We start from the raw sequence: 47,762 nt of genomic DNA, 5'->3' as shown, positions 1-47,762 counted from the left end.
AACGTGAGGGCCGCACCCTCACCCCACTGCTGACCCGGCTCAACACCGTCCGGCGGGAGAACCCGGCCCTCCAGCAGCTGCGCGACCTGCATTTCCACCACGCCGACCAGGAAGCGGTGATCGCCTACTCGAAGCGGAAGGGTTCGAACACGGTTCTGGTGGTCGCCAACCTCGACCCCCACCACACCCAGGAGGCCACGGTCTCGTTGGACATGCCGCAACTCGGCCTGGACTGGCACGAGTCGGTGCCGGTGCGCGACGAGCTCACCGGCGAGACCTACCACTGGGGCAGGGCCAACTATGTGCGCCTCGAACCGGGCCGCAGGCCCGCGCACGTCTTCTCGGTCCTGCGACCGTCCACCCCGGAGATCGGAGGGTCACCCACAACATGATCGTCAACGAACCCGTTCCGGACACCTTCGAGGACACTCCTGCCAGGGACCGTGACCCGGAGTGGTTCAAGCGCGCCGTCTTCTACGAGGTGCTCGTCCGCTCGTTCCAGGACAGCAACGGCGACGGCGTCGGCGACCTCAAGGGCCTGACCGCGAAGCTCGACTACCTCCAGTGGCTCGGCGTCGACTGTCTGTGGCTGCCGCCGTTCTTCAAGTCCCCGCTGCGCGACGGCGGCTACGACGTCTCCGACTACACGGCGGTGCTGCCGGAGTTCGGCGACCTGGCCGACTTCGTGGAGTTCGTCGACGCCGCCCACCAGCGCGGCATGCGCGTCATCATCGACTTCGTCATGAACCACACCAGCGACCAGCACCCGTGGTTCCAGGAGTCGCGCAAGGACCCCGACGGGCCCTACGGCGACTACTACGTGTGGGCCGACGACGACAAGCAGTTCCCGGAAGCCCGGATCATCTTCGTCGACACCGAGGCCTCCAACTGGACCTTCGACCCGGTCCGCAAGCAGTACTACTGGCACCGGTTCTTCTCCCACCAGCCGGACCTCAACTACGAGAACCCGGCCGTGCAGGAGGAGATGATCTCCGCCCTGAAGTTCTGGCTGGACCTGGGCATCGACGGGTTCCGGCTGGACGCGGTGCCCTACCTGTACCAGCAGGAGGGCACGAACTGCGAGAACCTGCCGGAGACGCACGACTTCCTGAAGCGGGTACGCAAGGAGATCGACGCGCAGTACCCCGACACGGTGCTGCTGGCGGAGGCCAACCAGTGGCCCGAGGACGTCGTCGACTACTTCGGCGACTACCCGAGCGGCGGCGACGAGTGCCACATGGCCTTCCACTTCCCGGTCATGCCGCGCATCTTCATGGCCGTACGCCGCGAATCCCGCTACCCGGTCTCCGAGATCCTGGCCAAGACCCCGGCCATCCCGTCGAACTGCCAGTGGGGCATCTTCCTGCGCAACCACGACGAGCTCACGCTCGAGATGGTCACCGACGAAGAGCGCGACTACATGTGGGCCGAGTACGCCAAGGACCCCCGCATGCGAGCCAACATCGGCATCCGCCGCCGGCTCGCTCCCCTGCTGGACAACGACCGCAACCAGATCGAGCTGTTCACGGCCCTGCTGCTCGCCCTGCCGGGCTCGCCGATCCTGTACTACGGCGACGAGATCGGCATGGGCGACAACATCTGGCTGGGCGACCGGGACGCGGTCCGCACGCCGATGCAGTGGACGCCCGACCGCAACGCGGGGTTCTCCTCGTGCGATCCGGGGCGGCTGTTCCTGCCCACGATCATGGACCCGGTCTACGGCTACCAGGTCACGAGTGTCGAGGCGTCCATGGCCTCGCCCTCGTCGCTGCTGCACTGGACCCGCCGCATGATCGAGATCCGCAAGCAGAACCCGGCCTTCGGGCTCGGCTCGTACACCGAGCTGCCGTCGACGAACCCGGCGGTGCTGGCGTTCCTGCGGGAGTACGAGGACGACCTGGTGCTGTGCGTGAACAACTTCTCCCGATTCGCACAGCCCACGGAGCTGGACCTGAGCGCCTTCGAGGGGCGGCACCCGGTGGAGCTGTTCGGCGGGGTCCGCTTCCCCGCCATCGGCGAGCTGCCGTACCTGCTGACCCTCGGGGGCCACGGGTTCTACTGGTTCAGGCTCCGCAGGGAGAGCATGTGAGGCCTGATAAGACCTGTTGAGGCCTGACCCGCGGGGCGGGCCGTAAACCCCGCGGCGGGGCGTTTCCTCCGCCCCGCCCGGGGCACGCATCAGTAACACCCGCCCACCCGCGTGAGCCGGAGGGGCGCCGCCCGGGCCGGCCACAGGCGCCGGAGGCGCACCAAGAATGGGTGAAAGGACGCGACGCCATGTCGGAAGCCGTCACACGCACCGTCACCACCCCGCCCGGCCTTCTTGCCTCCCTGGATCCGCTGTTGCGGGAATGGCTGCCGCGGCAGCGCTGGTTCGCGGGCAAGGGGCGGCCGGTCACCGGCTTCACGCTGGTCGAGGCCACCGAGCTGCTCCCGGCCACGTCCAAGCTGGGCCTGTACCACCTGCTCGTCCGCGCCCATCAGCCCGTCGTGCCGTCCCACGGGGCGCCCGGCCACCCCGGTGACTGCTACCAGCTGCTGATAGGCGTGCGCGAGGCGCTGCCGCCTCGGCTGGCGCCCGCGCTGATCGGACACGTGCCGACGGGGCCCCTGGCCGGTCGGACGGTCTACGACGCCCTGCACGACACCAGGCCCGCCGAGCTGCTCCTGGAGGCGCTGCGCACCCGCGCCCGTGTCGGACGGCTCCGCTTCGACCGGGACCCCGGCCAGGACATCCGCTCCGGGCTGGTGCCGCGCGTGGTGACCGCCGAGCAGTCCAACTCGTCGGTCGTCTACGGAGATACGTTCATCCTGAAGCTGCTGCGCCGGATCGTGCCCGGGGTCAACCCCGATCTGGAGCTGCCGCTCGCGCTGGCCCGCGAGGGCTGTCCCCGGGTGCCCGCGCCGACGGCCTGGATGGTCGCGGACATCCCCCCCACGGCGGATCCGGTCGTCTCGGCGGGCTCGGCGGACCTGGCAGGCCAGCCGTACGTCCTGGGGGTGCTGCAGCCGTTCCTGCAGGGCGCATCCGACGGCTGGGAGCTGGCGCTGCGCGAGCTGGCCAAGGGCGAGGACTTCGGCGCCGCGGCGCGGGCACTGGGGCGGGCCACCGCCGAGGTGCACACCGCGCTGGCCCGGGCGTTGCCGACCGTCACGCTCGGTCACATGCAGCTCCAGCTCATGGTCGACGGCATGATCGAGCGGCTGGACGCGGCCGTCCAGGCGGTGCCCGCGCTGCGGCCGTACGCCGGCGGGCTGCGGTCGGCGTTCACGGCGCTGAGCGATCTGGCCGCCGAGGGCCGCACCTGGACCGCTCAGCGGGTGCACGGCGATCTGCACCTGGGGCAGTGCCTGCGCTCGCCGTCCGGCGAGTGGTGGCTGATCGACTTCGAGGGCGAGCCGGCCCGGCCGCTGGCCGAGCGGCGCATGCCGCAGCCGACCGTGCGGGACGTCGCCGGCATGCTGCGGTCCTTCGACTACGCGGCACGCTCGGTCGACCCGCCCCAGCCGGACTGGGCCGAGACCTGCCGCTCCGCGTACTGCTCCGGCTACGCGGAGGCCTCCGGCCTCGATCCGCGCACCGACCCGGTGCTGCTGCGCGCCTACGAGACGGACAAGGCGATCTACGAGGTGGTGTACGAGGCCCGGCACCGCCCCGACTGGCTGCCGGTGCCCCTGGCCGCCATAGACCGGCTCGCCTCGACCGGCCACCTGACCTGACCGACCACCCCTCGCCCTGGAGGCTCCGCCCGTGACCCCCCGCCCTGAGTCCAGCGGTTCGCGTCCCAAGGGGACCGCCGGGGAGAAGATCCCCGAGCAGCCCACGGCCGCCCAGCAGAAGAGCGCCGCGAAGAAGACGGCGGTGCCCAAACAGGCAGCGGCGAAGAAGGCGGCCCCCGCGAAGGCGACCGCCAAGAAGGCCGCCGCCGGCAGGACCACGGTCGGTAAGACCGTGGCCAAGAAGACGGCGACGAAGGCTGCCGCCCAGCAGACGGCGGTCGGGCGGCCCGCGGCCGAGAAGGCGGCCGCGAAGAAGACGGCCGTGAAGAAGACGGCCGTGAAGAAGACGGCCGCCAGGAAGGCCACGACGGTCAAGGCGACGGCGGCCAAGTCCGCTGCCGCGAAGGGCGCGGCGGCCAAGACCGGTGCCACGAAGGCCGCGCCCGCGAAGAGCACCGCCGCCGAGGCCACCGCGAAGAAGAGCACGGCGAAGAAGACCGCGACCACCAAGAGCCCCGCCGAGAAGGCCACGGCAGCGAAGACCCCCGCTGCCAAGACCCCCGCCAAGAAGACCGCCGCCAAGAAGACCGCGGTCAAGACCCCTGCCGCGAAGGCCACGGCAGCGAAGACCCCCGCTGCCAAGACCCCCGCCAAGAAGACCGCGGTCAAGAAGACCGCGGTCAAGAAGGCCCCAGCACGCGAGGCCCCTGCCGGGAAGGCCGCCGCCGCCCAGGTCGTGCCGCCGGAGATGGAGGTCGCCGTCTCGCCCGCCGTCGGCGCGGTGGACCGGGAGCGGCTGCTCGGCGGCACGCACCACGCCCCGCACTCCGTACTCGGCGCGCACCCCGTGCCCGGCGGCGTCGCCTTCCGGGCGTTCCGGCCGTACGCCCGGTCGCTGACCGTCGTCGCCGGGGAGCTGCGAGCCGAACTGCACGACGACGGGGAGGGCTTCTTCTCCGGCCTGCTGCCGCTGCGGGACGTCCCGGAGTACCGGCTGATCGTGGAATACGAGGGGACGGTCCTGGAGACCGAGGACGCGTACCGCTTCCTGCCCACGCTGGGCGACCTCGACCTGCATCTGATCGGCGAGGGCCGGCACGAGGAGCTGTGGACGGCGCTGGGGGCCCACCCGATGACCCACGAGGGCGTGACCGGCACCCGGTTCGCGGTGTGGGCGCCGAACGCGCGTGGTGTGCGCGTGGCCGGCACCTTCAACTTCTGGGACGGCACCGGGCACGTCATGCGGTCGCTGGGCTCGTCCGGGGTGTGGGAGCTGTTCCTGCCCGGCATCGGCGAGGGCGAGCTGTACAAGTTCGAGATCACGCGGCCCGACGGTTCCAGGACGATGCGCGCCGATCCCCTGGCCCGCCGCACGGAGGTGCCGCCCGCGACGTCGTCGGTCATCACGTCCTCGCAGTACGAGTGGGGCGACGCCGAATGGCTGGCCCGGCGTGCCGAGGCCCCGGCACACGAGACGCCGTTCTCGGTGTACGAGATCCATCTGCCGTCCTGGCGCCCGGGGCTGACGTACCGTCAACTCGCCGAGCAGCTGCCCGGGTACGTGAAGAATTTGGGCTTCACGCACGTCGAGCTGATGCCGGTCGCGGAGCATCCGTTCGGCGGCTCCTGGGGCTACCAGGTCACCGGCTTCTACGCGCCCACGGCCCGGCTGGGCACACCGGACGACTTCCGGTTCCTGGTCGACAAGCTGCACCAGGCCGGTATCGGCGTCCTCATGGACTGGGTCCCGGCGCACTTCCCGCGCGACGACTGGGCGCTGGCCGAGTTCGACGGCAGGCCCCTGTACGAGCACGGGGATCCGCTGCGGGCCGCGCACCCCGACTGGGGCACGCTGGAGTTCGACTTCGGCCGCAACGAGGTGCGCAACTTCCTCGTCGCGAACGCCCTGTACTGGTGCGAGGAGTTCCACATCGACGGGCTGCGCGTGGACGCCGTCGCCTCCATGCTCTACCTCGACTACTCGCGCGAGCCGGGCCAGTGGACGCCCAACGAGCACGGCGGCCGGGAGAACCTGGACGCGGTGGCGTTCCTGCAGGAGATGAACGCGACGGTCTACCGCAGGGTGCCCGGCGTGGTGACGATCGCCGAGGAGTCCACCGCCTGGGACGGTGTCACCCGCGCCACCCACCACGAGGGCCCGAGCGGCTTCGGCGGGCTCGGTTTCGGGCTGAAGTGGAACATGGGCTGGATGCACGACACGTTGCAGTACATGAGCCACGAGCCGGTGCACCGCAAGTACCACCACCACGAGATGACGTTCTCGATGGTGTACGCCTACAGCGAGAACTACGTCCTGCCGATCTCCCACGACGAGGTCGTGCACGGCAAGGGCTCCCTGGTGTCGAAGATGCCGGGCGACTGGTGGCAGCAGCGCGCCGGGATCCGGTCCTACCTCGGCTTCATGTGGGCCCACCCGGGCAAGCAACTGCTTTTCATGGGACAGGAGTTCGCGCAGGGCGCCGAGTGGTCCGAGACCCACGGCCCCGACTGGTGGCTGCTGGACCCGGGCTACGGGGCGGAGCCCGACCACCGGGGCGTGCGCGACCTGGTCCGTGACCTGAACACCGTCTACCGCGCCACGCCTTCGCTGTGGCGTCTCGACACGGACCCGGCCGGTTTCGAGTGGATCGTCGGGGACGCCGCCGACGACAACGTCCTCGCGTTCCTGCGGCTGGACCGGGAGGGCGTCCCGGTGCTGGCGGTGTCCAACTTCGCACCGGTCACCCGCCAGGACTACCGCCTGGGTGTCCCCGAGGACGTCCCCGCCTGGCACGAGGCCGTCAACACCGACGCGGCCCGCTACGGCGGCAGCGACGTCACCAACCCCGACCCGGTCAAACCCGAACCCCAGCCCTGGCACGGCCGCCCGGCCAGCATCCGCCTGACCCTGCCGCCCCTGGCCACGGTGTGGCTGCGGCCGGCGTAGCGGGCCTGGGCCTGCTGTGACACGGCTGTGACCGGAGGAGTGGCCTCCGCCACAGCCCGTCCGGTCCGGGCCTGGTGGGGTGGCCGCATGGATGCCACCCCGCTCACCTCGCAGGTCCTGCCGTGCTGATGGGCTTCGGTGTCTCCGCGGCCTGTGCCGTCGGCGCGCTCGTCGCCGGGGCGGGTGCCGTCGCGATGGCGCTTCCCGGACGGCCCGAGCCGTGGCCGGCGCATCTGATGCGCCGTGCGGCGGCGACGGCCGCGTGGGCGGCCGCGGCCGTGTACTCCCTGGGGTTCTCCGCCGTGCTGATGTCGGAGCAGGCCTTCGGTGACGGCGCGAACTCGGTCCCGGCCCCGGCCTGTCGCGACGGCTTCGACCCGGCCACGATCGAGGGACTCAGCCACCACCGGTCCTCGTACCTGCCGCTGCGCTTCGACTGCGTCCGCGACGACGGTTCCGTCTACTCCAGCGATTCCGGCTACGGGTGGATGAACGGGGCGAGCGCCTCCCTCGCCCTGTCCGCCGCCCTGCTCGCCATCGGCGCGGGCTACGCGACCGAGCTGCGCGCCCGGAAGGCGGCCGTGACGTCATGACGCTGCTGCCCGTCTTCGCCGGGCTGGTGGTCGGCTGGGTCTCGCTGTGCGGGCTGCTGGCGCATCCGCTGCTGCCGCCGTGGGTCAAGACCTCGGTCTTCTGGGCGGCGCCGCTCACCGCGGCCACCTGGGTCTTCATCATGGCGGCGGACGACGCCGGCCTGTTCCCGGAGACCGCCCCCTGCCCCAGCGAGCCGTACCAGGAGGGCGTCACCGGGAGGGGACAGGTGTCGGGAGTGTCCACCCCGTTTCCCCCGCGGGCCTACTGCGAGTGGGAGGACGGCACCGTCTACGCGCTCACGCCCGGGGCCGAGTTCCTGTTCTGGGTCTTCTTCGCCATGACGGTCGTACCGCTCGCCACCGGACTGTGGCACGCCCTGCGGGATCCGGAGTCGCTCCTGCGGTAGGCGGCCCCGCGCCCGGGCGGGTGCGGGGCCGCTCCGCTACCCGAAGGCCTCCGCCAGGGCCTTCGGCAGCTCCCCGGTGTGCAGCACGCCGAGGCGCTGGGTGGCCCGGGTCAGGGCCACGTACAGGTCGCTGGTGCCGTACCGGCCGGGCTCGGCCACGAGGACGGAGTCGAACTCCAGGCCCTTGGCCTGGCGCGGGTCGAGCAGGACGACCGTCTGCGTGAGGTCGGGTTCGGCGCCCGCCGTGACGCCGTCCAGCCGGGCCGCGATGGAGCGGTGGAGGTCGCGCGGCGCGATCACCGCGAGCCTGCCTTCGGCCGGGGTGAGCTCCCCGACCGCCTTGGCGACGGCGCCGGGCAGGTCGTCGGTGGCGCGTGCCCAGGGCCGTACGCCCGTGGAGCGGACCGAGCTGGGCGGCTCGAACTCCGGGTGCTCGGCGCGGACCACGGCCGCCGCGACGTCCATGATCTCGGCCGGGGTGCGGTAGTTGACGCCCAGCCGGGTGTGCTCCCAGCGGTCCTCGACGTACGGGGAGAGGATGCCGGACCAGGAACCGACCCCGGCCGCCTCCGCGGTCTGCGCCGGGTCGCCGACCAGGGTCATCGACCGGGTCGGGCTGCGCCGCATCAGCAGCCGCCACGCCATCGGCGACAGCTCCTGCGCCTCGTCGACGATGATGTGGCCGAACGCCCAGGTGCGGTCGGCCGCCGCCCGCTCGGCGGCACTGCGGTGGTCGTCCTCCTCGTGCCGCTCGGCGAACCGCTCGGCGTCGATGATGTCGTGCGCGGACAGCACCTCGGAGCTCTCCGGGTCGTCCTCCTCCTTGTCCTCGAACTCGTAGGTCCGGGACGCGTACGACACGTCCAGCACGCCCTGCGCGTAGGCGATCTGCCGCTCCCGCTCGCGCTCGGCGCGCTCGCGGGCGAGCCGGTCGTCGTCGCCGAGGAGTTCGGCGGCCTCGTCGAGCAGCGGCACGTCCGCGACCGTCCAGCGCCGGGTCACCGGGCGGCGTACGGCGTCGGCGTCCTCGGCGGGCAGGAACTCCTCCGGCGCGGCGAGGAAGTCGGCCACGAGCCGCTGCGGGGTCAGCAGCGGCCACAACTGGTCGATGGCGGACCAGACTTCGGGGTTCTCGGCGAGGTCGTCGCGGATCTGGGTGACGTCACTGGGGTCGAGCAGGCTGGACCCGTCGAAGGGGTCAGTGCCGATCCGCTCGGCGTACAGGTCGGTGAGGGCGTTGAGGATGTGCCCCTCGAAGTGCTCGCGGGCCGTATTGTGCGGCAGTTTCGCGGCGCGGGTGCGTTCGCGGGCGACGTTGACCAGGCCGTCGTCGAGCATGAGGACCTCGCGGTCGTGCTCGATGGCGATCACCGGGTCGGGCAGCGCCTGCCGGCCGCGGACGGCCTCGGCGAGGGCGTCGGCCATGTCCGCGCGGCCCTTCACGGCGGCGGCCTCGGGCGTGTCGGTCGCGGTCGCCTTCACCCCGGGGAACAGCTCGCCGACGGTCGCGAGGAGCACACCGGTCTCGCCGAGGGAGGGCAGCACCTCTCCGATGTAGCCGAGGAACGCCGGGTTGGGCCCGACGATCAGCACGGCCCGCTTGGCGAGCAGCTCCCGGTGCTCGTAGAGCAGATAGGCGGCGCGGTGCAGGGCGACGGCCGTCTTGCCGGTGCCCGGGCCGCCCTCCACCACCATGACGCCGCGGTGCGGGGCGCGGATGATGCGGTCCTGGTCGGCCTGGATGGTCTGCACGATGTCGCCCATGCGGCCGGTGCGCGCGGAGTTGAGCGCGGCGAGCAGCACGGCGTCGCCCGTCGGGTCCTCGTGGCCGGTGCGGGTCTGGTCGCCGAGGTCGAGGATCTCGTCGTGCAGGTGGGTGACCCGGCGGCCGTCGGTGGCGATGTGCCGACGGCGCCTGAGGCCCATCGGGGTGTGGCCGGTGGCCAGGTAGAAGGGGCGGGCGACGTCGGCGCGCCAGTCGATCAGGACGGGGGTGCGCTCGGCGTCGTCGGTGCGCAGGCCGATGCGGCCGATGTGGTGGGTGACGCCCGAGGTGAGGTCGATCCGGCCGAAGCACAGGGAACCGTCCACCGCGTTCAGCGCGGCGAGCAGCCCGGAGCGCTCGGCCACGAGGATGTCCCGCTCGACTCTGGCCTGCATGGGGGTGTTGCCCTGCGCGAGCGCGTCCGTGACGGAGGTCTCGGCGTCGCCGCGCAGGGCGTCCACGCGCGCGTACAACCCGTCGATGAATTCCTGTTCCTGTCGCAATTCATCGTCCGGAAATTCGGTGTTTGACAATTCCGCTCCCGCCCGGATATACTGTGCTCACTGAACTTCACTGTGACTTCAATCGACTTGAAGTCACGAACAAACAAATATACGCAAGGAAATCCCCCGGGCGCAATTGCCCGGGGGATTTCCTGGTGTCGGGGGCAGTGTCACAGCACGTCGGCGAGCTCCTCCAGCAGCCGCCGCTTGGCCCGCGCGCCGACCATCGCCTTCACGGGCTCACCGCCGCGGAACACCATGAACGTCGGCATGGAGAGCACCTTGTAGGCGTTGGTCGTCTCCGGGTTGGAGTCGACGTCCAGCTGCACGACCTTCAGCCGGCCTCCCTCCTCGGAGGCGAGGGCTTTGAGCACCGGGCCCATCTGCCGGCACGGCGGGCACCAGTCGGCGGTGAACTCCACCAGCACCGGCAGCTCCGCGCCGATCACCTCCGCCTCGAAGTCCGCGTCCGTCACATCGGCCACACCGGTCACCATGGGTCCCCTCCCAGCTCGCATACGGGCTCCGGACCGCCCGGAGCCTCCGCCTCGGCGGCCAGCTCGGCGCGCGCCAGCTGCCGCGCGACCGTCTCCCGCACGGTGCTCAGCTGGCCGATGAGCGCGTCGAGTTCGTCCAGCTTCCGCCGGTAGACCGCGAGCGACGCCGGGCAGGAGTCGCCCTCGGGGTGCCCGGCTCGCAGACACTCCACGAACGGCCGCGTCTCCTCCAGGTCGAACCCGAAGTCCTGCAGCGTCCTGATCTGCCGCAGCAGCCGCAGATCGCTCTCGTCGTAGGTCCGGTATCCGTTCCCGGCACGCCGCGCGGGCAGCAGTCCCCGCGACTCGTAGTACCGCAGCGTCCGCGTCGTGGTCCCGGCCCGTGCGGCCAGCTCGCCGATTCGCATGCCGTCGAACGTAATCCTTGACCCCGGCGTCAAGGCAACAGCGGTTTCCGCTCCACCGGCGAGGTCAGCACGATCGAGGTCGTGGTGCGGCCCAGCGCGGAGACGTTCTCCAGGACCTCCTCCAGGTGGACGGTGTCCCGGACGGCGACCTTGAGGATCCAGCAGTCCTCCCCGACCACGTGGTGCACCTCGGTGATCTCGGGCCGCCCGATCAGCTCCAGGGTCCTCGGGTGCTTGAGGGTGTAGCCGCCGTGCGGGTCGACCCGGATGAACGCCTGGATGCCGTAGCCGAGCCGGGCCGGCACCACATGGGCGCCGTAGCCACTGATCACGCCCGCCGCCTCCAGCCGCCGCACCCGCTCGGTGACGGCCGCGGGGCTGAGCCGGACCCGGCGGCCCAGCTCGCTGAGCTTGATCCGGCCGTCGGTCTGGAGCAGTTCGAGGATCTGCCGGTCCAGCACGTCGAAGGCCACCGATGTTTCGTCGGCAGCGGTGCGCGGATGCCGTGGTTCTTTCGGCGCTGCGGCCTGAACTCCCATGGTTCCCCCTTCAGGACGTGGATGTACGCCGGGAGAATTATGGCCATGGAAAAGGCCCTGAACGTACTGGTCATCGGCGGTAGCCGTTACGTCGGAAAGCGTCTCATCGCACGGCTGCTCGCAGGAGGGCACCGCGTCACCGTGCTGAACCGGGGGTCCGCCCCGCCGCCCGCGGGTGTGGAGCACCTGCGCGCCGACCGGGACGACGAACGGTCGCTGACCGGCGCGCTCGGCTCACGCGTCTTCGACGTCGTCGTCGACCAGGTCTGCTACACCCCGCGCCAGGCCGCGGTCGCCCGCCGCGTCTTCGCCGGACGCACCCGGCGCTATGTGATGACCTCGACGGTCGAGGTGTACGAGTACGAGGACTCCCCCAGTCTCGTACGGGAGGAGGCCGTGGACCCGTCCACCGTCGCCGTCGGCCTCGGTCAGCCCTGGGACGACCCCGCGTTCCTGGAGGCCCATTACGGGGAGGGCAAGCGGCAGGCCGAGGCGGTCCTCGCGGCCGGCGGCGCGGCGTTCACGTACACAGCGGTGCGGGTGGCCCATGTGCTGGGCGGGGACGACGACTTCACGGGCAGACTGGCCCACTACGCCGGGCGGATGCGCACCGGCGAGCCGATCGCCGTACCGGTGGTGAACCGGCCGGCCACCTATGTGCACGTCGAGGAGATCGCCCGCTTCCTGGCCTGGGCGGCGGGTGAGGACTTCACCGGTCCGGTGAACGCCGCCTCCCACGGGACGCTGACCACCGAGGAGCTGTGCGAGGCCGTGGCGGTGCACGTCCCGGGCGGGCGGGCGGTGTTCCGGCCGGTGGAGGTCGGCGAGGTGTCGCCGTTCTCCTTCCGCCGCGCCTACGGCATGGACAACGCCCGGGCCGCCCGGCTCGGCTTCACCTTCACCGACGCCCGGCAGTGGCTGCCGCGGGCCGTCGCCGAGACACTCAGGAAGGTCGGCTGACATGCGCCACAGGACACTTGGCGGGCTGCGGGTGAGCGCGGTCGGGCTCGGTGCGATGCCGCTGTCCATCGAGGGCCGGCCGGACGAGGAGCGCGCCCTGGCCACCGTGCACGCCGCGCTCGACGCGGGCGTGACCCTGCTGGACACGGCCGACTCGTACCATCTGCCGGGCGCGGAGCCCGGCCACAACGAGCGTCTGGTGGCCCGCGCGCTGGCCGCCTACGGCGGTGACACCTCCGGCGTCCTGGTGGCGACGAAGGGCGGCCGCGGCCGCCCGCCCGGCGGCGACTGGACGGTGAACGGCTCCCTGCGCCACCTCAAGGCCGCCGCCGAGGCGTCGCGCAAGCGGCTGGGAGTGGCGGCGATCGGCCTCTACCAGCTGCACAAGCCCGACCCCGCGGTGCCCTTCGAGGAGTCGGTGGGCGCGCTGCGCGAGCTGCTCGACGCGGGCACGATCCGGCTGGCCGGCCTGTCCAACGTGGACGCGGACCAGATCCGCCGGGCGCGCGAGGTCCTGGGCGACCGGCTGGTGTCGGTGCAGAACCGGTACTCCCCCGCCGTGCGGGACAGCGAGCCGGAGCTGCGGCTGTGCGCGGAACTGGGCCTGGCGTTCCTGCCGTGGAGCCCGCTGGGCGGGCTGGCCCGCAGCTCCCTGGACGGGCCGTCGCGCACGGAGGGGAAGCAGCGCTTCGCCGCTTTCCACACGGTGGCGGCTGAGCACGGTGTAAGTCCCCAGCAGGTCGGCCTGGCCTGGCTGCTGGCCCGGTCCCCGGCGGTCCTCCCGATTCCGGGGGCGAGCCGGCCGCAGACGATCAGGGACTCGGCGGCAGCGGCGGACCTGCTGCTCACCGCGGAGGAAACGGCCCGGCTGGACGAGGCGGCCGGGCCGGACCGCGCTTGAGAGGCGAAGGTGGCGCCTGCCGCCCTCCGGCGATGGCGCCACTCTCGCGACAGGTCCCGGAGGTGTCCCCACGGTCCCGCGAGGCCCGGCACGCACGACGGACGAGGCGACTGTGCGGACACCCCCTAGCGGGCCCCGGCGGACTCCAGTTCCTTGCTCTCCTCGGCGGGCTCGTCCACCGTCTTCGGCCTGCCGGGCAGCAGCAGCGCCACCACCACCGTGCCGGCGCCCAGGATCACGGCGCCGATCAGGCTGGTGTGCGCGACCGCGTCGGAGAACGAGGACCCGACCGCGTCGGCCATCTGCCGGGCACCGCCGCCGAGTTGTTCGGCCTGCGCCCGAAGCCGCCCCGCCTGCTGGGGGTCGCTGGTGTGCGCGGCCTGCTCGGCGAGCCGGCGGGCCTGCTCTCCGATGCCCTGGGCGACGGCGTACCCGGCACCGACGGAGTCCTGAGCCGTGGACAGGGAGTCTGCGGGGAGTTTGCTGCCGGCCGTCGCGTCCGAGAGGTGACCGGAGTACGACGTCGCCAGCAGCGAGCCCAGGACGGCGATGCCCAGCGAGCCGCCGAGCTCCAGCGATGTGTCGTTCACCGCGCCGCCGACGCCCAGCTTCGACTCCGGGAACGCCCCCATGATCGCGTCCGTGCAGGGCGAGAGCGCGAGCCCGATCGAGAGGCCGAGGACGACCAGGGGCGCGACGAAGTCGCCGTACGCCGAACCGGAGTCGACCCGGGTGAGCAGCGCCAGGGCCGCTGTGCCGCCGACCATGCCGGCCGTGACGGTCCACTTCATGCCGACCCGGGGCGTGAGGAATCCGGTGAGGGCCGCCCCCGCGAACACGGCGCCGGCCAGCGGCAGCATGCGCAGCCCGGTGTCCAGGGCGTCGTAGCCGAGGACGAACTGGAGGTGCTGCGTCAGGTAGTAGAAGGCGCCGAAGACCGCCAGGAAGAACAGGGCGACGGCGAGGTTGGAGCCGGCGAAGCCGCGGTTGGTGAAGCGGCGGACGTCGAGCAGCGGGCGCGGGTGGCGCAGCTCCCACAGGACGAAGGCGACGAGCCCGGCTCCGGCGGCGACCGCCGCCGTGACGGCCTTGACGCCCCAGCCGAAGTGCGGCCCCTCGATGATCATGTAGATCAGTGCGGCGATCCACACCACCGACAGCAGTCCGCCGCCGTAGTCGATGCGCCCGCGGTCCGCGGCCCTGGACGGCGGCACGAGGACGAGGGCGCCGACGAGGGCGAGGACCGCGACGGGGACGTTGATGAGGAACGTCGACGACCATCCGTGGTCCGCCAGCAGCACCCCTGCGACCAGCGGTCCGGCCGCGATGGCGAGCCCGGCCGTGGCGGTCCACAGGGTGATGGCCTTGGCGCGTTCGGCGCGCGGGAAGGTCGCGGCGAGCAGGGACAGCGTGGCGGGCATGATCATCGCGGCACCGGCGCCCATCACGGCCCGTGCGGCGATGACCGTCGTGGGGCTGCCGGCGAGGTAACCGAAGACGGAGCCGCCCGCGAACACGACCAGCCCGAGGACGAGGGCGCCCCGACGGCTGTACTTGTCGCCTATGGCGCCGAGCAGCAGCATCAGCGCGGCGTAGGGGACGGTGTAGCCGTCGATCACCCACTGCAGGTCGGCGCTGCTCAGGCCGAGGTCCTCGGTCATGTCGGGCGCGGCGACGGTGAGGGCGGTGTTGGCCATCACGATGATCAGCAGGCTGAGGCAGAGCACGAGGAGTGCCCACCAGCGGCGTGCGTAGGGGCGGTCCGTCCTCTCGGCCGGTTCGGTCACGACGAGTCGCATGGCGGGGGGTGCCTTCCTCGCTGATTTGCACATGGGTGTGCATTTACACAACGCTGTGCAATCTACGCTGTTGCACAGCGCTGTGCAACTCAAAGGAGAAGGGGCACAATGACGTCCATGACCACGGGTACCAGCCGCGCCGACGCCAACCGCCGCCGCATCCTCGACGTCGCCCTCGCCGAGCTGCTGCGTGACCCCGACGCGTCGATGGACCAGATCGCACGGGCCGCGGGCGTCGTACGGCGGACGGTGTACGGGCATTTCCCGAGCCGCGAGGCGCTGATCAGCACCCTCGTCGACGAGGCGGTGGAGGCCCTGTCGAGCGCGCACGCGGCGGGCCGTGCGGGCGTGCGGGACCCGGCGGAGGCTGTGGCGCGCTCGGTGCTGGCGGTGTGGGAACTCGCCGACCGCTACCGGCTGCTGATCGCGCTCGCCCAGCGCACGGTCACCATGCAGGGCATCAGGGAGCGGCTCACCCCCGTCCGGGAGGCCGCCACCGGGGTGCTCCGGCACGGCCTCGACCAGGGCGTCTTCAGCTCACCGCTGCCCGCACCGGCCCTGGCGTACGTGCAGGAGCAGATGCTGGTCGCCCTGATGGAGGCGGTGAACGACGGGCTCGTGGCAGCACAGGAGGCGGGCCGCTGCGCCGCGGTCACCATCCTGACCGCGGCGGGCGTGCCCGCCTCCGATGCCACCGAGCTGGTGGCGAAGCTGAACGATTGATCTTCTCTGCGTGGGGACCGGGCGGCTGAGCGACGGGGGGACACCCAGCCGCCCGGAGTCTCACGGGGGGCGGCGCGGCCGTCAGGCCTTCGCCAGCTCCTTCTCGCCGCCCTGCTCGGGCACCTCGACGTGGTCCTCGGCAGGGCCGTCGTGGCCGTCGTCGAGCAGCGTCTTCTCGTCGAAGGGCAGCCGGCCGGCGAGGACCTCGTTCACCCGCTCCTTGTCGATCTCCTTCGTCCAGGTGCCGATCAGCACGGTGGCCACGGCGTTGCCGGCGAAGTTCGTCAGGGCGCGGGCCTCGCTCATGAAGCGGTCGATGCCGACGATCAGGCCGATGCCGTCCACCATGGCCGGCTTGTGGGACTGCAGACCACCGGCCAGGGTCGCGAGGCCGGCACCGGTGACACCCGCGGCGCCCTTGGAGGCGACCAGCAGGAAGAGCAGCAGCGGGATCTGCTCGCCGATGGACATCGGGGTGCCCAGGGCGTCGGCGATGAACAGCGAGGCCATGGTCATGTAGATCATGGTGCCGTCGAGGTTGAAGGAGTAGCCGGTCGGGACGGTGATGCCGACCACCGGCTTGCTGACGCCCAGGTGCTCCATCTTCGCGATGAGCCGCGGCAGCGCGGACTCGGAGGAGGAGGTGGAGAGGATCAGCAGGAACTCACGGCCGAGGTACTTGAACAGCGCGAGGATGTTCAGGCCGGAGATGACGCGCAGCAGGGTGCCGAGCACGATGAAGATGAAGAGGACACAGGTCGCGTAGAAGCCGAGCATCAGCACGGCGAGGCTCTTGAGCGCGTCCACGCCGGCGGAGCCGGTGACGGCGGCGATGGCGCCGAAGGCACCGATCGGGGCGGCCCACATCACCATCGCGAGGATGCGGAAGACGAGCCGCTGGATGTGCTCGATACCGCGCAGGATCGGCTGGCCGGCCGAGCCCATGCCCTGCAGCGCGAAGCCGGCGAGCAGGGCGATCAGCAGGGTCTGCAGGACCGACTCGTTGGTGAAGGCCGAGACGATCGTGGTCGGGATGATGCCGAGCAGGAACTCCGTGGTGTCCTTGGCCTCGGCGTCGACCTGTGCGTGACCCGCGTCCTTGACCGCGTCGGTGACCGCGAGGCCGGTGCCCGGCTCCAGGATGTTGCCGACGACCAGGCCGATGCCCAGCGCCACCACCGACATCACCATGAAGTAGCCCAGGGCGATACCGCCGACGGCGCCGACCTTGGCGGCCTTCCGCACGGAGCCGATGCCCAGCACGATCGTGCAGAAGATGATCGGCGAGATCATCATCTTGATCAGGCTCACGAAGCCGCTTCCGATCGGCTTCAGACCGACCGCGAAGTCGGGTGCGGCCAGTCCCACCGCGATACCGGCGGCGACCGCGATGATCACCGCGATGTAGAGATAGTGCGTGCGGTCCCGCTTCGGTTTGCGTGCGGCAGGTGCCGTATCGGCTGCGCTGGTCACGGTGGCCCTCCTTGACGACGTCGTCGGCATCACCGGCGTGCGGCTCACGTCCGGGGGAAGGGAGCGGGGGGCTCCCGGAGATGCGTTATGGGGAATGCCGTGACTATGTCCTGCTCTGTGAGCGCGGTCACCCTTCCGTTCATTTAGTTCACAATCAGCCACGAGGCAGACTGACGACATGCGCTTCACCGTCCCCGGTCCCCGCAGTCTGGCGGGCCAGCTCTTCGCCATGCAGGCCGTTCTGATCGCGGTCGTCGTGGCCGGATACGCGCTGTTCACCTATGTCAGCGACCGCAGCCAGGCCGAGGAGGCCGCGGCGCGCCAGGCCAGGGCGGTGGCCCGGTCCGTCGCGGACTCCCCGTCCGTGCTGGCGGCGACCCGCACCGCCGACCCGTCGGCCGAGCTCCAGCCGTACGCGCTGAAGGTGATGCGGGACACCGAGGTCGACTTCATCACGATCATGGATCCGCGGGGCATCCGCTGGACGCACCCCGACCCGAAGCAGATCGGACAGACCTTCCGGGGCCACACCGCGAAGGCCCTGGAGGGCGAGACCTTCACCGAGACCTACACCGGCACGCTCGGCCCGTCGCGCCGCGCGGTCACCCCGATCCAGGACGGCCGGAAGGTGGTCGGCCTGGTCAGCGCGGGCATCCGGGTCGAGCAGATCACCCAGCGGGTGCAGGGCCAGCTGACGGCCCTGCTCGGCGTCGCGGCCGGCGCGCTGGTGCTGGGCGCGGTCGGCACGTACGTCATCAACGCCCGGCTGCGCCGCCACACCCACGGCATGAACGCGACCGAGCTCAGCCGGATGCACGACTACCATCAGGCCGCCCTGCACGCGGTGCGCGAAGGGCTGCTGATGCTGGACGGGCAGTACCGTGTGGCGCTGATCAACGACGGAGGCCGGGAGTTGCTCGGCGTGGCCGGGGACGTGGTGGGCAGGTCGGTGGCGGAGCTGGGGCTGCCGGCCCCGCTGACGGGTGCCCTGCTGGCGTCGGAGCCGCGGGTGGACGAAGTGCATCTGTCGGAGTCCCGGGTCCTGGTGATCAACACCTCGCCGGTGTCGGGCGGAGAGCGGCGCGGTACCGTCGCCACTCTGCGCGATGTCACCGAACTCCAGTCCCTGATGGGCGAGTTGGACTCCGAACGGGGCTTCACTCAGGCGCTGCGCTCCCAGGCACACGAGGCGGCGAACCGGCTGCACACGGTCGTCTCGCTGATCGAGCTGGGCCGGGCGGAGGAAGCGGTGGAGTTCGCGACGGCCGAGCTGGAGCTGGCTCAGGCCCTGACCGACCAGGTCGTGGCGGCGGTGAGCGAGCCCGTGCTGGCGGCACTGCTGCTGGGCAAGACGGCCCAGGCGAACGAGCGGGGCGTGGAGCTGATGGTGTCGGAGGACAGCAGCCTGGACGACGGCCTGCTGCCCGACACCCTGCCGGCGCGGGACCTGGTGACCATCCTCGGCAACCTGATCGACAACGCCGTGGACGCGGCACAGGGCAGCGTACGGGCCGGGGTGACGGTGGAGGCGTACACCCGGAACTGCGGCGACGCCCCGGAGCTGGTGCTGCGGGTCTCGGACACGGGCCCGGGCGTGGACCCCGAGCACGCCGAAGCGGTCTTCCAGCGCGGCTTCTCGACGAAGCCTGCGGGCCCGGGCGGCCGGGGCCTCGGGCTGGCGCTCGTACGGCAGGCGGCCCAGCGGCACGAGGGCTCCCTGACCATGGCGGAGGCCGACGGGGGCGGGGCGGAGTTCGAGGTACGGCTGCCGCTGCGGCAGCCGGAGACGGCGGCCGGGGGCGTACCCTCCGGGGCCCCGGCGGCCAGAGGCGCTGGAGGCGACGCATGACGAGCAGCGAGAAGGCCATCCGCGTCCTGGTCGTGGAGGACGACCCGGTCGCCGCCGACGCGCACGTCCTGTACGTCGGCCGGGTACCGGGGTTCGTGGCCGTGGGCAAGGCCCACTCGGGCGCGGAGGCCCGACGGGCCCTGGACCGCACCCCGGTCGACCTCCTCCTGCTCGACCTGCACCTGCCGGACGGGCACGGCCTGCAGCTGGCCCGCTCCCTGCGGACGGCCGGTCACCACGCGGACGTGATAGCGGTGACCTCGGCCCGCGACCTGGCCGTCGTTCGCGAGGGCGTCTCGCTCGGGGTCGTGCAGTACGTCCTGAAGCCGTTCACCTTCGCGACCCTGCGCGACCGTCTCGTGCGCTACGCCGAGTTCCACGCGGCGGTCGGCGAGGCGAGCGGCCAGGACGAGGTGGACCGGGCGCTCGCGGCCCTGCGCGCACCGGGCCCGGCCGCACTGCCCAAGGGCCTGAGCGCGCCGACGCTGGAGCGGGTGACGGTGGCCCTGCGCGACAGCGCGGAGGGCCTGACGGCCGCGGGAGTCGCGGAGAGCGTGGGCATCTCCCGCATCACGGCCCGCCGTTACCTGGAGCATCTGGTCGACGCGGGCCGCGCGGCGCGCCGCCCGCAGTACGGCACGGTGGGGCGACCGGAGTTGCAGTACCGCTGGGTCACGGGCCAGTGACGGCCCATCAGCCGCCGGTCGGGCCACCGCACACGCACCGACCCGAACCGACCACTCGACTCCTCACCGCCTGAGCTTGTCGACCGCACTGCGGATGACCATGGCGCCGCCGGGCGGTCCGTCACGGTCCTGGTCCGGCGGGCCGGGCCGCGGGCGGCAGCGCCGACCGGCCGCGCACCTGCCTCAGCCGGCCGCCCCGTCCGGCAGGACCCCCGCCCGGAACGGCTCGACCCCTCCAGCCGCCGCACCCGCGTCGGCTCGATCAGCAGCATCACCCGGCGCTCGCCCGGCAGCAGCCACGGGTACCGGTCCTCGCCGAGGTACTTCCGCGCCAGCCGGTCCATCGCCCGCTCCGCGTCCTCCCCCTCGACGAACCGCACGACCTTCCCGCGGATCTCGGCGCGGTCGTACGGGTTCGCGGGGTCGTGGTGCGACAGCGAAACGTACGGATTGCGCCGCAGATTCCCCTCCTTCACCCGCCCCACCGAGGTGTTGACCATGACGTACTCCCCTTCGATGTCCGCCCACATGGGCGACACCTGAGGTGCCCCGTCCGCCCCCACCGTCGCGAGATGCCAGAAGTCGGGCGCGAGAAGTCGCTCGCGAATATGCCCGTTGAGCTTGCCGTTCACGTGAGCCACTACCTCTCCGGGTCCGCGATCACCGGAGCCGGCGCCATCCTCGCCCCGCCCGCGCCCCAGACGACTGACGATCTTCAGCCCCGGTCGAACCCGCCGGTAGCCGTAGCTTCCTACAATCCGTGATCCTGGCCGAACAGACCGTAGTCAACCCATCGCGGCCGCCCTAGCTTGAGGGCCGTGCGCCGACCTTCAGCCCGACCGAGCCATCCCCCTCCCTCTCCCCCCGCGCAGCCCGCCCCCACGGCTCCGCCCTTCAACGCCCCCGCCGCCCGCCGGCTGCGCGCGGCCCTCGGCATGGCACCCGAGCACGTCGCCCACGGCATGCGCGTCTCGTACGGGCATCCCGACATCACGCCGGGCCACGTGATGGCGTGGGAGCGCGGGGCCGCCGCCCCGACCCATTCCGAACTCACCGCGCTCGCGGGCGTGCTGTGGTGCTCGCCCGCCGAACTCATCGGCAGACCGCGCACCCTGCGCGAACACCGCATCGCCCGTTGCCTCGCCCCGGAGGACGTGGCCCGGGCCGTAGGGCACGACGTGCACGCGTACCTGCGCATGGAGGAGACCGGCACCTGGCGCGGCACGGACCGCCAGTCCGCCGCCCTGGCCGACCTGCTCGGGCTCGGCCTGCCCGACGTCGTCACCGTCACCGGGCGCAACGCCAAGCTCGGCGACCTGCTGCGCAGCGCCGCCACCACCCGCTGGCAGGCCTACGTCCGCCCGGTGGCCAGACTCGTACCCCTGGACCGGCGGTTCCTGGAGAACGCCCTGCGGGGCCTGCACGAGGACTACCAGGGGCACATGGCCGCCACCCTGAGCTGGGGCGGCGGCAGCGGTGACGCGGGCGGCGCCGGCCAGGACTTCCTCGACCGGATCGTGGAGCACTTCTGGACGAAGCTCCAGGGCGGCACCGGCCCGGGGGCCGGATAGCAGACCGGCCCCCGAACTGCTAGAAGACCGACTCGGCCTCGTCCATCCGGTCCTTCGGCACCGTCTTCAGCTCGGTCACGGCCTCCGCGAGCGGGACCATCACGATGTCGGTCCCGCGCAGGGCGGTCATCCTGCCGAACAACCCCTGGTGCGCCGCCTCCACCGCGTGCCAGCCGAACCGCGTGGCGAGCACCCGGTCATAGGCGGTCGGTGAGCCGCCGCGCTGGACGTGGCCGAGGATGACCGGCTTGGCCTCCTTGCCGAGGCGCCGCTCCAACTCGTGGGCGAGGGCGGTGCCGATGCCCTGGAAGCGCTCGTGGCCGAACTTGTCTATGGCGCCCTTGCCGTAGTCCATGGAGCCGTCGGCGGGGTGGGCGCCCTCGGCGACGCAGACCACCGCGAACTTCTTGCCGCGGTCGAACCGCTCCTCGACCATCTTCGCGAGGTCGGCCGGGTCGAACGGCCGCTCCGGCAGGCAGATGCCGTGCGCACCGGCCGCCATGCCGGACTCCAGTGCGATCCAGCCGGCGTGCCGGCCCATGACCTCCACGACCATCACCCGCTGGTGGGACTCGGCGGTGGTCTTCAGCCGGTCCATCGCCTCGGTGGCGACACCCACGGCGGTGTCGAAGCCGAAGGTGCGGTCCGTGGAGGAGATGTCGTTGTCGATCGTCTTCGGGACGCCCACGACGGGCAGGCCCGCGTCGCTCAGCATGCGCGCGGCCGTCAGCGTGCCCTCGCCGCCGATCGGGATCAGCGCGTCGATACCGAACTCGTGGATCATGTCGGAGGCGTTCTCGCAGGCCTCGCGCAGCCGGTCGCGCTCCAGCCGGGACGACCCGAGGATGGTGCCGCCGCGGGCGAGGATGCCGCTGACCGCGTTCAGGTCGAGGGCGCGGTAGCGGCCGTCGAGCAGGCCCGCGTAACCGTCCTCGAAGCCGATGACCTCGTCGCCGTAGTTGTCGACCGCCCGGTGCACGACCGACCGGATCACGGCGTTCAGGCCGGGGCAGTCGCCGCCTGCGGTGAGAACTCCGATACGCATCGTGCTGTGTCTCCTGCTCGCTGTTGACACCGGTGAGCCACTGCCGATTGTTTCACGCTCCACAGCCGACTGTGGCACCCCACTCTGACGGGCGCCTTACCTAGCGGCAGAGGTATTGTCAAGAGGGTTCTGCTCACCTCGGTGGGCGATTTTTGTGCCCTGGCTTGTTCTGCCCCCTCACGGCAAGACGACGCAAGACGACACCGAGACGAAACGGAGAGCGCGCGTGACCCGCAGCGTGTACGTGACCGGCATCGACCGCGGCGACGGACGCCAAGTCGTCGAACTGGGGGTCATGGAGCTCCTCACCCGGCAGGTCGACCGGGTCGGTGTCTTCCGGCCCCTGGTCCACGACGGGCCCGACCGCCTCTTCGAGCTGCTGCGCGCCCGCTACCGGCTCACCCAGGACCCGGCGACGGTCTACGGCATGGACTACCACGAGGCGTCCGCCCTCCAGGCCGAGGCCGGCACCGACGAGCTGGTGTCCACCCTCGTCGACCGCTTCCACCTGGTCGCCCGGGACTACGACGTCGTCCTGGTCCTCGGCACCGACTACGCCGGCACCCAGCTCCCGGACGAGCTGTCGCTCAACGCCCGGCTGGCGAACGAGTTCGGCGCGTCGGTGATCCCGGTCGTCGGCGGCCGCAAGCAGAACGTCGAGTCCGTGCTCGCCGAGACGCGCAACGCCTACCGCGCCTACGCCACCCTGGGATGCGACGTCCTGGCCATGGTCGCCAACCGGGTGGCCCGCGAGGACCGCGACGAGATCGCCGGCCAGCTCGACTCCCGGCTGCCCGTGCCCTGTTACGTCCTGCCCGACGAGCCCGCGCTGTCCGCGCCGACCGTCTCGCAGATCGGCCACACCCTCGGCGCCAAGGTGGTGCTCGGCGACGACTCCGGGCTCGCCCGGGACGTGCTCGGCTTCGTCTTCGGCGGCGCGATGCTGCCGACCTTCCTGGGCGCCCTGACCCCGGGCTGCCTCGTCATCACCCCGGGCGACCGGGCCGACCTGGTCGTCGGCGCGCTCGCCGCGCACAGCGCCGGCACCCCGCCGATAGCGGGCGTGCTCCTCACCCTGGACGAGGTGCCCGGCACCGACATCCTCACGCTCGCCGACCGGCTCGCGCCCGGCACCCCGGTGCTGTCGGTGGCCGGCACCAGCTTCCCCACCGCCGAGCAGCTGTTCTCCCTGGAGGGCAAGCTCAACGCGGCCACGCCGCGCAAGGCGGAGCGGGCGCTCGGCCTGTTCGAGCGGTACGCCGACACCGGCGACCTGGCCCGCCGCGTCTCCGCGCCGAGCAGCGACCGCGTCACGCCGATGATGTTCGAGCACAAGCTGCTGGAGCAGGCCCGCTCCGACCTGCGCCGGGTCGTGCTGCCCGAGGGGACCGAGGAGCGCGTGCTGCACGCCGCCGAGGTGCTGCTGCGCCGGGGCGTGTGCGAGCTGACCCTGCTCGGCCCGGCCGACCAGATCCGCAAGAAGGCCGCCGACCTCGGCGTGGACCTCGGCGAGTCCCAGCTGATCGACCCGGCCACGTCCGACCTGCGGGACGCCTTCGCCGAGAAGTACGCCGCCCTGCGCGCCCATCGGGGCGTCACCGTCGAGCTGGCCTACGACGTCGTCTCCGACGTGAACTACTTCGGCACGCTGATGGTCCAGGAGGGCCTCGCCGACGGCATGGTGTCGGGCTCGGTGCACTCCACGGCCGCGACCATCCGCCCGGCCTTCGAGATCATCAAGACCAAGCCGGACGCCGACATCGTCTCGTCCGTGTTCTTCATGTGCCTGGCCGACAAGGTCCTCGTCTACGGCGACTGCGCGGTCAACCCGGACCCGAACGCCGTGCAGCTCGCCGACATCGCCATCCAGGCGGCGACCACGGCCGGGCAGTTCGGCGTGGAGCCGCGGATCGCGATGCTGTCGTACTCCACCGGCACCTCGGGCTCCGGCGCCGATGTCGACAAGGTGCGCGAGGCCACCGAGCTCGTGCGCTCGCGCCGGCCCGACCTGAAGATCGAGGGCCCGATCCAGTACGACGCCGCCGTGGAGCCGTCCGTCGCGGCGACCAAGCTGCCCGGCTCCGAGGTCGCCGGGCAGGCGAGCGTGCTGATCTTCCCCGACCTGAACACCGGCAACAACACCTACAAGGCCGTGCAGCGCTCGGCCGGCGCGATCGCCGTCGGCCCGGTGCTCCAGGGCTTGCGCAAGCCGGTCAACGACCTGTCCCGGGGCGCCCTCGTCCAGGACATCGTCAACACCGTCGCCATCACGGCGATCCAGGCCCAGACCCCCGCCCCGTCCCCGAGCGAGAAGGCGACCGCCCAGTGAGCCCCACCCGTGTCCTCGTCCTCAACTCCGGCTCCTCGTCGGTGAAGTACCAGCTGCTCGACATGCGCGACAGCAGCCGGCTGGCGGTGGGCCTGGTCGAGCGCATCGGTGAGCAGTCCTCCCGGCTGAAGCACACCCCGGCCGGCGGCGAGAGCCGGGAGCGCGGCGGGGCGATCGCCGACCACGACGCCGCCCTGAAGGCCGTCGCCGAGGAGCTCGCCAAGGACGGCCTCGGGCTGGACTCGCCCGAACTGGCCGCGATCGGGCACCGGGTGGTGCACGGGGGCAAGTCCTTCACCGAGCCGACCGTGATCGACGACGCCGTGCTCGCCGAGATCGAGCGGCTCATCCCGGTCGCCCCGCTGCACAACCCGGCCAACCTCACCGGGATCCGCACGGCCCGGGCGCTGCGGCCCGACCTGCCGCAGGTCGCCGTGTTCGACACCGCGTTCCACACGACCATGCCGGAGTCGGCCGCCCGCTACGCGATCGACGTGACGACGGCCGACGCGCACCGCATCCGGCGCTACGGCTTCCACGGCACCTCGCACGCCTACGTCTCCCGGGCCACCGCCGGGCTGCTCGGCAAGGACCCCGCCGAGACGAACGTGATCGTGCTGCACCTGGGCAACGGGGCGTCGGCCTCGGCCGTCAGGGGCGGGCGCTGCGTGGACACCTCCATGGGGCTGACGCCTTTGGAGGGGCTCGTGATGGGTACGCGCTCCGGAGACATGGACCCGGCCGTCATCTTCCATTTGATGCGTGTTGGTGGAATGTCCGCCGACGAGATCGACACTCTTCTCAACAAGAAGAGCGGTCTGATCGGTCTGTGCGGCGACAACGACATGAGGGAGATCCGCCGCCGTGTCGACGAGGGCGACGCGCAGGCGGAGCTGGCGTTCGACATCTACATTCACCGGCTGAAGAAGTACATCGGCGCCTATTACGCCGTGCTCGGGCGGGTGGACGCGGTCGCCTTCACCGCGGGTGTCGGCGAGAACGCGGCTCCGGTCCGGGAGGCCGCACTGGCGGGACTGGAGGAGCTGGGCCTGGCGGTGGACGGCGAGCGCAACGCCGTGCGCGGCGGCGAGGCGCGGCTGATCTCGCCCGAGGGTGCCCGGGTCGCGGTGGCGGTGGTGCCTACTGACGAGGAATTGGAGATCGCGACACAGACCTACGCGCTGGTAATTGGTTCGGGGAATCACACCTGAGCGGCATCCCGCCCTTTTGTATTTTCCGCCAGACGGAATATTCCGTTGCGAAACAAACCGATAGGATCGCCCCATGCGCCGTTCGAAAATCGTCTGTACTCTCGGCCCCGCGGTCGACTCCCACGATCAGCTTGTCGCGTTGATCGAAGCCGGCATGAACGTGGCCCGCTTCAACTTCAGCCACGGCACGCACGCCGAGCACCAGGGCCGGTACGACCGGGTCCGTGCCGCCGCCAAGGAGACCGGCCGGGCCATCGGTGTCCTCGCCGACCTCCAGGGCCCGAAGATCCGTCTGGAGACCTTCGCCGAGGGTCCCGTGGAGCTGGTGCGCGGTGACGAGTTCACCATCACCACCGAGGACGTCCCGGGCGACAAGACGATCTGCGGGACGACCTACAAGGGCCTGCCCGGAGACGTCTCCCACGGCGACCAGATCCTCATCAACGACGGCAACGTCGAGCTGAAGGTCACCGAGATCGAGGGCCACCGGGTGAAGACGATCGTCATCGAGGGCGGCGTCATCTCCGACCACAAGGGCATCAACCTGCCCGGCGCGGCCGTCAACGTGCCCGCGCTGAGCGAGAAGGACATCGAGGACCTCCGCTTCGCGCTGCGCATGGGCTGCGACCTGGTCGCGCTGTCCTTCGTCCGTGACGCCAAGGACGTCCAGGACGTGCACCGCGTCATGGACGAGGAGGGACGCCGCGTCCCGGTCATCGCCAAGGTGGAGAAGCCGCAGGCGGTGCAGAACATGGAGGACGTCGTGATGGCGTTCGACGGTGTGATGGTCGCCCGTGGCGACCTGGCCGTCGAGTACCCGCTCGAGAAGGTCCCGATGGTGCAGAAGCGCCTGATCGAGCTGTGCCGGCGCAACGCCAAGCCGGTGATCGTGGCGACCCAGATGATGGAGTCGATGATCACCAACTCCCGTCCGACCCGCGCCGAGGCCTCCGACGTGGCCAACGCGATCCTGGACGGTGCCGACGCGGTCATGCTGTCCGCCGAGTCGAGCGTGGGCGCGTACCCGGTCGAGACCGTGAAGACGATGTCGAAGATCGTCGCCGCGGCCGAGCAGGAGCTGATGTCCAAGGGCCTGCAGCCGCTGGTCCCGGGCAAGAAGCCGCGCACGCAGGGCGGTTCGGTGGCCCGGGCCGCGTGCGAGATCGCCGACTTCCTCGGCGGCCGGGGCCTGGTGGCCTTCACGCAGTCCGGCGACACCGCGCGCCGTCTCTCGCGCTACCGCGCGGTGCAGCCGATCATCGCCTTCACCACCGACGAGGGCACCCGCAACCAGATGGCGCTGAGCTGGGGCGTGGAGCCGCACGTGGTGCCGTTCGTCAACAGCACCGACGAGATGGTCGACCTGGTGGAGCAGGAGCTGGTCAAGCTCAACCGCTTCAACGAGGGCGACGTCGTGGTCATCACCGCCGGCTCGCCCCCCGGCGTGCCCGGCACCACCAACATGGTGCGGGTCCACCACCTGGGCGGCGCGACGAACTGACCCGGAGCGGCCCGTGAGGGCCGTGTACGACGCCGAGGGCGCCCCCTGGGATCCAGGGGGCGCCCTCGTGTGTGCGGCTCCCGAACAGGCTGTGAGGGGCGCTCAGTCGGAGATGAAGTTGTGCAGCCCGGGCACGTGCAGGGTCCCGCCGAACTGGCCGGCCTGAGTGACCTTCACGTTGGTGAAGTAGATCAGCGGGATGTTCAGCGGCGGCGGGTGCTCCGGGTCGAACGTGATCGGGATCAGACCGAGCAGGTTGCCGGAGATGCTCTCCGTGTACATCACCGTGTCGCCGTCACGGATCGTGGACGTCGAGCCCTTGGCGGCCTGCACGTGGTAGGTCTTACCGGACTGCTTGTCCTTGACCGTCTGGTGGAGGTCGCCGATGTCGGTGCCGCCGGAGATGACGTACTTCAGGACCTTCTTGACCGAGCCGTTGGCGGTGCGTACCTCGACGATCCCCTGGTAGTCGGCGCCCTTCAGCGTCAGCGAGCTGGCGTTGAGGTACCACGGGTCGTCGGGCAGCGGCACCTTGTTGTCCACGCCGCCCTCGGCGTCGGTGGCGGCCGGGCAGTCCTCGGGGTCCGTGGTGGCACTCGGGGACGGGCTGGGCGAGGCGGTGGCCTCGGCCGCCTTCTCCGCCGCCTCCTGGGCCGCCTTCTCGACCGCCTCGGCGGTGTCCTCGACGGCCTTGCCGGTGTCCTCGGCCGCTTCGGACGCCTTGCCGGCGGTGTCCTCGGCGGTGTCCTTCGCCGTGCCGGTGACCTTCTCGGTCGTGTCCTGCACGTCGCCGGAGGCGTCCTCGGCCGGCTTCTCGGTGCTCTCCGAGGCCGACGCGGACGGGGCGGGGCTCGGGCTCGCCCCGGCCTTGTCGCCGCCGTTGAAGATGCCGCCGATGGCGTCGCCGATGTCCTCCAGCAGGTTGCCGCCGCTCTCGGACGGTGAGGGGGACGCAGTGGCGTCCGCGTCGTCGCCACCCGTGGCGGGCGTGCTCGTGGACGGGGCCGGCTTCGGCTCGGCCTTGCCGTCGGAACCTGCATCCGACGAGGAGGAACCGCCGTTGCTCGCGTCCGCACCGCCCGAGGGGGACGGCTTCGGGGCGGTGTCGCCCTGGTCGTCCTTCTCGTCCGTCGCGCCGTCGCTCGCCGAGGGGGACGGCGTGGGCGAGGCGGATTCGTCGTCCTCGGAGTCCTTCCCGGAGTCCTCCAGGGCCGCCACGCAGTCCTTGTACTCGTCGGCCGTCAGGCTCTTCGACGTCGGCGTCGCCGGGTTGTCGCTGTCGGCGATGGCGAGCGTGGATGTGAAGCCCATGCCCATGAGCACCGCCGTCGGCATCGCCGCCATGGCTATCGCCTTGCCGGCCGGCCTGTTGAACCTGGTGAACAGCGGCTTCTTGGGTGCCGCGTGGCGCGGCCCGGTTCTCACACGGAACGCCTCCACATCAGGCCCGTGGGTCACCTCGTCAGCCGGCACTGTGCCTCCCGTTCGCCCCGTTGGCCGGGTTCGTTCCTGACAGATCGTTCGGCTCGTCCACCCCGTCCACGGGCTGGTGCACCGTGGTGTCGTGGCCGGTGGCGTCGGGGTGCTCGCCCGTGCCCGTTGCGGCGTGGCCGGCGAGCTGCCCCGCGGGCCGCGGGCCCGGCGCCCAGGCCACGGCCATCGCCCCGCCCACGAGGGCGAGGAAGAAGCCGACGAGGAAGCCGCCGAGGTTGGACACGGGGATGGACACCAGCGCCAGCAGGATCGCCGCGACTCCCGCGAAGACGCGGACGTGCTTCTGGAACCAGAGGCTGACGCCCAGTACGACGAGCAGCACGCCGATGATCAGGGACCCGGCACCGGCGGTGGTCGCCATCGCCAGCGTCAGGTGGCCGATCCGGAGGTTCGCGTACGGGAAGTAGGCGATGGGCAGCCCGCTGAGCAGGACGAACAGCCCGGCCCAGAACGGCCGCGTACCCCGCCAGGCGCGGAACTGCTGCCTGCGGAGAGTGAACTGGCCGTCAGCGGCAGGAGTCTCGGCGCTCATGGAAAAACAGCTCCCTGGTACGGCGTTGCTGTGGTGGTGATGTGGGCCGCGCGTGAAGGCGCGGCCGGAAGGTGGACGGGCGGGGGCGCCACCGGCTCCCCCGCCCGTCATCGAGTGCTTAGTAGCACTCCTTGACACCCGTCGACAGCGACATCTTCAGGCCGCTGAGCTTGAAGGTTCCGGCGGTGGTCGCCCACGCCGTCTGCTTCACGTCGGTCAGGACCGCACGGTCCGCGTGCTGGGCGAAGCCGTACGGGTTCGCCGTCTCGCCCTTCCTCATGGCCGGACCCTTGTTGGCGTCCTTGGCGGCCACACCGATGTCGATGTTCTCGAACGTCGCGTCGGCGCTGAGATCGGCGACATCGATGTAGAGGTTCTGCGCCTTGACCGGCTCCGCGCCCTGGCCGGCCCGCAGGATCAGGCTGACGTTCCCGAGCACCGGAATGTTCGGGGTGACGACGGACTGACACATGTCCTTGATCGTCGCCGACTTGAACGACGAGACCGCGACCGGGTGCACGGCCTTCTTGCCGTCGAGCGTGTACCCCTCGTCGAGGGCGCCGTACTGCGAGAAGCCCTCACCGACGAGCTGCTTGGTCGTGACCTTGAACGACTGGCCGGAGACACTGAACGACGCGGCGAGAGCACCCTGAGCGAGGGCGACACCTATCGCAGCCGTGGCGGCGACGCTGGGCACCATGACCACAGCGAACCGCTTCCATCTGGTCCCGCCACGCACCTGGGACTCCATATTTCCTCCTTCTCGGACGTACATCTCCTGTCCTGGCTCGCCCCGAGTCGTGGCTCAGCCGGGCAGGGATGGGAGAAGTGCTACGTCCTCGGGAAGGAGAGCGCCTGCACTCGGCGGCGCAACTGCGCCCGAATCACCGGCGATCACCCCCGAGCGACAACCACTGGTCGCGCCTGACACGCATCACGCACAACCCTGCTGGACAGGCTTCGCCGAGTGGGCGAAGACCCCCCTGTCCAAGAGCCGGCGCCACTGCCGCCGGCTCTGCTCGGTGGGGACCCAGGACGTCCCGCGACCCAACCGGCTGCCGGGGTACGGGATTGGACCGAGCGTGGCCGATCGTGGTGCATTCTCGCCGCCCGCACAAGGGGGTTCGTTACTCGCTAGTAACGGCCGGATAACCGAACAACGCCCCCGGGGTCTCGGTCGGCCACACAGGGTGCTGCCGGACGGCGGTACAAAGCTGTTGATCGATGGACAGAATCCGACAGATCAGCGCCCATGACTTACTCGCAGTAACAGCGGCCGCGATTACCAAGTTTTGGTAAAGCGCGGCCGCAGTGACCCTCTGTCGGCAGACTTTTCACGCGGGCACCACATGCCCGCGTGTTTAACGACTGGTCAGAACAGGGCGCGCGCCAGGGCCCTGCGCGCCGCGATCACGCGGGGATCGTCGGGCCCGACGACCTCGAACAGCTCCAGCAGCCGCATCCGGACGGTGTCCCGGTCGTCACCCACCGTGCGCTGCACGGTCTCGATGAGCCGGCCGAACGCGTCCTCGACATGGCCGCCCACCAGATCCAGGTCGGCGGCCGCGATCTGCGCCTGCACATCGGCCGGCTTGTCGGCCGCGTCCCGGCGCACCTGCTGCGGGTCGACGCCCTGCACCCGCTGGAGCAACTCGGCCTGCGCGAGGCCCAGTTTGGCCTCCTCGTTCCCCGGGTCCTCGTTCAGCACGTTCTTGTACGCCTGGACGGCACCGGAAAGGTCACCCGAGTCCAGCGCCTGTACGGCGGCCTCGAGGAGCCCGTCGTGCGGACCGGCCGGCCGCTCGGGAGCCGCCGGGGCGCCGCCCGGCTCGGCCTCGGGGTCGACGGCGAGACCGGTCAGGCCGAAGCGCTGCTCGCCGACCTGCACCAGCTGGTCCAGGGTCTGCCTGATCTGTGCCTCACCCGCCGCTCCCTGGAAGAGCGGCAGGGCCTGCCCCGCGACGACCGCGAACACCGCGGGGATTCCCTGGACGCCGAACTGCTGCATCAGCATCTGGTTGGCGTCGACGTCGATCTTGGCGAGCAGGAAGCGGCCGTTGTACTCGACGGCCAGTCGCTCCAGGACCGGGCTGAGCTGCTTGCAGGGCTCACACCACTCGGCCCAGAAGTCGATGACGACGGGCACCTCGGCGGAACGCTGCAGGACGTCCCGCTCGAACCCCGCCTCGTCGACGTCGATGACGAGATCGGCCGGGGAGATCGCCCCCGTCCCGCCTTCCCGGGCGGCTTGCGCGCGCGCCTGCTCCGCCTTCGCCTTGGCCTCCTGGGCCGCCTTCACCGCGGCGAGGTCGACGACTCCGCTCATGGACATGTTCCGTGGCTGCATGCGCCTATCCTCCCCCGTACTGCGCGCGCGTGTGAAAAACGGTGTGAAAGCCAGGCCGGTCCGGTGCCTTTCGGCGCCGGGTCCCCACCCCACGCCGTGTGTACCGAGGCCCGTGTTCGTCCCTCACGGGCTTTCGCTACGAGTCGTAGCGTAATGCCAGACCAGGGCGCCGTGACACCACCCGTCGGTGATCTCCCTCACGGCGCCCCACAGGAACCGCCGGTTTATCGTCAGGAGATGCAGAGCCGCAGCCCAGCCAGCCGCACCGGGCGCCCGCGCAGCGCCGCGGCGGACGCCGCGATCCTGGCCGCGACCCGTGCGGCTCTGGTGGAACTGGGCTGGTCCAAGCTCACCCTGGGAGACGTCGCGACGCGCGCCGGGGTTGCGAAAACCACGCTCTACCGTCGCTGGGCGGGCAAGAACGAACTGGTCGTCGACGCGGTCGCGGAACTCTTCGACGAGCTGGCCCTCCCCGACCGCGGCTCCCTGGCCGCCGACATCGAGGGGGTGGTCCTCCAGTTCGCCACGATCCTGGCTCTCCCGGAGGCCAAGAGCGGCCTGATGGCGGTGGTGGCCGAAGCCACCCGGGACGAGGCCCTGCGGGAACGCATCCGGGCCTCGGTCGTCGACCGCCAGAAGCGCCTGGTCCTGGAGGGCCGTGCGCGGGCCCAGGCCCGGGGCGAACTCCCTCCGGAACCGGACGCCGTCTCGTCCGCCCGCACGGTGGACCTGATCTTCGACATGGTGGCGGGAGCGGTGGTCCACCGCACCCTGGTGAGCGGGGAGCCGGTCGACGAGGAGTGGGTACGCAGGTTCACCCTGGTGCTGCTCCGGGGACTGGCGGGAGAGGCCGCGCACACGGCCGGCGGCTGAGCCGTGCCCCGGCCCACCCAGGGGCCCGCTCTGGAGGAACCGCCGCCGACGACGACGTACGCCCGCCCCTCACCGGCTTCGGTGAGGGGATGTCCATCGCCGGCAGGGACACGATCACCGGCCTCTGCGGCAGGGCGGCCTCAGAACCCGGCCGGCTCGGTGTACACCCCCCACTCGTCCCGCAGCACGCCGCAGACCTCCCCGAGCGTGGCCTCCGCCCGCACCGCGTCCAGCATCGGCTCGATCATGTTGGCGCCGCGGCGGGCGGCGTCCAGCATGGCGTCGAGCGCGGCGCGCACCGCGGCGTCGTCACGGGCCGCCTTGCGCCCGCCCAGCGCCCGGACCTGCTCGCGCTCCACCTCGTGGCTGACCCGCAGGATCTCCAGGTCCCCGGTCACCGACCCGTCGTGACAGTTCACTCCGACGACCCTCTTGTCGCCCTTCTCCAGCGCCTGCTGGTACCGGAACGCCGACTCGGCGATCTCGCCGGTGAACCAGCCGTCCTCGATCCCGCGCAGGATCCCGGAGGTGATCGGGCCGATGGGGTGCTGCCCGTCGGGGTGTGCCCGCAGGCCCCGCTCCTTGATCTGCTCGAAGATCTTCTCCGCGTCGGCCTCGATGCGGTCGGTCAGCTGCTCGACGTACCAGGATCCGCCCAGCGGGTCGGCCACGTTGGCGACGCCGGTCTCCTCCATCAGCACCTGCTGCGTGCGCAGCGCGATCTCCGCGGCCTGCTCGCTCGGCAGGGCGAGGGTCTCGTCGAGCGCGTTGGTGTGCAGCGAGTTCGTCCCGCCGAGTACGGCCGCCAGCGCCTCCACGGCGGTGCGTACGACGTTGTTGTACGGCTGCTGCGCGGTGAGGGAGACACCCGCGGTCTGCGTGTGGAAGCGGAGCCACTGGGCCTTCTCGGACGTGGCGCCGTAGACGTCACGCATCCAGCGGGCCCAGATCCGCCGGGCCGCGCGGAACTTGGCGATCTCCTCGAAGAAGTCGACGTGCGCGTCGAAGAAGAAGGACAGGCCGGGGGCGAAGACGTCCACGTCCAGCCCGCGGGACAGGCCCAGCTCGACGTAACCGAAGCCGTCCGCCAGCGTGTACGCCAGCTCCTGCGCGGCCGTCGACCCGGCCTCGCGGATGTGGTAGCCGGAGACGGACAGCGGCTTGTACGCGGGGATGCCGGCCGCGCAGTACTCCATGAGGTCGCCGATGAGCCGCAGATGCGGCTCGGGCTGGAAGAGCCACTCCTTCTGGGCGATGTACTCCTTGAAGATGTCCGTCTGGAGCGTGCCGTTGAGGACGGACGGGTCGACGCCCTGCCGTTCGGCGGCGACCAGGTACATGCAGAAGACGGGGACGGCCGGGCCACTGATGGTCATCGACGTCGTGACGTCACCCAGCGGGATGTCGTCGAACAGGACCTCCATGTCGGCCGCCGAGTCGATGGCGACGCCGCAGTGCCCGACCTCGCCGAGCGAACGCGGGTCGTCGGAGTCGCGGCCCATGAGCGTCGGCATGTCGAAGGCGACCGAGAGCCCGCCTCCGCCGTTGCGGAGGATCATCTTGTAGCGCTCGTTGGTCTGCTCGGCGTTGCCGAAGCCGGCGAACTGCCGGATGGTCCAGGTGCGCCCCCGGTAGCCGGTCGCGTACAGGCCGCGGGTGAAGGGGTACTCCCCCGGCCAGCCGATCCGGTCGAACCCGTCGTAGGTGTCACCGGGCCGCGGCCCGTACACCGGCTCCACGGGGTCGCCGGAGAGCGTGGTGAAGTCGGCCTCGCGCTTGCGCGCGGCGTCGTACCGGGCCTGCCAGCGGCGGCGGCCCTCCTCGATGGCGTCAGCGTCCATACCCTCGAATTTACTTGGACGTCCTAGTAAATGTCGATGGCTGACGGGAGTGACCTGGCGAACGGGTGAGAACGACCGCCGCACGCGCGCGTACGGCGGTCCTGCGCCTGCGCGCGGCTACGCCTCGGCGGGCGCGGGCGCGTCCTCGGCGATCCGGCCCTCCAGCTCGCGGCTGATCCTGCGCTCCACGAAGAACGCGGCCGTCGGAACGGTTCCGGCGAGCAGCACCCAGAGCTGCCTGGCCACCGGCCACTTCGCCTTGGAGCCCAGGTCGAAGGCGAAGATCAGGTACACGACGTACAGCCAGCCGTGCGCGATGCTGACGACGCGCGTGAAGTCGGCCGCGCCGTTCAGGTCGAGCACATACTTGCCGATCATGCCGAAGGTCAGCAGGACCAGCAGCACGCCGGTGACGTAGGCCATCACGCGATAGCGGGTCAGCACGCTCTTTTTCATGCAGTCGAGCGTAACGACCTGTTCCGGCAGATCTTGCCCCGGGTCACTCCTCCTCGAAGTCGCCCGCCGAGACGCGCAGCGGCCGTAGCATCGCGAAGATCTCCGCGCACTCCTCCGCGTCGTACACCCCGAGACCGAAGTCCATCGCCATCAGGTCGCGGGTGGCCGACTCGACGACCTCGCGGCCCTTGTCGGTGATGCTGGCGAGGGTGCCGCGGCCGTCGTTCGGGTTGGGCCGCTTGCCCACCAGACCCGACCTCACCAGCCGGTCCACGGTGTTCGTCACGGACGTGGGGTGCACCATGAGGCGCTCGCCGATCTTGGACATCGGCAGCTCGCCGGACTTGGAGAAGGTGAGCAGCACCAGCGCCTCGTAGCGCGCGAACGTCAGCCCGTACGGCCTGACCACCGCGTCGACCTCGGCGAGGAGGATCTGCTGGGCGCGCATGATCGAGGTGATCGCGGCCATGGACGGCACGTTTCCCCAGCGCTGCTTCCAGCGTTCGTCGGCGCGCGCGATCGGATCGAAGGAGAGACTGAGCGGCTTCGGCACGAACCCGACCTTACCGGCCGGTCACATGGTGGTCAGCCCCGTCTCGCCCTTCGGGCGGGCGGTATCGGTTCCGGACGAGGTCGCGGCGCGACCATGTCCTTTCCATGGCGTTTCATTCCAATGTGTAACGATTGGCGTCGCATTCGTCACTGCACGTCACCTTCCCCAGGGAGCGGCATGCCCCGGCTGATCCACGCCCTCGCGGCACTCGCGGTGCTCGGTCTCGCCGCGGGCTGCTCGTCCGGCACCGACACGGCGTCCGACGTCGACGCCAGGAAGGCCGGCTACGCGGCCGGCTCCTCTCCCTTCTGGGTCGACCCCGAGAGCCCCGCGGCCCGGCAGGCACAGCTCTGGGAGCGGCAGGGCCGCGGGCAGGACGCCGAGCTGATCCGGCGGATCGCCGACCAGCCGGCCGCGCTGTGGCCCGCGGGCGAGATCGACCCGGCGCCGATGGTGGGGGCGGCGGCCTCGGCGGCGCGCCGGGAGGGGAAGACCGCGGTCTTCGTCGCGTACAACATCCCGCACCGGGACTGCGGCCAGCACTCGGCGGGCGGCGCGGCGGACGGCGACGCCTACCGGGAGTGGATCGGGAAGTTCGCCGATGCCCTCGGCGAGGCCGAGGCCCTGGTCGTCCTGGAGCCCGACGCGGTCGCGCACGTCGTGGACGGCTGCACCCCCGGCGAGTACCACGCCGAGCGGGAGCAGCTGCTCGGCGAGGCGATCGCCCGGCTCAAGCGGCAGCCGAACACCAAGGTGTACCTGGACGCGGGCAACGCGGACTGGATCCGGGAGTCGGCCAAGCTGGTGGAACCGCTGCGGCGGGCCGGGATCGAGCGGGCCGACGGTTTCGCGCTCAACGTCTCCAACTTCCAGACGAACGAGGTGACCACGAAGTACGGCGTGCGGCTCGCCGGGGCCCTCGGCGGCAAGCACTTCGTGGTCGACACCAGCCGCAACGGCAACGGGCCCCTGCCCGGGGTGTGGTGCAACCCGCCGGGCCGGGCGCTCGGCACCCCGCCGACGACCGGCACCGGCGAACCCGTCGTGGACGCCTACCTGTGGATCAAGCGGCCCGGCGAGTCGGACGGCACCTGCGAGGGCGGCCCGGCCGCCGGGCGCTGGTGGCCGGAGTACGCCCTGGAGCTGGCCCGCAACACCAAGGGCTGACCCCGGCCCCGCTCACTTCACGTGGACCCACTTGGCCCGTGAGGGCGTGCCCTCGGCGTCCGAGACGAAGAGCATGTACCAGCCGGGCGGCACCAGCGCCGGGTCGCGCGGCACGTCGAACGTGACCGCGTCGCCCTTCCTGGTGATGTCCAGAGCGATGGAGCGCTGCTCGACGTCCGTGGTGTGCGTGACCGCGCTGGGCCGCATCAGCCGGGCCTTGGCCACACGCTCCGGATGGTCCGTGCGGAACGTGATGCGGTGCTCGTCGTCCAGGGTCTGCGGTCCGTCCTTCAGCGCGGGGCGGTTCCGGGCGTTCTTGTGCAGCGAGGGCGGGGTGAAGACCTCCATGCGCTGCTCGAAGTGGCCCAGCTTGGTGTTCTGCTGGTCGTCGAAGAGCGGATCCGAGCCGAACGTGGCGACCCGGCCGTCGGGCAGCAGCAGCGCCTCGGAGTGGTAGTTGCGGCCCACCTGCGGCGAGGCGGCCTCCCGGAAGGCGTTGGTCTTCGGGTCGTAGAACTGCGCCTTGAAGATGTTGCTGGCGCTGCGGCCCCGGTAGTCCCTGGAGCCGTTGGACGTGAACACCGTGTCGTCCGGCATGATCACGCTGTTCAGGTAGCGCGTGCCCTGCGGCAGGTCGGGGCCGTCCTCGAAGGCCGGGTTGTCCTTCTTCAGGTCCACGACGGCGGTGCGCGAGGTGGACTTCTTCGACTCGCCGACCCCGCCTCCGCCGAGGATCATCACCTTCTGGTCCTGCGCCGGGGGCAGCAGCACCGAGGCCGAGGTCTCGGTCTGGTCGAGGTCCCTCAGGCCCGGCACCTTCTCGAACGTGTTCGTCTCCAGGTCCCACAGCCCCGGCTCGCGCCCCTGGTCCGCGGGCCCGTAGCCGGCGTTGGAGGCCGGGTAGAAGAGCTTGCCGCCCTTGGTGAGGAACAGCGCCGGGTACGTCGGGAAGTAGCGCTTGGGTCCCGGTGACCACTTCTTGGTCTCCGGGTCGTAGATCTCGTTGTCCCCCGGGTCGATCATGCCGACGTCGTCGAGGCCGGACACCGCGAGGACCCGGCCGTCTTCGAGGCCCACGAGCGTCGGGTACCAGCGGGCCTTCTGCATGGGGTCGACGGGGACGTACTTCTCGGCCTTCGGGTCGAACTCGTAGGCGGCGCGGATGCCCTGGAAGTCCTGTTTGTCGAGGGTGATCTTCTCCGACAGGCCGTACGTGTTCTCGGCGGCCTCGCCCTTCAGGCCGACGATCTCGTACTGCGCCCGCTTCTCGGTGGCCGACAGCGGGCCCTTGTCCACGGCCTCCACGAAGACGCGGGCCTCGCTGGCGGTGACCTTGGTCTTCCAGGGCTGCATCACACCCCGGCTGTTGTACGTGACCTTGAAGGTGCGCTTGGCCTTGGGGACGGTGACGTCGAACCTGGTGACGTACTCGACGCCCGCCGGGGAGCGGAAGCGGGTGCCCTTCTTCAGGTGCACGGCCTTGTCGGGGCTCTCGTTCTTCACGCGCATGCCGCCGCCGGCCCGGGTCACCTCGCCGTCGAGGAGTTCGTAGCGGGCGGTGCCGCCGGCCACCAGCAGGCGGCCGTCGGGGAGCTGGGCGTGGCCGGCGCAGAAGAAGTCCTCCGGGGTGGGGATCTTCTTGAAGGTGTTCTTCTCCGGGTCCCACAGGATGGTCTCGAACTCGCCCTTGTCGAACTTGCGCTGTTCGTTGCCCGACCCGGCGACGATCAGCACCTTGCCGGTGTGCAGCAGGGCCGCGTGGATGGCGTTGGTGCGGTACTCCTCGGGGATGCCGACCTGGCTCCAGGAGCCGTACTTCGCCTTGTACTCGGGCTGGGCGATCTTGTACTCGTGGTACTGCTCGGAGACGAAGTCCAGGGCGGCCGGGGCGTTGAGGCTTGCCAGGACCGCGATGCCGCCGATCCCCAGGAGAGTCTTCTTGGTCTTCTGCGAGGGCTGGTAGGCCATGGCCTAGTTGCCTCCTGTCGTGGTGCCGGGGACCGGGGCCGCCGCCGGGGACGCGGCGGCGAGCGCCGGGGCGGGTTCCTTGCCTTCGGGGACGTGCGCGGGCAGGGGCGCGGGCGCCTGGGCGGGCTGCGGCCGCTGCTCGCGCTGCTCCTTCAGGAGCGTGGCGGCCCACACCCCGACCGGAGCCAGGGAGATCGCCATGGCGAGGAGGGCCCAGGTGCGCATCGCCGCGTGGGTGTGGTCCAGGGCGGCCGAGGCGGCCATGGACGTGGCCAGCAGGGCCGCCCAGAAGAGGTGGATGCGGAAGGTGGCGGGCCGGTCGGGGCTGGCGTCGCCGCCCTTGGGCGTGACGACGAAGCGGCTGGGGCGGCGCAGCAGGGCCTCGGCGAGGGACTTGAGGTAGATCGGTGCGGACAGGGCCGACATCGCCATACCGGCCAGACCTCCCGAGCCCTCCGGTTCGTGCGGGGAGACGTTGTGCCGGCGGTTCCACAGGTACAGGCCGATCTGGAGCGCGGCGGCGTCGCTGTAGAGCATCATCCAGACCGACGCGGAGACCTGGGTGCCGGAGGCGCCGAACCAGAGGAAGAGGAAGCAGCTGAGGATGCCGAGCAGCCAGTTGACGGCCGTCATCGGGTAGTAGACGAGCATGAGGGTGTAGGACAGCAGGCGGCCCGGGGGCATGCTGAAGGGCGCCTTCCAGTACTGCCGCAGGAGCGTCTCGTAGGTGCCGCGCGACCAGCGCATCTGCTGGGTGAAGAAGTCGGTCCAGGAGGCGGGCCCCTCACCGACGGCGAGCACGTCCGGGGTGTAGACGGAGCACCAGTGGCGGCCCGTCGCCGGGTTGCGGTGCCGGTGGATCTCGAAGCCGGTGGCCATGTCCTCGGTGATGGAGTCGTACAGGCCGCCGATCTGTTTGACGACGGAGATCCGTACGACGTTGTTGGTGCCGACGAACATGGGGGCGCGGTAGCGGTTGCCGGCGCGCTGGATCAGGGCGTGGAAGAGGAACTGCTGGGACTCGGCGGCCTTGGTGACGGGGTTGTGGTAATTGCCGTACACCTGCGGTCCGACGACGAAGGCCACGTCCGGGTCGCGGAAGTAGCCCAGCATCCGCTCCAGGAAGTCGGGGTGCGGGACGTGGTCGGTGTCGACGGACGCGAAGAAGTCGTACGCGTCGCCGTGCATCGCGATCCAGGCGTTGTAGTTGCCGTGCTTGGTACGGGCCTTGTGGGCGCCCTTGGAGCGGTTCCACTCCGGGACGCCGAGCCGGCTGAAGTGCCGTACGCCGAGCTCCGCGCACAGGGCCTTGGCCCGGTTGTCGTCGCCCTCGTCGAGGAGCCAGACGTCCAGGGGGCCGGTGTGGTGGATGCGGGTGGCACCCTCCAGGGTCGCGCGGACCATGGAGAGGGGTTCCTTGCCGGGGACGTACGTGGTGAGGAAGGCGACGCGCGTGCCGGGTTCGGGGACGACGGGGACGGGGTCGCGGGCGACCATCGTGGCGTGCGCGACGGAGGCGACGTTGACGAGCATGAAGAGTTCGATGAGCCCGATGGAGATCAGCATGGTGGCGTCGAGGCCGACGAGCCAGCGTTCGGCGCCCTCGCGTTCCACCCAGTGGGTGGGCCAGACGAGGTAGACCAGCAGGGCACCGGTGAGCAGCGGGGCGAGGCTCATCAGGAGGACGGCTCGTATTCGGCGGGGCTCGCGGGAGAGGAGCGAGGCGTACTGGACCCGGTACGCCGCACCGGACGGCTTCGTGAGCGGTCCGGCGAGTCGGCTGTGGGAGTCGTAGTCGTAGCCCTCCGGCCGCACAGCGCCCTCCAGATGATCGACGTGATCGAAGCGCGACACCTCGATACCCACACGAAAGTGGACCTTCAGGGCGGTGTCGAACTGGGGGCGTCCAGGCGGGTGGGGACGTGGGGGCGCTGCGACGGGGCCTTCCGACGACGAGAACCCCGGCCTCACGGGCCGGGGTTCTCGTTTCACTGCCGCTCTCGGCGCCTACTCGGCGAGGTGCCGCTCCACGGTCTCCACCTTGGACGTGAGGCCGTCCGTCACTCCGGGGCGGATGTCCGCCTTGAGGACGAGGGAGACCCGGGGGGCCCGCCGCTCGACCGCGGCGACCGCGCGCCGGACGACGTCCATGACCTCGTCCCACTCTCCTTCGACGGATGTGAACATCGCGTCGGTGCTGTTCGGCAGCCCCGACTCCCGCACCACCCGCACGGCGTCGGCGACGTACTCCCCCACGTCCTCGCCGACCCCGAGCGGCGTGACGGAAAAGGCGACGATCACGCGCCCACCACGCCCTCCTGGCGCGCGCGGGACGCGATGACCGCGTTCTCGGCCTCACGCCGCAGCCTGCGCTCGGCGAAGAACCCGCCGGCGGGCAGCACCGAGAGGACGAAGTACAGCGCGGCGGTCTTCAGCGGCCACTTCGCCCGGTTCCAGGCGTCGGCCCAGAAGATCACGTACAGGACGAACAGCACCCCGTGCACCATGCCCATCACCGGCACGGCGTTGAAGTCCGTGGTCCGCTTCAGCACCGAGCAGACCAGCAGAAGCAGGAAGGAGATCGCCTCGGGTGCCGAGACCAGGCGGAGGCGGCGGATGGCGGTGGCGGTCTTGAGGTCCACGGGTCACCTTCGGTGGGAGTGAGGCGGCGGTCTGGTCGGTCAGAACGGCTTGCACGGGTCCGACAGTTTGTGAACGCGCGCACAAGCGTCGGGGCCCATTGTGGCAAACCGCCGGGGGCACTCCGGCCCGGGGTCCGCCTCACCGAAGCCCCCTAGGGGTGCGATCAGGGTCGTTCTCCACCCACAGGCCCTGTCCGCGGGGCCCGGCCTGCGGTTACCTTCCAGTCGTGGCGATGTTCCGACTTCAGAGCAGCAAGGTGCTCGCCGTCGACATGACCGGGGATGCCGTGAAGGCGAAGAACGGCTCGATGGTCGCGTACGACGGGGAGATGACCTTCAAGAAGCTCAGCGGCGGCGGCGAGGGCATCCGGGGCATGGTGACCCGGCGGCTGACCGGTGAGCAGATGACGTTGATGGAGGTGAAGGGCCGGGGGACCTGCTGGTTCGCCGACCGCGCCTCCGAGATCAACCTGGTCAGCGTCCAGGGCGACAGGCTGTACGTGGAGTCGAGCAATCTGCTCGCCACCGACGGCGGACTGCGCACGGGGACGGAGTTCACGGGCCTGCGCGGCGCCTCGCAGGGCAACGGCCTGTTCACGACGACCGTCGAGGGCCACGGCCAGGCGGCGATCATGTCGGACGGCCCGGCGGTGGTGCTGCGCGTCAGCCCGCAGTACCCGCTGACGGTCGACCCGGGTGCGTATGTGGCGCACCAGGGGAATCTGCGGCAGTCGTTCCAGTCCGGTGTGACGTTCCGCACGTTGCTCGGGGAGGGCGGCGGCGAGGCCTTCCAGATGCGGTTCGAGGGGGACGGGCTGGTGTACGTGCAGCCGAGCGAGCGGAACACGATCGCGGGAGACGTGTGACATGGCCTTCCGGGAGATCAACGGAAAGATGGTCGAGGCGACGGTCACGCCGGGGCAGCGGCTGTTCAGCCAGCGCGGCGCGATGCTCGCCTACCAGGGCGAGGTGTCGTTCACGCCCAACACGGCGGGCGGCCAGGGCGGGATCATGTCGATGATCGGCCGCCGGGTCGCCGACGAGGACACGCCCCTGATGACCGTCGAGGGCAGCGGCACGGTCCTCTTCGGGCACGGCGGGCACCACGTCCAGGTGATCCGGCTCACCGGCGACACGCTGTACGTGGAGGCGGACCGTCTCCTGGCCTTCGAGGGCTCGCTGCAGCAGGGCACGATGTTCCTGGGCTCGCAGGGCGGCGTCATGGGCATGGTGCGGGGCCAGGTCAGCGGCCAGGGGCTGTTCACGACGACGCTGAAGGGGCACGGGGCCGTCGCGGTGATGGCCCACGGCGGCGTCATCGAGATCCCGATCAGCCCGCAGCGGCCGGTCCATGTGGACCCGCAGGCCTACGTCGCCCACCACGGCGACGTCCGCAACAAGCTGTCCACGGCCCTGGGGTGGCGGGACATGGTGGGCCGCGGCTCGGGTGAGGCGTTCCAGCTGGAGCTCAGCGGCAGCGGTGCGGTGTACGTCCAGGCGTCTGAGGAGAAGCTGTGAGCACCTACGGAACCCCGGGCGCCGGCCCCGCGGTCTTCGACCCGGCCACGCTGCCGGCCGACGACAGCGTCAATCCCTACACCTTCTGCGTGGAGCTCAAGGGGAGCCAGTGGTTCCTGCAGAAGGGGAAGATGATCGCCTACTACGGCTCGATCGACTTCAACGGCGTCGGACACGGCCGGCTGGACCGCCTCGTCCGCACGTCGTTCCATTCGCCACTGCACGCGAGCGACTGGGTCGTGGGGGAGGGCTCGGGCAAGATGCTCCTCGCCGACCGGGCCTTCGACGTGAATTCGTACGACCTCGAAGACGGCAACCTGACCATTCGCTCGGGCAACTTGCTTGCTTTTCAGCCAAGTCTGTCGCTGAAGCAATCGATCGTGCCGGGTTTCCTGACCCTCATCGGAACCGGAAAGTTCGTGGCCGCGTCGAACGGTCCGGTGGTGTTCATGGAACCCCCGATCCGGGTCGACCCCCAGGCCCTGGTCGGCTGGGCCGACTGTCCCTCCCCCTGCCACCACTACGACCACGGATACATGACCGGCGTCATGGGCGGTCTACGTGCGCTGACGGGCCTGGGCGGTGCCTCCGGCGAGGAGCACCAGTTCGAGTTCGTCGGCGCCGGCACGGTGCTGCTCCAGTCGTCCGAGACACTGATGGCCGAGCAGGCAACGGGGTCCGTTCCGCACCAGGCCGGCGTGCCCGGCGGCGGGGCGCACAGCCCCCACGCGGGGCAGTCCGGCGTACCGCGTCTTCCCGGACAGCTGGGGGACCTCCAGCGTCGCTTCGGGCTGTGAGCGGTAGTCTGCGGAGTGTGACATCGAACGCCTGCGCACCACTGTTCGGCAGGCGGGCGCTGTCACACGAAACCCCTCACTAGTTCGCCTTTCAACCTTTTAGGTAGACTTCATTCATGGAGACCGAGACGGCCACCCGCTGGCTGACCAATGCGGAGCAGTGCGCCTGGCGCACCCACCTGGAGGTCAACAGGCTGTTGACGTACCAGCTCGAGAAGGACCTGCAGCCGTTCGGCCTGACAATGAACGACTACGAGATCCTGGTGAATCTCTCCGAGTCCGAGGACCAGAGGATGCGGATGAGCGACCTCGCCTCCGCCACCCTCCAGTCCAAGAGCCGCCTCTCGCACCAGATCACGCGCATGGAGAACGCGGACCTGGTCCGTCGGGAGAACTGCGAGTCGGACCGCCGGGGGCTCTACGCGGTCCTCACCGACCACGGCATGGCGACGATGCAGAAGGTCGCGCCCCACCATGTGGCGTCCGTGCGCAGGCACTTCATCGACCTGCTGTCCCCCGAGGCCCTGACGGAGCTCGACAAGGGCCTCAAGCCCATCGCCGAGCACCTGCGCGGACAGCGCGGGCGCCCGTAGTCGCGGCTCCGGCTAGGCGAGCGGCAGGCGGAGTTCGAACAGGGCTCCGCCTGCGGGCCCCCGCCCGGCCGTGAGCGTGCCGCCGTGCCGTACGGCGACGTCCCGGGCGATGGCGAGGCCCAGCCCGGCGCCGCCGTCGTCGCGGCTGCGGGCGGCGTCCAGCCGTACGAACCGTTCGAAGATCCGCTCCCGGTCGGCCTCCGGCACCCCGTCGCCGTCGTCCGCCACCCCGACCACGGCCCGGTCGCCCTCGCGCCGCACGCTCACGGTGACGGCCGAACGGGCGTGCCGCTGGGCGTTGTCGAGCAGATTGGCCAGCACCCGCCCCAGCTGCCCGCGCGATCCGGCCACCTCCACCGGCTCCGCGTCCACGGTGACCCCCGTCCGCCCCTCGGCCTCCTCCCGGGCGAGCCCGGCGAGGTCGACCTTCGCGCCGCCCGGCCTCTCCCCCGCGTCCAGCCGGGCGAGCAGCAGCAGATCGGCCGCCAGCCGCTGCAACCGGACCGTGTCCGCCACGGCCCCGTCCAGGTCCAGCAGCTCGGGGTGCGCGGCGGCCACCTCCAGTTGGGTCCGCAGCGAGGCGATGGGACTGCGCAGTTCGTGGGAGGCGTCGGCGACGAACCGCCGCTGCCGCTCCACGGACCTCTCCAGCGCCGCGAGCGTCTCGTTGGTGGTGCTGGCGAGCCGGGCGATCTCGTCGTGCGTGTCCGGCTCCGGAACACGCCGCGCCAGGTCCTCGGAGTGGGTGATCGCGGCCATCTCGCGCCGGATCCCCTCCACGGGCCTGAGGGCCCGCCGGGTGACCAGCCAGGTCACGCCCGCGACGACGGCGAGCAGCAGCGGGAACCCGATCAGCATCACCGTCAGCGCGGTCCGCACGGCCCCGTGCTCGGCGGCCAGCGGGGCACCGGCGTAGACGGTGAGGTGCCCCCGGTCGTCGGTCTCCACCTCGACGGCGGCGAACCGGTAGTCCTCCGCTTCCCCGTCGATCGTCGCCGACCCGTTGCTGAAGACGCTCTCCCCGGAGATCTCACCGGCTTCGAGGGTCTCGCCCGCGTCCTCGGAGTCGTCATCGTCGTCCCCGGAAGGCGTCACCGCGGGCTGCGGCCTCACCTGGTCGCTGTCCGTCCCGCTGATCCGCTCCAGATCCTCGCTGGCCGCGACCAGCCGGCTGTGCTCGTCCAGGACCTGCACCGGCCCGTCGTCGCCGTCGAGCCCGGACAGCTTGCCGTACGGCGTCCCGGCGGCGAGCTCGGAGGCCACCGCCCGAGCGGAGCGCTCCGCCTGTGTGCCGGCCTCGCCGATCAGGTTGGACCGCAGGGACAGCAGCACGGCGGCCCCGGCCGCGACGAGCGCCACCGCGACCACGAGGGTCGCTCCCAGCGTGGCCCGTGCCCGGACGGACCCGAACAGCCGCCTCACTGCGACGTCTCCAGCCGGTACCCGGCCCCGCGCACGGTCCGGATCAGTCCCGCCCGCAGCTTCCGCCGCAGGGTGCTGACGTACACCTCGACGATGTTCGGATCACCGTCGTACGCGAAGTCCCAGACGTGTTCCAGGATCTCGGACTTGGACACCACCTCGCCGGCCCGCAGCACGAGCTGCTCCAGCACGGAGAACTCCTTGGCGGTGAGGGCGATCTCGTCCTCACCGAGAAACACCCGCCGGGCCGCGGTGTCCACCTTCAGGTCCCCGTGCACATGCACGGGCGAGGCCCCCGCGCCCTGCCCGCGCCGCCGCAGCAGCGCCTTGATCCGGGCGACGAGCACGACGTACGAGAACGGCTTGGTCAGATAGTCGTCCGCGCCGGTGTCGAGCCCCTCGGCCTCGTCGTACTCGCCGTCCTTGGCGGTCAGCATCAGGATCGGCACCTCGTGCCCGGCGGCGCGCAGGGCGGCGCAGACCCGGTAGCCGTTGAGGCCGGGCAGCATGATGTCGAGGATGACCAGGTCGTACGTGCCCTCCGAGGCCTGGTACAGCCCCTCCTGTCCGTCGTGGACGACATCCACGGCGTACCCCTCGGCCGTCAGGCCCCTGGCGAGCGACAGGGCCAGCCGCTTCTCGTCCTCCACGATCAACAGGCGCATGCGTAAAGAGTGGCAAAGGCAAGCTGAAGATCCCTTCAGGGGGCTTCAGGTTCCTCTCAGCCTCCGTCGGCCAGAGTCGAAGACGTCGAAAACGAAACGACTCGGGAGGAATCCGCATGAAGCGCAACATCGTGATCGCCGCTGTGACCGCCGCCGCTCTGATCGGAGGCGGTACGGCCACGGCCCTCGCGACCACGGGAGACGACGAGGGCTCGGCGCGGCAGGCGGCCACCACTCAGATGTCGGACGACGACGCCCGGGACGACCGGGACGACGACACCGCGCGGGGCGCCTCAGCGGACGTCACGGCGTCCGAGGCCATCGCCTCCGCGCTGAGGCACACGTCGGGCACGGCGGTCTCGGCCGAGCTGGACGACGAGGACGACAGCGACAAGGTGGTCTGGAAGGTCGACGTCCTGGCGGGCGACAACACCTGGCACAGCGTGAGTGTCGACCCGTCCAACGGCAAGGTCCTGGGTGCGCAGACCGACGACGAGGACGACACGGCACAGGTGCGTGCCGCGCTGAAGGGGTCCTCCGTGACGGCCGGGGAGGCCGCGAAGGCCGCCGCCGGCAAGGGTGTGGTGACGTCCGTCGACCTGGACGAGGACGGCAAGGCCAAGTCCTGGGAGGCCGAGACCCGCACGTCCGGCTCGGCCGAGCAGGACTGGAAGGTCGACCTCGAGTCGGGCAAGGTTACGGCGGACCACTCGGACGACCGGGACGACCGGGACGACCGGGACGACCGGGACGACGACCAGGACTGACCGGGTACTGCCCCTTTTCCACCGCCCCGGCGTCACATCCGACGCCGGGGCGTCACGCAGCCGGCGGGACCACGACGCGCCCGCACCCGCGTACGGCGAGAGGAGACGTGCCGGGGGGTGTCCGCCCGCAGCGGCTGGCGCGTCGACGAACAGTCAGTCGGCGTCCGGCCCCATCGCGCCGTTCCGGGGACGGACGCCCCCCGGCGCCGCCCCGACCACACCCACCGCGCAGGCGCCACGCGCACCCCCACACAGCCGCGCAGGCCGCCGCAGGCACCCGGCAGGCCCCCGGAGGCCGCCGCAGGCCCCCGCACTCAGCCCTCCGTCAGCCCCGCCACCAGCTCGTCAGCCGCCCGGTACGGATCCAGCTCACCCGCGGCGATCCGCTCCGCCAGCGCACCCAGCCGCCGGTCTCCGTGCAGGTCGGCGATCCGCTCCCGCAGCGCCGTCACCGCGATGGCCTCGACCTCCCGAGAGGCCCGGGACAGGCGCCGCTCCGCGAGCACCCCCCGCTCCTCCATCCAGGCCCGGTGCTTCTCCAGGGCCTCGACGACCTCGTCGACGCCCTCACCCCGCGCGGCGACCGTCTTCACGATCGGCGGACGCCAGTCGCCCGGCCCGCGGGACTCCCCCAGCCCCAGCATGTGGTTCAGTTCGCGAGCCGTCGCATCCGCCCCGTCCCGGTCCGCCTTGTTCACGAC

The 47,762-nt window shown here is 71.1% G+C and carries 43 protein-coding genes and 1 pseudogene (1 of these 44 cut by a window edge); 22 read left to right on the top strand and 22 right to left on the bottom strand.

The genetic code is table 11. The features are described 5' to 3' along the window. The 6 genes from ACFU3E_RS21135 to ACFU3E_RS21110 all read left to right on the top strand — a co-directional run. A partial coding sequence (locus ACFU3E_RS21135) for an alpha-glucosidase C-terminal domain-containing protein (RefSeq protein WP_384160210.1) occupies positions 1-392 on the top strand: 392 nt, incomplete at its 5' end. Continuing rightward, positions 389-2,089 (top strand): maltose alpha-D-glucosyltransferase, encoded by a 1,701-nt coding sequence (gene treS, locus ACFU3E_RS21130; protein WP_384160207.1) that lies wholly within the window; start codon positions 389-391, stop codon positions 2,087-2,089. The genes ACFU3E_RS21135 and treS, both read left to right, overlap by 4 nt. A gap of 188 nt (positions 2,090-2,277) precedes the next feature. Continuing rightward, positions 2,278-3,720 carry a maltokinase gene (locus tag ACFU3E_RS21125; RefSeq protein ID WP_384160204.1) on the top strand — a complete coding sequence of 481 codons (1,443 nt, stop codon included), beginning with the start codon at positions 2,278-2,280 and terminating at the stop codon, positions 3,718-3,720. Between the two features lie 31 nt (positions 3,721-3,751). Continuing rightward, positions 3,752-6,667, top strand: coding sequence for a 1,4-alpha-glucan branching enzyme (gene glgB, locus ACFU3E_RS21120; protein ID WP_384160201.1), 2,916 nt, complete (start codon positions 3,752-3,754; stop codon positions 6,665-6,667). A 128-nt stretch (positions 6,668-6,795) separates the two neighbouring features. Then, positions 6,796-7,260 (top strand): hypothetical protein, encoded by a 465-nt coding sequence (locus tag ACFU3E_RS21115; RefSeq protein WP_384160229.1) that lies wholly within the window; start codon positions 6,796-6,798, stop codon positions 7,258-7,260. Further along, a complete protein-coding gene (locus ACFU3E_RS21110; RefSeq protein WP_384160198.1) occupies positions 7,257-7,667 on the top strand; it encodes a hypothetical protein in 411 nt (136 codons plus the stop codon). The genes ACFU3E_RS21115 and ACFU3E_RS21110 overlap by 4 nt, the downstream gene beginning before the upstream one ends. A 36-nt stretch (positions 7,668-7,703) precedes the next feature. On the opposite strand, the gene ACFU3E_RS21105 is transcribed toward ACFU3E_RS21110, so the two are convergent. The 4 genes from ACFU3E_RS21105 to ACFU3E_RS21090 form a co-directional block, all read right to left on the bottom strand. After that, positions 7,704-9,935, bottom strand: coding sequence for a HelD family protein (locus ACFU3E_RS21105; protein WP_384160195.1), 2,232 nt, complete (start codon positions 9,933-9,935; stop codon positions 7,704-7,706). A 170-nt stretch (positions 9,936-10,105) separates the two neighbouring features. Continuing rightward, positions 10,106-10,432 carry a thioredoxin family protein gene (locus ACFU3E_RS21100; protein WP_384160192.1) on the bottom strand — a complete coding sequence of 109 codons (327 nt, stop codon included), beginning with the start codon at positions 10,430-10,432 and terminating at the stop codon, positions 10,106-10,108. Further along, positions 10,426-10,839 carry a MerR family transcriptional regulator gene (locus tag ACFU3E_RS21095; protein ID WP_384160189.1) on the bottom strand — a complete coding sequence of 138 codons (414 nt, stop codon included), beginning with the start codon at positions 10,837-10,839 and terminating at the stop codon, positions 10,426-10,428. The genes ACFU3E_RS21100 and ACFU3E_RS21095 overlap by 7 nt, the downstream gene beginning before the upstream one ends. A 29-nt stretch (positions 10,840-10,868) precedes the next feature. Next, entirely contained in the window at positions 10,869-11,312 is a 444-nt protein-coding gene (locus ACFU3E_RS21090) for an Lrp/AsnC family transcriptional regulator (RefSeq protein ID WP_384160186.1), read from the bottom strand. A 111-nt stretch (positions 11,313-11,423) separates the two neighbouring features. Between ACFU3E_RS21090 and ACFU3E_RS21085 the strand changes: the two genes are divergently transcribed. Next, positions 11,424-12,338: an NAD-dependent epimerase/dehydratase family protein gene (locus ACFU3E_RS21085; RefSeq protein WP_384160183.1), complete on the top strand. Its 915-nt coding sequence runs from the start codon at positions 11,424-11,426 to the stop codon at positions 12,336-12,338. 1 nt (position 12,339) lies between these two features. Continuing rightward, on the top strand, positions 12,340-13,239 hold the full coding sequence (locus ACFU3E_RS21080; protein WP_384160180.1) for an aldo/keto reductase: 900 nt from the start codon (positions 12,340-12,342) through the stop codon (positions 13,237-13,239). Positions 13,240-13,364: 125 nt separating this feature from the next. Here the strand turns inward: ACFU3E_RS21080 and ACFU3E_RS21075 are convergent, their stop codons facing one another. Further along, the gene (locus ACFU3E_RS21075; protein WP_384160177.1) at positions 13,365-15,038 is read right to left on the bottom strand and encodes a DHA2 family efflux MFS transporter permease subunit; all 1,674 of its coding nucleotides are present in this window, start codon (positions 15,036-15,038) and stop codon (positions 13,365-13,367) included. A 108-nt stretch (positions 15,039-15,146) separates the two neighbouring features. Between ACFU3E_RS21075 and ACFU3E_RS21070 the strand changes: the two genes are divergently transcribed. Further along, positions 15,147-15,761, top strand: coding sequence for a TetR/AcrR family transcriptional regulator (locus ACFU3E_RS21070; protein ID WP_384160174.1), 615 nt, complete (start codon positions 15,147-15,149; stop codon positions 15,759-15,761). Between the two features lie 81 nt (positions 15,762-15,842). On the opposite strand, the gene ACFU3E_RS21065 is transcribed toward ACFU3E_RS21070, so the two are convergent. Further along, positions 15,843-17,234: a cation:dicarboxylate symporter family transporter gene (locus ACFU3E_RS21065; RefSeq protein ID WP_384160171.1), complete on the bottom strand. Its 1,392-nt coding sequence runs from the start codon at positions 17,232-17,234 to the stop codon at positions 15,843-15,845. Positions 17,235-17,412: 178 nt separating this feature from the next. Between ACFU3E_RS21065 and ACFU3E_RS21060 the strand changes: the two genes are divergently transcribed. Further along, a complete protein-coding gene (locus tag ACFU3E_RS21060) occupies positions 17,413-19,083 on the top strand; it encodes an ATP-binding protein (RefSeq protein WP_384160168.1) in 1,671 nt (556 codons plus the stop codon). Next, the gene (locus ACFU3E_RS21055) at positions 19,080-19,769 is read left to right on the top strand and encodes a response regulator (RefSeq protein WP_384160165.1); all 690 of its coding nucleotides are present in this window, start codon (positions 19,080-19,082) and stop codon (positions 19,767-19,769) included. Before ACFU3E_RS21060 ends, ACFU3E_RS21055 begins: the two co-directional genes overlap by 4 nt. Before the next feature lie 183 nt (positions 19,770-19,952). On the opposite strand, the pseudogene ACFU3E_RS21050 reads toward ACFU3E_RS21055, so the two are convergent. Continuing rightward, a pseudogene (locus ACFU3E_RS21050) lies at positions 19,953-20,410 on the bottom strand (PPOX class F420-dependent oxidoreductase). 177 nt (positions 20,411-20,587) lie between these two features. Here ACFU3E_RS21050 and ACFU3E_RS21045 point away from each other — a divergent pair. Further along, positions 20,588-21,340, top strand: coding sequence for an XRE family transcriptional regulator (locus ACFU3E_RS21045; protein ID WP_384160162.1), 753 nt, complete (start codon positions 20,588-20,590; stop codon positions 21,338-21,340). Between the two features lie 19 nt (positions 21,341-21,359). Here ACFU3E_RS21045 and ACFU3E_RS21040 read toward each other — a convergent pair whose 3' ends face one another. After that, a complete protein-coding gene (locus ACFU3E_RS21040; RefSeq protein WP_384160158.1) occupies positions 21,360-22,385 on the bottom strand; it encodes an ATP-dependent 6-phosphofructokinase in 1,026 nt (341 codons plus the stop codon). Positions 22,386-22,611: 226 nt separating this feature from the next. On the opposite strand from ACFU3E_RS21040, the gene pta reads away from it, so the two are divergent. The 3 genes from pta to pyk all read left to right on the top strand — a co-directional run bounded on the left by pta (position 22,612) and on the right by pyk (position 27,426). Beyond that, positions 22,612-24,714 (top strand): phosphate acetyltransferase, encoded by a 2,103-nt coding sequence (gene pta, locus ACFU3E_RS21035; RefSeq protein ID WP_384160155.1) that lies wholly within the window; start codon positions 22,612-22,614, stop codon positions 24,712-24,714. Next, entirely contained in the window at positions 24,711-25,925 is a 1,215-nt protein-coding gene (locus tag ACFU3E_RS21030; RefSeq protein ID WP_384160152.1) for an acetate kinase, read from the top strand. The genes pta and ACFU3E_RS21030 overlap by 4 nt, the downstream gene beginning before the upstream one ends. A gap of 73 nt (positions 25,926-25,998) precedes the next feature. Further along, entirely contained in the window at positions 25,999-27,426 is a 1,428-nt protein-coding gene (pyk, locus tag ACFU3E_RS21025; RefSeq protein ID WP_384160149.1) for a pyruvate kinase, read from the top strand. 102 nt (positions 27,427-27,528) lie between these two features. Here the strand turns inward: pyk and ACFU3E_RS21020 are convergent, their stop codons facing one another. The 4 genes from ACFU3E_RS21020 to ACFU3E_RS21005 form a co-directional block, all read right to left on the bottom strand. Then, positions 27,529-28,899 (bottom strand): hypothetical protein, encoded by a 1,371-nt coding sequence (locus tag ACFU3E_RS21020; RefSeq protein WP_384160146.1) that lies wholly within the window; start codon positions 28,897-28,899, stop codon positions 27,529-27,531. Then, entirely contained in the window at positions 28,889-29,452 is a 564-nt protein-coding gene (locus ACFU3E_RS21015; protein WP_384160143.1) for a DUF6114 domain-containing protein, read from the bottom strand. Before ACFU3E_RS21015 ends, ACFU3E_RS21020 begins: the two co-directional genes overlap by 11 nt. 118 nt (positions 29,453-29,570) lie before the next feature. Continuing rightward, on the bottom strand, positions 29,571-30,203 hold the full coding sequence (locus tag ACFU3E_RS21010) for a DUF6230 family protein (protein WP_384160140.1): 633 nt from the start codon (positions 30,201-30,203) through the stop codon (positions 29,571-29,573). Positions 30,204-30,824: 621 nt separating this feature from the next. Beyond that, positions 30,825-31,799: a tetratricopeptide repeat protein gene (locus ACFU3E_RS21005; RefSeq protein WP_384160137.1), complete on the bottom strand. Its 975-nt coding sequence runs from the start codon at positions 31,797-31,799 to the stop codon at positions 30,825-30,827. Positions 31,800-32,036: 237 nt separating this feature from the next. Between ACFU3E_RS21005 and ACFU3E_RS21000 the strand changes: the two genes are divergently transcribed. Beyond that, positions 32,037-32,672: a TetR/AcrR family transcriptional regulator gene (locus ACFU3E_RS21000; protein ID WP_384160135.1), complete on the top strand. Its 636-nt coding sequence runs from the start codon at positions 32,037-32,039 to the stop codon at positions 32,670-32,672. 140 nt (positions 32,673-32,812) lie between these two features. On the opposite strand, the gene ACFU3E_RS20995 is transcribed toward ACFU3E_RS21000, so the two are convergent. The 3 genes from ACFU3E_RS20995 to ACFU3E_RS20985 all read right to left on the bottom strand — a co-directional run bounded on the left by ACFU3E_RS20995 (position 32,813) and on the right by ACFU3E_RS20985 (position 35,522). Continuing rightward, positions 32,813-34,513, bottom strand: a complete 1,701-nt coding sequence (locus ACFU3E_RS20995) for a methylmalonyl-CoA mutase (RefSeq protein WP_384160132.1) — start codon at positions 34,511-34,513, stop codon at positions 32,813-32,815. A 117-nt stretch (positions 34,514-34,630) separates the two neighbouring features. Beyond that, positions 34,631-34,969 (bottom strand): DUF3817 domain-containing protein, encoded by a 339-nt coding sequence (locus tag ACFU3E_RS20990; RefSeq protein WP_384160129.1) that lies wholly within the window; start codon positions 34,967-34,969, stop codon positions 34,631-34,633. Between the two features lie 43 nt (positions 34,970-35,012). Further along, complete coding sequence (locus ACFU3E_RS20985; RefSeq protein ID WP_031140777.1) at positions 35,013-35,522, bottom strand: MarR family winged helix-turn-helix transcriptional regulator; 510 nt, start codon at positions 35,520-35,522, stop codon at positions 35,013-35,015. Between the two features lie 177 nt (positions 35,523-35,699). Here ACFU3E_RS20985 and ACFU3E_RS20980 point away from each other — a divergent pair, with 177 nt between their 5' ends. Beyond that, a complete protein-coding gene (locus ACFU3E_RS20980; protein ID WP_384160124.1) occupies positions 35,700-36,689 on the top strand; it encodes a glycoside hydrolase family 6 protein in 990 nt (329 codons plus the stop codon). A 12-nt stretch (positions 36,690-36,701) separates the two neighbouring features. Here the strand turns inward: ACFU3E_RS20980 and ACFU3E_RS20975 are convergent, their stop codons facing one another. The 4 genes from ACFU3E_RS20975 to ACFU3E_RS20960 all read right to left on the bottom strand — a co-directional run bounded on the left by ACFU3E_RS20975 (position 36,702) and on the right by ACFU3E_RS20960 (position 41,299). Further along, entirely contained in the window at positions 36,702-38,657 is a 1,956-nt protein-coding gene (locus ACFU3E_RS20975) for a galactose oxidase-like domain-containing protein (RefSeq protein WP_384160121.1), read from the bottom strand. A 3-nt stretch (positions 38,658-38,660) separates the two neighbouring features. After that, positions 38,661-40,472, bottom strand: coding sequence for a glycosyltransferase family 2 protein (locus ACFU3E_RS20970; RefSeq protein ID WP_384160226.1), 1,812 nt, complete (start codon positions 40,470-40,472; stop codon positions 38,661-38,663). 192 nt (positions 40,473-40,664) lie between these two features. Further along, entirely contained in the window at positions 40,665-40,958 is a 294-nt protein-coding gene (locus ACFU3E_RS20965) for an MTH1187 family thiamine-binding protein (protein WP_384160119.1), read from the bottom strand. Further along, the gene (locus tag ACFU3E_RS20960; RefSeq protein WP_384160116.1) at positions 40,955-41,299 is read right to left on the bottom strand and encodes a DUF3817 domain-containing protein; all 345 of its coding nucleotides are present in this window, start codon (positions 41,297-41,299) and stop codon (positions 40,955-40,957) included. The genes ACFU3E_RS20965 and ACFU3E_RS20960 overlap by 4 nt, the downstream gene beginning before the upstream one ends. A gap of 233 nt (positions 41,300-41,532) precedes the next feature. Between ACFU3E_RS20960 and ACFU3E_RS20955 the strand changes: the two genes are divergently transcribed. From ACFU3E_RS20955 to ACFU3E_RS20940, 4 genes are all read left to right on the top strand, one after another. Continuing rightward, positions 41,533-42,165: an AIM24 family protein gene (locus ACFU3E_RS20955; RefSeq protein ID WP_384160223.1), complete on the top strand. Its 633-nt coding sequence runs from the start codon at positions 41,533-41,535 to the stop codon at positions 42,163-42,165. 1 nt (position 42,166) lies between these two features. After that, on the top strand, positions 42,167-42,817 hold the full coding sequence (locus tag ACFU3E_RS20950; RefSeq protein ID WP_384160113.1) for an AIM24 family protein: 651 nt from the start codon (positions 42,167-42,169) through the stop codon (positions 42,815-42,817). Next, positions 42,814-43,614 (top strand): AIM24 family protein, encoded by an 801-nt coding sequence (locus ACFU3E_RS20945; protein WP_384160110.1) that lies wholly within the window; start codon positions 42,814-42,816, stop codon positions 43,612-43,614. The genes ACFU3E_RS20950 and ACFU3E_RS20945 overlap by 4 nt, the downstream gene beginning before the upstream one ends. Positions 43,615-43,730: 116 nt before the next feature. Further along, a complete protein-coding gene (locus tag ACFU3E_RS20940; RefSeq protein ID WP_384160107.1) occupies positions 43,731-44,207 on the top strand; it encodes a MarR family winged helix-turn-helix transcriptional regulator in 477 nt (158 codons plus the stop codon). A 12-nt stretch (positions 44,208-44,219) separates the two neighbouring features. On the opposite strand, the gene ACFU3E_RS20935 is transcribed toward ACFU3E_RS20940, so the two are convergent. Then, positions 44,220-45,629: a sensor histidine kinase gene (locus tag ACFU3E_RS20935; protein WP_384160104.1), complete on the bottom strand. Its 1,410-nt coding sequence runs from the start codon at positions 45,627-45,629 to the stop codon at positions 44,220-44,222. Continuing rightward, the gene (locus ACFU3E_RS20930; protein ID WP_384160101.1) at positions 45,626-46,294 is read right to left on the bottom strand and encodes a response regulator transcription factor; all 669 of its coding nucleotides are present in this window, start codon (positions 46,292-46,294) and stop codon (positions 45,626-45,628) included. Before ACFU3E_RS20930 ends, ACFU3E_RS20935 begins: the two co-directional genes overlap by 4 nt. A gap of 116 nt (positions 46,295-46,410) precedes the next feature. On the opposite strand from ACFU3E_RS20930, the gene ACFU3E_RS20925 reads away from it, so the two are divergent. Then, complete coding sequence (locus tag ACFU3E_RS20925) at positions 46,411-47,061, top strand: PepSY domain-containing protein (RefSeq protein WP_384160098.1); 651 nt, start codon at positions 46,411-46,413, stop codon at positions 47,059-47,061. Positions 47,062-47,375: 314 nt separating this feature from the next. Here the strand turns inward: ACFU3E_RS20925 and meaB are convergent, their stop codons facing one another. Continuing rightward, positions 47,376-47,762, bottom strand: partial view of a methylmalonyl Co-A mutase-associated GTPase MeaB gene (meaB, locus tag ACFU3E_RS20920; protein ID WP_384160096.1) — the 3' portion only. 570 nt of this gene lie beyond the right edge of the window; the window shows 387 of its 957 coding nt (coding positions 571-957); the start codon falls outside the window, past its right edge — the gene reads right to left on this strand; the stop codon is at positions 47,376-47,378.

This window comes from Streptomyces sp. NPDC057424, from assembly GCF_042803315.1.
In the GTDB taxonomy this organism is placed as follows: Bacteria; Actinomycetota; Actinomycetes; order Streptomycetales; family Streptomycetaceae; genus Streptomyces.
Note: the sequence above shows the minus strand (reverse complement) of the source record. Positions and strands in the feature narration are given on the sequence as shown.

Coding starts and splice junctions, on each gene's coding strand:
- treS (WP_384160207.1), top strand. CDS start 389: ATGATCGTCAACGAACCCGTTCCGGACACCTTCGAGGACACTCCTGCC.
- ACFU3E_RS21125 (WP_384160204.1), top strand. CDS start 2,278: ATGTCGGAAGCCGTCACACGCACCGTCACCACCCCGCCCGGCCTTCTT.
- ACFU3E_RS21115 (WP_384160229.1), top strand. CDS start 6,796: ATGGGCTTCGGTGTCTCCGCGGCCTGTGCCGTCGGCGCGCTCGTCGCC.
- ACFU3E_RS21110 (WP_384160198.1), top strand. CDS start 7,257: ATGACGCTGCTGCCCGTCTTCGCCGGGCTGGTGGTCGGCTGGGTCTCG.
- ACFU3E_RS21100 (WP_384160192.1), bottom strand. CDS start 10,432: ATGGTGACCGGTGTGGCCGATGTGACGGACGCGGACTTCGAGGCGGAG.
- ACFU3E_RS21095 (WP_384160189.1), bottom strand. CDS start 10,839: ATGCGAATCGGCGAGCTGGCCGCACGGGCCGGGACCACGACGCGGACG.
- ACFU3E_RS21085 (WP_384160183.1), top strand. CDS start 11,424: ATGGAAAAGGCCCTGAACGTACTGGTCATCGGCGGTAGCCGTTACGTC.
- ACFU3E_RS21080 (WP_384160180.1), top strand. CDS start 12,340: ATGCGCCACAGGACACTTGGCGGGCTGCGGGTGAGCGCGGTCGGGCTC.
- ACFU3E_RS21075 (WP_384160177.1), bottom strand. CDS start 15,038: ATGCGACTCGTCGTGACCGAACCGGCCGAGAGGACGGACCGCCCCTAC.
- ACFU3E_RS21070 (WP_384160174.1), top strand. CDS start 15,147: ATGACGTCCATGACCACGGGTACCAGCCGCGCCGACGCCAACCGCCGC.
- ACFU3E_RS21060 (WP_384160168.1), top strand. CDS start 17,413: ATGCGCTTCACCGTCCCCGGTCCCCGCAGTCTGGCGGGCCAGCTCTTC.
- ACFU3E_RS21055 (WP_384160165.1), top strand. CDS start 19,080: ATGACGAGCAGCGAGAAGGCCATCCGCGTCCTGGTCGTGGAGGACGAC.
- ACFU3E_RS21040 (WP_384160158.1), bottom strand. CDS start 22,385: ATGCGTATCGGAGTTCTCACCGCAGGCGGCGACTGCCCCGGCCTGAAC.
- pyk (WP_384160149.1), top strand. CDS start 25,999: ATGCGCCGTTCGAAAATCGTCTGTACTCTCGGCCCCGCGGTCGACTCC.
- ACFU3E_RS21015 (WP_384160143.1), bottom strand. CDS start 29,452: ATGAGCGCCGAGACTCCTGCCGCTGACGGCCAGTTCACTCTCCGCAGG.
- ACFU3E_RS21010 (WP_384160140.1), bottom strand. CDS start 30,203: ATGGAGTCCCAGGTGCGTGGCGGGACCAGATGGAAGCGGTTCGCTGTG.
- ACFU3E_RS21005 (WP_384160137.1), bottom strand. CDS start 31,799: ATGCAGCCACGGAACATGTCCATGAGCGGAGTCGTCGACCTCGCCGCG.
- ACFU3E_RS21000 (WP_384160135.1), top strand. CDS start 32,037: ATGCAGAGCCGCAGCCCAGCCAGCCGCACCGGGCGCCCGCGCAGCGCC.
- ACFU3E_RS20995 (WP_384160132.1), bottom strand. CDS start 34,513: ATGGACGCTGACGCCATCGAGGAGGGCCGCCGCCGCTGGCAGGCCCGG.
- ACFU3E_RS20990 (WP_384160129.1), bottom strand. CDS start 34,969: ATGAAAAAGAGCGTGCTGACCCGCTATCGCGTGATGGCCTACGTCACC.
- ACFU3E_RS20980 (WP_384160124.1), top strand. CDS start 35,700: ATGCCCCGGCTGATCCACGCCCTCGCGGCACTCGCGGTGCTCGGTCTC.
- ACFU3E_RS20975 (WP_384160121.1), bottom strand. CDS start 38,657: ATGGCCTACCAGCCCTCGCAGAAGACCAAGAAGACTCTCCTGGGGATC.
- ACFU3E_RS20955 (WP_384160223.1), top strand. CDS start 41,533: ATGTTCCGACTTCAGAGCAGCAAGGTGCTCGCCGTCGACATGACCGGG.
- ACFU3E_RS20950 (WP_384160113.1), top strand. CDS start 42,167: ATGGCCTTCCGGGAGATCAACGGAAAGATGGTCGAGGCGACGGTCACG.
- ACFU3E_RS20940 (WP_384160107.1), top strand. CDS start 43,731: ATGGAGACCGAGACGGCCACCCGCTGGCTGACCAATGCGGAGCAGTGC.
- ACFU3E_RS20930 (WP_384160101.1), bottom strand. CDS start 46,294: ATGCGCCTGTTGATCGTGGAGGACGAGAAGCGGCTGGCCCTGTCGCTC.
- ACFU3E_RS20925 (WP_384160098.1), top strand. CDS start 46,411: ATGAAGCGCAACATCGTGATCGCCGCTGTGACCGCCGCCGCTCTGATC.